Annotated in this window: 42 protein-coding genes, 1 tRNA gene and 2 pseudogenes (2 of these 45 only partly in view); 26 read left to right on the top strand and 19 right to left on the bottom strand. The window is 69.8% G+C overall.

Translation table 11 applies throughout. The features are described 5' to 3' along the window. Window positions 1-5,361, bottom strand: partial view of a non-ribosomal peptide synthetase gene (locus GPZ80_RS12600; protein ID WP_187220517.1) — the 5' end (the start) only. 5,445 nt of this gene lie to the left of the window's left edge; only the first 5,361 of its 10,806 coding nucleotides appear in the window; its start codon is at window positions 5,359-5,361; its stop codon lies off the left edge, out of view. Window positions 5,362-5,565: 204 nt separating this feature from the next. Between GPZ80_RS12600 and entS the strand changes: the two genes are divergently transcribed. The 5 genes from entS (at window position 5,566) to GPZ80_RS12575 (ending at window position 11,884) form a co-directional block, all read left to right on the top strand. After that, entirely contained in the window at window positions 5,566-6,915 is a 1,350-nt protein-coding gene (gene entS / locus GPZ80_RS12595) for an enterobactin transporter EntS (protein ID WP_187220516.1), read from the top strand. Window positions 6,916-6,965: 50 nt separating this feature from the next. After that, window positions 6,966-7,994, top strand: a complete 1,029-nt coding sequence (locus GPZ80_RS12590) for an ABC transporter substrate-binding protein (RefSeq protein WP_187220515.1) — start codon at window positions 6,966-6,968, stop codon at window positions 7,992-7,994. A 153-nt stretch (window positions 7,995-8,147) separates the two neighbouring features. Next, window positions 8,148-9,776, top strand: a complete 1,629-nt coding sequence (locus GPZ80_RS12585; RefSeq protein WP_187220514.1) for a (2,3-dihydroxybenzoyl)adenylate synthase — start codon at window positions 8,148-8,150, stop codon at window positions 9,774-9,776. Between the two features lie 35 nt (window positions 9,777-9,811). After that, window positions 9,812-11,170 (top strand): salicylate synthase, encoded by a 1,359-nt coding sequence (locus GPZ80_RS12580; RefSeq protein WP_312880280.1) that lies wholly within the window; start codon window positions 9,812-9,814, stop codon window positions 11,168-11,170. 120 nt (window positions 11,171-11,290) lie between these two features. Beyond that, entirely contained in the window at window positions 11,291-11,884 is a 594-nt protein-coding gene (locus GPZ80_RS12575) for a hypothetical protein (protein ID WP_187220512.1), read from the top strand. Here GPZ80_RS12575 and GPZ80_RS12570 read toward each other — a convergent pair. Beyond that, the gene (locus tag GPZ80_RS12570; protein WP_187220511.1) at window positions 11,837-12,103 is read right to left on the bottom strand and encodes a hypothetical protein; all 267 of its coding nucleotides are present in this window, start codon (window positions 12,101-12,103) and stop codon (window positions 11,837-11,839) included. The genes GPZ80_RS12575 and GPZ80_RS12570 overlap by 48 nt on opposite strands. Before the next feature lie 152 nt (window positions 12,104-12,255). Between GPZ80_RS12570 and GPZ80_RS12565 the strand changes: the two genes are divergently transcribed. Continuing rightward, window positions 12,256-13,788 carry an amidohydrolase gene (locus GPZ80_RS12565; RefSeq protein ID WP_312880279.1) on the top strand — a complete coding sequence of 511 codons (1,533 nt, stop codon included), beginning with the start codon at window positions 12,256-12,258 and terminating at the stop codon, window positions 13,786-13,788. Between the two features lie 590 nt (window positions 13,789-14,378). Here the strand turns inward: GPZ80_RS12565 and GPZ80_RS12560 are convergent. Next, on the bottom strand, window positions 14,379-15,608 hold the full coding sequence (locus tag GPZ80_RS12560; RefSeq protein ID WP_246477039.1) for a cyclase family protein: 1,230 nt from the start codon (window positions 15,606-15,608) through the stop codon (window positions 14,379-14,381). A 168-nt stretch (window positions 15,609-15,776) separates the two neighbouring features. On the opposite strand from GPZ80_RS12560, the gene GPZ80_RS33340 reads away from it, so the two are divergent. The 4 genes and pseudogenes from GPZ80_RS33340 (at window position 15,777) to GPZ80_RS12545 (ending at window position 18,258) form a co-directional block, all read left to right on the top strand. Next, window positions 15,777-15,905, top strand: coding sequence for a hypothetical protein (locus GPZ80_RS33340; RefSeq protein WP_281401231.1), 129 nt, complete (start codon window positions 15,777-15,779; stop codon window positions 15,903-15,905). Between the two features lie 20 nt (window positions 15,906-15,925). Then, window positions 15,926-16,045 (top strand): annotated as a pseudogene (locus GPZ80_RS34010) (esterase-like activity of phytase family protein); the annotation flags it as partial. 236 nt (window positions 16,046-16,281) lie between these two features. Then, complete coding sequence (locus tag GPZ80_RS32675) at window positions 16,282-16,959, top strand: bestrophin-like domain (RefSeq protein ID WP_187220509.1); 678 nt, start codon at window positions 16,282-16,284, stop codon at window positions 16,957-16,959. A gap of 288 nt (window positions 16,960-17,247) precedes the next feature. After that, entirely contained in the window at window positions 17,248-18,258 is a 1,011-nt protein-coding gene (locus tag GPZ80_RS12545; protein WP_187220508.1) for an NAD-dependent epimerase/dehydratase family protein, read from the top strand. 62 nt (window positions 18,259-18,320) lie between these two features. On the opposite strand, the gene GPZ80_RS12540 is transcribed toward GPZ80_RS12545, so the two are convergent. Further along, complete coding sequence (locus tag GPZ80_RS12540) at window positions 18,321-19,184, bottom strand: class I SAM-dependent methyltransferase (protein ID WP_187220507.1); 864 nt, start codon at window positions 19,182-19,184, stop codon at window positions 18,321-18,323. A 200-nt stretch (window positions 19,185-19,384) separates the two neighbouring features. Between GPZ80_RS12540 and GPZ80_RS12535 the strand changes: the two genes are divergently transcribed. From GPZ80_RS12535 to GPZ80_RS12525, 3 genes are read left to right on the top strand one after another with little or no spacing between them, the layout of a single operon-like run. Continuing rightward, window positions 19,385-20,470: a glycosyltransferase gene (locus tag GPZ80_RS12535; RefSeq protein WP_187220506.1), complete on the top strand. Its 1,086-nt coding sequence runs from the start codon at window positions 19,385-19,387 to the stop codon at window positions 20,468-20,470. After that, window positions 20,457-21,908 carry an oligosaccharide flippase family protein gene (locus tag GPZ80_RS12530; RefSeq protein WP_187220505.1) on the top strand — a complete coding sequence of 484 codons (1,452 nt, stop codon included), beginning with the start codon at window positions 20,457-20,459 and terminating at the stop codon, window positions 21,906-21,908. The genes GPZ80_RS12535 and GPZ80_RS12530 overlap by 14 nt, the downstream gene beginning before the upstream one ends. Beyond that, window positions 21,898-23,220, top strand: coding sequence for a glycosyltransferase family 39 protein (locus GPZ80_RS12525; protein WP_187220504.1), 1,323 nt, complete (start codon window positions 21,898-21,900; stop codon window positions 23,218-23,220). The genes GPZ80_RS12530 and GPZ80_RS12525 overlap by 11 nt, the downstream gene beginning before the upstream one ends. Here GPZ80_RS12525 and GPZ80_RS12520 read toward each other — a convergent pair. From GPZ80_RS12520 to GPZ80_RS12495, 6 genes are all read right to left on the bottom strand, one after another. Then, entirely contained in the window at window positions 23,155-24,852 is a 1,698-nt protein-coding gene (locus GPZ80_RS12520) for a right-handed parallel beta-helix repeat-containing protein (RefSeq protein WP_187220503.1), read from the bottom strand. The genes GPZ80_RS12525 and GPZ80_RS12520 overlap by 66 nt on opposite strands. Further along, window positions 24,849-26,048, bottom strand: coding sequence for a glycosyltransferase (locus GPZ80_RS12515; protein WP_187220502.1), 1,200 nt, complete (start codon window positions 26,046-26,048; stop codon window positions 24,849-24,851). Before GPZ80_RS12515 ends, GPZ80_RS12520 begins: the two co-directional genes overlap by 4 nt. After that, window positions 26,045-27,403 (bottom strand): O-antigen ligase family protein, encoded by a 1,359-nt coding sequence (locus GPZ80_RS33690; protein ID WP_187220501.1) that lies wholly within the window; start codon window positions 27,401-27,403, stop codon window positions 26,045-26,047. Before GPZ80_RS33690 ends, GPZ80_RS12515 begins: the two co-directional genes overlap by 4 nt. Then, window positions 27,400-28,809: a tyrosine-protein kinase domain-containing protein gene (locus GPZ80_RS12505; RefSeq protein WP_187220500.1), complete on the bottom strand. Its 1,410-nt coding sequence runs from the start codon at window positions 28,807-28,809 to the stop codon at window positions 27,400-27,402. The genes GPZ80_RS33690 and GPZ80_RS12505 overlap by 4 nt, the downstream gene beginning before the upstream one ends. Window positions 28,810-28,888: 79 nt before the next feature. Then, complete coding sequence (locus GPZ80_RS12500; RefSeq protein WP_187220499.1) at window positions 28,889-30,577, bottom strand: WecB/TagA/CpsF family glycosyltransferase; 1,689 nt, start codon at window positions 30,575-30,577, stop codon at window positions 28,889-28,891. After that, complete coding sequence (locus tag GPZ80_RS12495; protein ID WP_187220498.1) at window positions 30,574-31,257, bottom strand: sugar transferase; 684 nt, start codon at window positions 31,255-31,257, stop codon at window positions 30,574-30,576. Before GPZ80_RS12495 ends, GPZ80_RS12500 begins: the two co-directional genes overlap by 4 nt. Window positions 31,258-31,610: 353 nt before the next feature. Between GPZ80_RS12495 and GPZ80_RS12490 the strand changes: the two genes are divergently transcribed. Continuing rightward, complete coding sequence (locus GPZ80_RS12490) at window positions 31,611-32,054, top strand: hypothetical protein (protein ID WP_187220497.1); 444 nt, start codon at window positions 31,611-31,613, stop codon at window positions 32,052-32,054. 136 nt (window positions 32,055-32,190) lie between these two features. Here GPZ80_RS12490 and GPZ80_RS12485 read toward each other — a convergent pair whose 3' ends face one another. After that, complete coding sequence (locus tag GPZ80_RS12485; protein ID WP_187220496.1) at window positions 32,191-32,823, bottom strand: peroxiredoxin; 633 nt, start codon at window positions 32,821-32,823, stop codon at window positions 32,191-32,193. A 530-nt stretch (window positions 32,824-33,353) separates the two neighbouring features. Here GPZ80_RS12485 and GPZ80_RS12480 point away from each other — a divergent pair. From GPZ80_RS12480 to GPZ80_RS12470, 3 genes are all read left to right on the top strand, one after another. Beyond that, window positions 33,354-33,815: a VOC family protein gene (locus tag GPZ80_RS12480; protein WP_187220495.1), complete on the top strand. Its 462-nt coding sequence runs from the start codon at window positions 33,354-33,356 to the stop codon at window positions 33,813-33,815. Window positions 33,816-34,131: 316 nt separating this feature from the next. Further along, a complete protein-coding gene (locus GPZ80_RS12475; RefSeq protein ID WP_187220494.1) occupies window positions 34,132-34,314 on the top strand; it encodes a hypothetical protein in 183 nt (60 codons plus the stop codon). Window positions 34,315-34,387: 73 nt separating this feature from the next. Continuing rightward, on the top strand, window positions 34,388-34,813 hold the full coding sequence (locus tag GPZ80_RS12470) for a protein-tyrosine phosphatase family protein (RefSeq protein WP_187220685.1): 426 nt from the start codon (window positions 34,388-34,390) through the stop codon (window positions 34,811-34,813). A gap of 94 nt (window positions 34,814-34,907) precedes the next feature. Here GPZ80_RS12470 and GPZ80_RS12465 read toward each other — a convergent pair whose 3' ends face one another. Continuing rightward, a complete protein-coding gene (locus tag GPZ80_RS12465; RefSeq protein WP_187220493.1) occupies window positions 34,908-35,429 on the bottom strand; it encodes a hypothetical protein in 522 nt (173 codons plus the stop codon). Between the two features lie 267 nt (window positions 35,430-35,696). Here GPZ80_RS12465 and GPZ80_RS12460 point away from each other — a divergent pair, with 267 nt between their 5' ends. Continuing rightward, window positions 35,697-41,519 (top strand): hypothetical protein, encoded by a 5,823-nt coding sequence (locus GPZ80_RS12460; RefSeq protein ID WP_187220492.1) that lies wholly within the window; start codon window positions 35,697-35,699, stop codon window positions 41,517-41,519. Window positions 41,520-41,523: 4 nt separating this feature from the next. Then, window positions 41,524-41,982 carry a hypothetical protein gene (locus tag GPZ80_RS12455; RefSeq protein ID WP_187220491.1) on the top strand — a complete coding sequence of 153 codons (459 nt, stop codon included), beginning with the start codon at window positions 41,524-41,526 and terminating at the stop codon, window positions 41,980-41,982. A gap of 34 nt (window positions 41,983-42,016) precedes the next feature. On the opposite strand, the gene GPZ80_RS12450 is transcribed toward GPZ80_RS12455, so the two are convergent. The 4 genes from GPZ80_RS12450 to GPZ80_RS12435 form a co-directional block, all read right to left on the bottom strand. Then, entirely contained in the window at window positions 42,017-42,538 is a 522-nt protein-coding gene (locus tag GPZ80_RS12450) for a GNAT family N-acetyltransferase (RefSeq protein ID WP_187220490.1), read from the bottom strand. An 8-nt stretch (window positions 42,539-42,546) separates the two neighbouring features. After that, the gene (locus tag GPZ80_RS12445; protein WP_187220489.1) at window positions 42,547-42,942 is read right to left on the bottom strand and encodes a hypothetical protein; all 396 of its coding nucleotides are present in this window, start codon (window positions 42,940-42,942) and stop codon (window positions 42,547-42,549) included. Between the two features lie 136 nt (window positions 42,943-43,078). Beyond that, complete coding sequence (locus tag GPZ80_RS12440) at window positions 43,079-43,984, bottom strand: helix-turn-helix domain-containing protein (protein ID WP_187220488.1); 906 nt, start codon at window positions 43,982-43,984, stop codon at window positions 43,079-43,081. A gap of 311 nt (window positions 43,985-44,295) precedes the next feature. Then, window positions 44,296-44,880, bottom strand: a complete 585-nt coding sequence (locus tag GPZ80_RS12435) for a hypothetical protein (RefSeq protein WP_187220487.1) — start codon at window positions 44,878-44,880, stop codon at window positions 44,296-44,298. Window positions 44,881-45,547: 667 nt separating this feature from the next. On the opposite strand from GPZ80_RS12435, the gene GPZ80_RS12430 reads away from it, so the two are divergent. The 4 genes from GPZ80_RS12430 (at window position 45,548) to GPZ80_RS12420 (ending at window position 50,610) form a co-directional block, all read left to right on the top strand. Beyond that, complete coding sequence (locus tag GPZ80_RS12430; protein WP_187220486.1) at window positions 45,548-46,582, top strand: TerC/Alx family metal homeostasis membrane protein; 1,035 nt, start codon at window positions 45,548-45,550, stop codon at window positions 46,580-46,582. 3 nt (window positions 46,583-46,585) lie between these two features. Then, on the top strand, window positions 46,586-46,711 hold the full coding sequence (locus GPZ80_RS33335) for a hypothetical protein (RefSeq protein WP_281401230.1): 126 nt from the start codon (window positions 46,586-46,588) through the stop codon (window positions 46,709-46,711). Window positions 46,712-46,909: 198 nt separating this feature from the next. Further along, window positions 46,910-49,249 carry an ATP-binding protein gene (locus GPZ80_RS12425; RefSeq protein WP_312880278.1) on the top strand — a complete coding sequence of 780 codons (2,340 nt, stop codon included), beginning with the start codon at window positions 46,910-46,912 and terminating at the stop codon, window positions 49,247-49,249. A 479-nt stretch (window positions 49,250-49,728) separates the two neighbouring features. Next, window positions 49,729-50,610: a CPBP family intramembrane glutamic endopeptidase gene (locus GPZ80_RS12420; RefSeq protein ID WP_187220484.1), complete on the top strand. Its 882-nt coding sequence runs from the start codon at window positions 49,729-49,731 to the stop codon at window positions 50,608-50,610. On the opposite strand, the pseudogene GPZ80_RS12415 reads toward GPZ80_RS12420, so the two are convergent. Both GPZ80_RS12415 and GPZ80_RS12410 read right to left on the bottom strand, forming a co-directional pair. Next, window positions 50,569-50,751, bottom strand: a pseudogene (locus tag GPZ80_RS12415) (two-component sensor histidine kinase); the annotation flags it as partial. The gene GPZ80_RS12420 and the pseudogene GPZ80_RS12415 sit on opposite strands and share 42 nt — an antisense overlap. Before the next feature lie 731 nt (window positions 50,752-51,482). Then, window positions 51,483-55,172, bottom strand: coding sequence for an nSTAND1 domain-containing NTPase (locus GPZ80_RS12410; protein WP_187220483.1), 3,690 nt, complete (start codon window positions 55,170-55,172; stop codon window positions 51,483-51,485). Window positions 55,173-55,317: 145 nt separating this feature from the next. Here GPZ80_RS12410 and GPZ80_RS12405 point away from each other — a divergent pair, with 145 nt between their 5' ends. Beyond that, entirely contained in the window at window positions 55,318-55,875 is a 558-nt protein-coding gene (locus GPZ80_RS12405; RefSeq protein ID WP_187220482.1) for a hypothetical protein, read from the top strand. Between the two features lie 286 nt (window positions 55,876-56,161). Further along, the gene (locus tag GPZ80_RS12400; RefSeq protein WP_187220683.1) at window positions 56,162-56,503 is read left to right on the top strand and encodes an ImmA/IrrE family metallo-endopeptidase; all 342 of its coding nucleotides are present in this window, start codon (window positions 56,162-56,164) and stop codon (window positions 56,501-56,503) included. Window positions 56,504-56,744: 241 nt separating this feature from the next. Here the strand turns inward: GPZ80_RS12400 and GPZ80_RS12395 are convergent. Further along, window positions 56,745-56,820: transfer RNA gene (locus GPZ80_RS12395), tRNA-Lys, on the bottom strand. 172 nt (window positions 56,821-56,992) lie between these two features. Between GPZ80_RS12395 and GPZ80_RS12390 the strand changes: the two genes are divergently transcribed. Continuing rightward, window positions 56,993-57,671, top strand: partial view of a L,D-transpeptidase gene (locus GPZ80_RS12390; protein ID WP_187220481.1) — the 5' portion only. 542 nt of this gene lie beyond the right edge of the window; the window shows 679 of its 1,221 coding nt (coding positions 1-679); its start codon is at window positions 56,993-56,995; the stop codon falls past the right edge of the window.

Genomic DNA, 57,671 nt, shown 5'->3' with positions numbered 1-57,671 from the left:
GCAGTTGACCATCCGCCTGCCCGGCGCCCAGCGGCGCACCAGTTCGGCGGAGACGGCCTCGGTGCCCACCAGCAGATGGATGCCGGTCGGCAGGTTGACGTCCTCGGGCAGCACGGACAGCACCGACGGCGGCAGGAACGTGTGCGTGACCTTGTGGTCGCGGATGTAGTCGGCCAGCGCGGGACCGGGCACGCGCCGGTCGGCGGGGAACACGACGAGCCGTCCGCCGGAGAGCAGACCGACGACGAGTTCCCAGAACGCCAGGTCGAAGCTGGGCGAGGAGAACATCGTCACCGCGTGCTCCGGGCCGAAGCCAAGCCGGTCGCGCTGGGTGGCGACCAGCTTGGCCACGCCCTCGTGTGGGACCACCACGCCCTTGGGGCGGCCCGTGGAGCCGGAGGTGTAGATGACGTACGCCGCGTTGTCCGGGCCGAGCGGGCATGGCCGGTCGGCGTCGGTCACCTCGCGCGCGTCGGAACCGCTGTCCGCTGTCACGCAAGGTAAGGCGGCCAGCTCGGGCAGCCGGGCGGCGACGTCGGCGGTCGTGACCGCGCAGACCGGGTGGGCGTCGGCGACCATGTAGGACAGCCGGTCCGCCGGGTAGTCCGGGTCGAGCGCCAGATACGCCGAGCCGGACTTGCCGACCGCGAGCAGCGCGATGATCAGGTCCAGCGACCGCGGCAGCGCGACCGCGACGATCCGCTCGGGCCCGGCGCCGTGCGCGAGCAGTTCGCGGGCCAGCCGGTTGGCGGCGGCGTCGAGTTCGGCGTAGCTCAGCGAGTCGTCCTCGAACTCGACGGCGGTCGCGTCGCTCCGCAGGCCGACCTGCTCGGCGAACAGCGCGGGCAGCGTGGACGGCGGACCGGACGGGCCGCCGTCGCCCCACTCGGACAGGATCGTGGCGCGCTCGTCGTCGGCCAGGATGTCGACCGCGCCGATGCGGCGGTCCGGGGTGGCGAGGACGCCGGTCAGCAGCCGGACCAGCCGCTCGCCAAGGGTGTGCGCGGTGGCCGGGTCGAACAGGTCGGCGCGGTACTCGATGCCCGCGGCCAGCCCGTCGACACCGTCGGTCTCGGTGACCACGACGGTCAGGTCGAACTTCGCGGTGCCGGTGGCGACCAGCTCGACCGACGTGCCGAGCCGGTCCATCGACGGTCCGGCCGCGGAGCGGCGCTGGTAGCCGAGGGCGACCTGAAACAGGGGATGCGCCGAGGTGGAGCGGGCCGGGTTGAGCAGCTCGACGAGGTGCTCGAAGGGGACGTCGGCGTGGTCGAACGCGGCCAGGTCGACCTCACGCACCCGGCGCAGCAACTCGGTGAAGGTCGGGTCGCCGCCGGTGTCGGTGCGCAGGACCACGGTGTTGACGAAGAACCCGACAGCGTCGCCGAGAGCCTCGTCCGGCCGGGCGGCGACCGGGGTGCCGATCGGGATGTCCGTGCCCGCGCCGAGACGGGTGAGCAGCGCGGCGAAAGCGGCCTGCAGCACCATGAACGTGGTGGTGCCGGTCCGCTGGGCCAACGCCCGCAGCTCGCGATGCAGCTCCGGCGGCAGATCGAAGGTGGCGAACCCGCCCGCGTTGCCCGCGACCGGCGGCCTGGGACGGTCGGTGGGCAGCGGAAGCTGCTGCGGCAACCCGGCGAGCGTCTTGGTCCAGTACGCGCCCTGGCGTGACAGGACGCTGTGCGGGTCGTCGGCCACGCCGAGCAGCTCGCGGTGCCAGAGCGTGTAATCGGCGTACTGCACGGGAAGCGGCTTCCACGCCGGGGCCTGGCCCGCGCGGCGCGCGTCGTACGCGGCGGCCAGATCGCGGGTCAGCGGGTCGACGGACCACTCGTCACCGGCCACGTGGTGGGCCAGCATCAGCAGGACGTGCTCGGTCGCGCCGAGGCTGAACAAGTGCGCCCGCAGCGGAAGTTCGGTGGTGAGGTCGAAACGGTGGCGGACGGTCTCCGCCAGGTCGTCGTCGATCCGCTCGGCATCGCTGTCCGACGTGCTCAGCGGGATCCGCGCCCGCTCGGCGGGGACGACCACCTGGCATGGCTCGCCATCCACTTCGGACAGCAGGGTGCGCAGGCTCTCGTGCCGGGTGACGACATCGCCGATCGCCGCGGTCAGGGCGTCGGTGTCCAACTCGCCGGTCAGCCGCAGCACCACGGGAAGGTTGTAGGTCGTCGCCGGGCCGTCCCACTGCTGCAGGAACCACAGGCGACGCTGCGCGTGCGACAGCGGGATCCGGTCGCGCTTGGCCGCGGGACGCAGCGGGATCCGCCGGGTGCCGCCGTCGCCGAGCCGCTCGGCGAGCCGGGCGACGGTCGGGTCGTCGAAGACCTGCTTGATCGCCACCGGCATGCCCAGGGTGGCTTCGATCCGCAGGGCGAGCTTGGTCACCAGGAGGGAATGACCGCCCAGGGCGAAGAAGTCGTCGTCGATGCCGACGGAGTCGACGCCGAGGATCTCGGCGAACAGCCCGCACAGCACCTCTTCGCGGGGTGTGCGCGGCGGGCGGCCCACCGCGGCGGTGGTCGGCTCGGGGGCGGGCAGCGCGGCCCGGTCGAGCTTTCCGTTGGGGGTGAACGGGAACTCGGTCAGGCTGACGAACGCCGAGGGGACCATGTAGTCCGGCAGCCGCGACCGCAGGTGCTCGCGCACCGCGTCGGCCGACACACCGTCTTCCGATGGAATGACGTATCCGACCAGCCGCTGCCCATCCGGATGCGCCACGACCACCGACCGCGCCACGCCGGGACACCCGGCCAGCACGGTCTCGATCTCGCCCAACTCGATCCGGAACCCGCGAACCTTGACCTGGTGGTCGCCGCGACCCAGGAAGTCCACTTCACCGGCGGCGGTCCACTTGGCGAGGTCGCCGGTCCGGTAGAGCCTGCTGCCGGGCGCGCCGAACGGGTTGGCCACGAAGCGTTCGGCCGTCAGGTCGGGCCTGCCGCGGTAGCCGCGGGCCAAGCCGTCGCCTGCGATGTAGAGATCGCCTGGGACACCCATCGGCACCGGTCGCAGGTGTGCGTCGAGGACGTACACCTGGGTGTTCGCGATCGGCGCTCCGATCACCGGCGCGCGGTCGCCGACCTTGGCCACGGTGGACCAGATCGTGGTCTCGGTCGGCCCATAGAGGTTGGTCACCTCGGATGCGACCCCACGCATCCGCGCGGCCAGATCCGTCGGCAGTGCTTCGCCGCCGACCAGCATCCGCAGGCCGCGCAGGGGCTTGCGGCTGGTGTCCACAAGGGACCGCCAGAGCGACGGGGTGGCCTGCATGACGGTGGCGCCGCTGGTGGTGATCAGGTCGCCGAGCACGCGCGGGTCGAGCACGGCCTCGCGCGGGGCGAGTTCCACGGCGCCGCCGCTGATCAGCGGTGCGTAGAGCTCCAGGGCGGCGATGTCGAACGACACCGTCGTCACCGCGAGCAGCCGCTGTCCCGGGCCGAACGCGAACCGGCCGGTCATGTCGAGCAGGAAGTTGGTCAGCGCGCCATGCGGCACGACGACGCCCTTGGGCTTGCCGGTGGAGCCGGAGGTGTAGATGACATACGCCGGGTTGTCCGCCCGGACGGTGACGCCGGGGTCGGAGTCGGGATGCGCGGCGGTGTCGCGGATGCCTGCGACATCGTCGAGCACCAGGGCGGGCTCGGCGTCGGTGAGCATCGCATCGATGCGGTGGCGCGGGAAGTCCGGGTCGATCGGCAGGTACGCGGCGCCGGACTTGAGCACGGCCAGCAGCGCGACGACCAGGTCGACCGAGCGGGGCAGGGCCACCGCGACGAACCGCTCCGGCCCGGCGCCCCGCGCGATCAGCTTGTGCGCCAGCCGGTTCGCCAGCGAGTTGAGTTCCCGATAGCTCAGGGACTCGCCGCCGCAGGACACCGCGGTCGCCTTCGGCGTGCGAGTGGTCTGCTCGGCGACCAACTCGGCGACGGTCTTGGCCGGGACGGTCACCGAGGTCGCGCGGGTGAGTAACCGCTCGGCTTCGGCCTCGGTGAGCAGCGGCAGCTCGGACACCGCGCGGTCGGGATCGTCTATCGCGGCGCGCAGCAGAGTCGCCAGGTGGCCCAGCAGTCGGTCCACAGTGGACTCGGTGAACAGCTCCGTGCGGTAGGTGACCTCCAGCACCGGCTCGTCGCCGAGGACGGCGGCCAGCGCCAGGTCGAACTGCGCGGTGCCGTTGAAGACCGGCCGCTCGCTGATCTCGACGCCCGGCAGCTCGAAGCCGCGCAGGATCGGGGTGCGTAGCGAGAACATGGTGTCGAACAACACCGACCGGCCTGGCGTGCGCGGCGGGTGCAGCCGCTCGACCAGGGTGTGGAACGGGAGTTCCTGGTGCGGGTACGCGTCCGTGCACGTCTCCCGGACGCGGCGGAGCAGTTCGCGGAAGGTCGGCTCGCCCGTGATGTCGGCGCGCAGCGCGATCATGTTGCCGAAGTTGCCGATCAGCCCCGCCAGTTCGGGCCGGTCCCGGTTGACCACGGGGGTCCCGACGCAGATGTCCTCGGCGCCGCTGTAGCGGTGCAGCACGGCGGTGTACGCGGCCAGCAGCAGCATGAAGGGTGTGACGCCCTCGCGGCCGCACACCGCGGGCAGCGCCTCGGCCAGGTCGGCGGGCAGTGCCCGGACCCGGCGGCCGCCGGACTCCGACCGCACGGCCGCGCGGGGGAAATCGGTGGGCAGGGCCGGCGGTTCTGGGGTCGGGTCGAGCCTGCCGCGCCAGTAGTCGAGCGCCTGGCCGTGGTCCCGCTTCTGCTCCCAGACGGAGTAGTCGGCGTAGGACAGACGCAGCTCGGCCTGGTTGGTGCTTTCGGTGTAGCGCTCGGCGACTTCCTGGAGCAACAGCATCCAACTGGAGTCGTCCCACGCGATGTGGTGAGCGACAAGCAGCAGGACGTGTTCCTGTGCGTCCATTCGGAGCAGTGACATCCACAGTGGCGGTTCGGCCGTGAGGTCGAACGCGCGCGATCCGATGCCGCGGGCGAGATCGTCGATCATGGACTCGCGCTCCTGTGCGGGGAACGCGCCGCAGTCCATCAGCGCGACCGGAACCGGCTGGTCGTGGACGGTCTGGACCGGAGCGCCGTCGGCGTCGACCCCGTAGGTCGTGCGCAGAACCTCGTGCCGGGCGATGGTCGCGGTCAGGGCTCGGTGGAACGCGGCGGTGTCGAGCGGGCCGCGCAGCCGGATGCCGACGCAGAGGTTGTTGGCCGCGCTATGCGGCTGCAGCTGCTGCATGAACCACATGCGCCGCTGCGCCGAGGACAGTGGCGCGGGCCCCGGCGTCGGTCGGGCGGTGATCGCCTCGGCTCGCCCGTCGGCGGAGAGTCCTTGTGCGGCAAGCCTTCGCCGCAGCAACTCCATTCGATGCGACGACCCTGCTTTCCCCGAAGCTGCCCCCGACGTCGACCGCGCACCAGCCACGTGATGTCACGCCTCTCTGTTGACCCTCGACAGCAAGTTAGGTAAGTCTTACCTCAGTCATCGTGAGAGCCTAGGTGATCAAGTTTCGTTAGGCTAGCCTAACTTCTGATAGCAGGATCACGTCCAAAGAGGGGTCGAACACTGATGCGCCTGGGGCAACTTGTCGTCGATGTGACGCCTGCCAGGGTCAGCCGGGATTTCCGACTCCTTCTCATCTGCCGGACCGTCGTGCTGCTCGGCGCGGGGTTCATCGCGGTGGCCGCGCCGGTGCAGGTCTACCGGCTCACCGAGTCGTCGCTCCAGGTCGGACTGATCAGCCTGACCCTCGGCATGACCATGTTGCTCGGGTTCATCGCGGGCGGCGTGCTCGCCGACCGGATGGACCGGCGCAAGCTCATCCTGATCAGCAGCGTGACCGTGGTGCTGGCGTTCACCGCGTTCGCGGTCAACGCGGCGGTGCCGTCCGCCCATGAGCTGCTTTTCATCTATCTCATCGTGATCGTCGGCGCGGGCGTCGAGGGAATCGGGCAGACGGCGCTGGCGGCGGTCACTCCCGCGCTTGTCGCCCCCGAGCACCTCGCCGCGGGCAGCGGGCTTATCGTGGTGACCTCGCAGCTCGGCCTCATCGCGGGGCCCGCGCTCGGCGGCGTCATCATCGCGGGCGCCGGGCTGCCCGGCGCCTACGCGGCCGCGGCGGCCGCCGTCCTGATCAGCACGGTCCTGCTCGCCACACTGCCCGCGCTTCCGCCGGGCGCGGCCGACGCCACCGATGACACCGAAGTCGAGGCGGAACGGGAAGGCTGGTTCGTCTCGATCGCCGAGGGGTTCCGCTTCGTCCGGCACGACAAGCTCATCCGCGCCGTGTTGATCATCGACCTGTGCGCCACCGGTTTCGGCGTCCCGCAGACGCTGTTCCCCCAACTGGTCGCCGAGGTGTTCCACGGCGGCCCCGAGATGATCGGCCTGCTGGCCGCCGCGCCCGCGGTGGGCGCGCTGCTGGCCTCGGTGAGTTCGGGATGGACCAGTCGGGTGCGCCGCAGCGGACGGGCGCTGATCATCTCGGTGCTGCTGATGGGTGCGGCGTACGTCGGGTTCGGCCTGAGTCCGCACCTGGTGCCCGCGATGATCTTCCTGGCGATCATCGGCGGCGTCGACTCGGTGTCGGAGATCCTGCGCCGCGCGCTCCTCATGCGTCACACTCCCGACCACCTCCAGGGCCGCGTCAACAGCCTCTGGCTGGCTCAGGCGAGTACCAGCTATTCGTTGGGCAGCACCACTTCCGGGTTCGCCGCGGGGCTGTTCGGACCGGCCGTGGCGATCGTCGGGGCGGGCGCGCTGTGCATCAGCGGGGTGGCCGCGCTGGCGTCCACCTCGCCGGAACTTCGCGACGCGACGCTGACCGTGGATGAAGACACAGTGGATCCGGCGGTGTCCGTCGCGGCTGTGAGCGGGAGCACCGAGAAGGACCCTGGCGCAGAAGTTAGCTTAGGCTAAGCTCACCTTCGATTTTCGCTGATGATTGATCCGCGATCGGAAGGACACCGATGAATTCCACCCGCCCCCGCCGAGCCGTCCGGCTCGCGGCCACCTTGCTGGCCGCCGCGCTCGTCGGCACGCTGACCGCCTGCGCCTCGGCCGACAGCAGCAAACCGGCCGAGCAGGCTTCCGACGCCGCGAGCGGTCCGTGGGAATTCACCGATGACCGCGGCACCAAGGTGTCGCTGCCTTCCAAGCCCAAGCGCATCGTGGCCCAGGTGCACGCCGCCGCGGCCCTGTGGGACTTCGGTGTCAAGCCGGTCGGCGTCTTCGGCCCGCAGCGCAAGCCCGACGGCACCCCGGACCCGCAGGTCGGCAGCGTCGACCTGAACACGGTCAAGTCCGTGGGCGCCGAGTTCGGCGAGTTCAACCTCGAGGAGTACACCAAGCTCCAGCCCGACCTGGTCGTCACGATCATGTACGGCCCGGCGCTCTGGTACGTCCCGCAGGAGGCGCAGCCCAAGATCGAGAAGCTGGCCCCGATCGTCGGCATCCGGCTCGACGGCAAGTCCGCCGCCGAGTCGATCAAGAAGTTCGGCGAGCTGGCCAAGTCGCTCGGCGCCGACCTCGACGCCCCCGCCGTCAAGGAAGCCAAGGCGGACTTCGACAAGGCCTCCGCGGACGTCACTGCGGCCGCGAAGGCGAACGCCGGCCTGAAGGTCGCCATGGTGATCGGCCAGCAGGAGGGCTACTGGGTCGCGGACCCGAAGTGGCACGGTGACGCCATCTACTTCAGGGAACTCGGCGTCGACGTCGTCGCTCCCGGCAAGCCCGACCCGGCCTTCGGGTTCGAGATGCTGAGTTGGGAACAGGCCGGGCTCTATCCGGCCGACCTCGTCCTCGAGGACGCGCGGACCCTGGGCATGACCCCGGCCGAGCTGTCGGCGAAGTTCCCCACCTGGAGCCAGATCGCCGCGGTCAAGGCGAACCAGGTCGGCAACTGGCGCGCGGAGACGGCGTCGAGCTACAAGGAATACGTCAAGGTGCTCAAGGAACTGGCCGAGAAGGTCAAGAGCTCGCGTTCCGACGTCGTTTAGCCCGCCTCCCCGGAATTCTTGGGGCTGGTCACCTGTCGTGTGACGGCGCGAATCGGTGGGTGATCGTGGTCCGTTGTCGTCGCGGTCCCCTCAGGTTCCTGTGGCGTGCGCAGCCGGTATTCAGAACCATCTAGTCGAATCGGGACTTGGACGATGACCAGTGATCTCGGACCGGACCTCACCGAGTGGCCCGCGGATTTCGCCGACAGCTACCGGCGGGACGGCTACTGGCGTGACCGCACGCTCGACGACCTGTTGCGGCAGTGGGCGGCGGACTACGCCGACCGCACCGCGGTGGTCGACGGCGACCGCCGCTGGACCTATGCCGAACTCGAGCGGAAGGTGGGCGGCCTGGCCGCCCGTCTGCACGGGCTCGGCATCGGCCGCGGCGACCGGGTCGTGGTGCAACTGCCGAACAAAGCGGAGTTCGTGGTGCTGTGCTTCGCGCTGTTCCGGCTCGGCGCGCAGCCGGTGCTGGCCCTGCCCGCGCACCGCGCAGGCGAGATCACCTATCTGTGCCAGACCAGTGACGCGGTCGCGTACGTGGTGGCCGACCGGCAAGCCGGATTCGACTACCGCGACCTCGCCCGTGAAGCCCTGCGCGCGGCGCCCGCGCTCAAACACGTCCTGGTTGTGGGAGACCCGGCCGAGTTCGAGCCGCTGGAAACCGGTGCCGGGCAGGTGGGGGACCTCCCCGGCACCGGGCCTGCTTCGGATATCGCGCTGTTCCTGCTTTCGGGCGGGACGACGGGACTGCCGAAGCTGATTCCCCGCACGCACAACGATTACGCGTACAACATCGAGGCCAGCGCCCGGGTGTGCGGCTTCGACGAGAACACCGTCTACCTGGCCGCGTTGCCGATCGCGCACAACTTCCCCTTCGGCTGTCCCGGCATGCTGGGCACGTTCCGCGTGGGCGGAACCGTTGTGCTGGCGCCGAGTCCGGCCCCGCCGGACACGTTCCCGCTCATCGAGCGCGAGCGGGTCACCGTCACCGCCCTGGTGCCGCCGCTGGCGCTGCTGTGGATGGATGCGGTGAAGTGGGCGGGCCGCGACCTGTCGAGCCTGCGGGTGCTCCAGGTGGGTGGTGCGAAGTTCAAGCCCGAGGCCGCCGCCCGCGTCCGGTCCACTTTGGACTGCCAGGTGCAGCAGGTGTTCGGCATGGCCGAGGGGCTGCTCTGCTACACGGCCCTCGACGACCCCGACGAGATCGTGGTGGGCACACAGGGCAGGCCGATGTCGCCCGCCGACGAGATCCGCGTCGTCGACCTCGACGGCAACGAGGTCGGCCCCGGCGAACTGGGCGAACTGCACACCCGCGGTCCCTACACCCTGCGCGGCTACTACCGGGCCGCCGCATACAACACCCATGCGTTCACCGCCGACGGCTTCTACCGCACCGGAGACCTGGTCCGGATCACCGAGACCGGCCACCTGATGGTCGAGGGACGCGTGAAGGACATCATCAACCGCGGCGGGGAGAAGATCTCCGCCGAGGAGGTGGAGAACCACCTCCTCGCCCACCCGGCTGTCCGCGACGCCGCTCTCGTCGGCATGCCTGACGACGTGCTCGGCGAACGGACTTGCGTCTACGTGCTGCCGCGCGGCGACGCGCCGACCCTGCCCGATCTGGTCGCCTTCCTGCGCTCGCGCGGCCTGGCCGACTACAAGCTGCCCGACCGGCTCGAAGTCGTCGACGCGTTCCCGGGAACCGGGGTCGGCAAGGTCAGCAAGAAGGACCTGATGGCCGACATCACGGCCAAGCTGGCGGACGGCCGATGACCGCCGGTATTCACCCCGAACCCTTGGGAGTCACGGTGTCAACCGAAGCCCTGCTGCTCGACGAGCAGTTCACCGGCCGCCTGTCGTACCACGAGATCGAGGTCGACGCGCCCGGAGACCCGCTGCTGGTGAGCACCCGGCTGGTCGAGTGCGGCATCTCCGACACACACGTCCTCTACGAGCGCCCCGGAGCCTGGGCGGTCGCCCTCGGCGCGCTTGCCGAGATCACCCTGACCCCGTCCGAGGCGGTCCTGGAACTGGTCGACGGCCCCCGCACTTCGTTGCGCTGGAAGGATTCCCCGGTCGACCGAGTGGCGGAGCTGTTGGAGCGGCTCGCGATCGACGGCTGGCGCGCCTACGGCTGGGCCGCCTTCGAACTGGCCTACGCCCACGCGGGTATGCCCGAGCTGATCCCGGACGGCGAGACCCTGCTGCACCTGGTCGTTCCGCACACCGAGGTCCGCATCGCCGAGGGGCGCGCGCGGATTCGCAGCACCAACCTCGACATCCTCGACAAGATCCGCGCGCTCCTCGTCACGCAGACGCCCGTGCGCGACTACGAGCCCAGCCCGGTCGCCGTGGAACACTCCAACGCCGACGCCTATCGCAAGTCGGTCGCCGCCGCGGTCGAGGACATCCGGGAACGCAGGCTGCAGAAGGTGATCCTGTCCCGCGTGGTGGATGTCGACCACCCGGTGGACCTGGTCGGCACCTACGTGGTCGGCAGGCAGCGCAACACGCCTGCCCGCTCGTTCCTGATCAGCATGGGCGGCCTGCGCGCCACCGGGTTCAGCCCGGAGATCGTCGCCGAGGTGGACGAGACCGGTTGGGTCACCACCCAGCCGTTGGCGGGCACCCGCGAGCTGTCCATATTGGACGCCGACAACACGGGCCTGCGTGCGGACCTGTTGAGCGACACCAAGGAGATCTTCGAACACGCCATCTCGGTCAAGGTGTCGTGGGAGGAACTCACGGAGCTGTGCGAACCGGGCAGCGTGGTGGTCGACGACTACATGGCGATCAAGGAGCGGGGAAGCGTGCAGCACTTGGCTTCCTCGGTGTCCGGGCAACTGGCGGCGGGTCGAAACCCCTGGCAGGCCTTCATCACCCTGTTCCCGGCGGTCACCGCGTCCGGCATCCCGAAGAAGGCCGCGTACCCCGTCATCCAGCGCCATGAGACCCACCCGCGCGGGCTGTACAGCGGAGCGGTGCTGACGATCGACCAGTCCGGCGCCCTGGACGCGGCTTTGGTTCTGCGCACTATCTTCCAGCGCGACGGGAAGACGTGGCTGCGCGCGGGCGCGGGCATCGTCGAACAGTCCCGCCCGGAACGGGAACTGGAGGAGACCTGCGAGAAACTCCGCAGCGTCGCCCTTCACGTGGTCCGCGGCTGAGGTGATCCCGGTCGGCTGACTTCCCGGCCACGATGGGGTGGACCTCGCCCGGGTCGGTGGATTCATCCTGCTTGCCGGCTATCGTCGGAAAACAGGACACCATCGGATTGGGGAGACACGATGCGAGTTCGCCTGTCGATCACCTTGACCATCAGTCTTGTCGTCGGCCTGCTGTCCTTCGCGGGCGGCGCGAGTGCCGAGCCCGCAGACCCGGACTGCGCCGTCCGGTCCGCGACCGTCGTGGCGGACAGCGGGTTCGACGACCGATACCACCGGCTTGCCCAACTGCCGCAATTGCAGCACATGTTCGACGAGCAGGGTGCCAACCACGTCCAGGTCGACGCGTTGTCGATCATGGCTGCCGGTCTGACCGACGAGGCCGTATACCTGATGGAGCAGAACGGCCCGGAGTTCCCGGGCGGTGCGCCGATCCCGACGTACGCACCGCCCTTGCCCGCGGAGCGCGGCCATGGCGCCGTGCCCAACTGGAACTGCGGGCGCTCGTTCGCCTCCTACGCCGTGTATTCGTGGTGGTCGACGGGCATCTGCCTGATGGTCGGTGTCGCCGCCACGCCTTTGGCCACCGGGGTGTGCGAGTTCATCTCCTGGGTCGGCGGGGCGTTCGTGCCGTGGAACAACGTCTGCCAGATGCGCGCCGAGTCGCCCTCAGGAAACCTTGCGATGCGCCTGATCATCGGACACCCCGAGCGCTGAAGCCCCGGTGGCGGTGAGATGCACCCGGCCACCCGGCCGGTCGACCTCGATCAACCCCGATCGGTTCAGCTCATACAGCGCCACCAGGTCGTGCCCAGGTGGGAACCGGCCCTGGTGGACGGTGGCGAATCCACCGGACAGGCCGATGTCCTCCCGCCATTCGACGTCGCGGTCGCGGACGGCGACGAGCATTCGGTGGTGGGTCGGTGTGACGTTCATGTGGGCTCCTGTCACCCACGACGTGGTCGCGGTGGTCGGCGGCGGTGCTGTGTGAGCTGGACCACACCACTGTGGTCCATTCGGGTGTCCCCGCGCGTCCGCATAACCACGGATGGGGGTACGTACTTCCGGGCCGATGGAAGAGTGGAACCGTGATCCTCGACGTCAAGCTCAGCCGCGGCCGAATCCTCACCATGAACCCCGACCAACCCGCCGCGAGCACCGTCGGGGTGTGGCGTGGGCGGATCGTCGGGCTCGACGACGACGTCGCGGGGCTGCCCGCCAAACGGACTGTCGACCTTGACGGCGCCACCGTCCTCCCCGGCTTCATCGACGCCCACACGCACCTGACCTGGGCCGGGCGGGCGCGGCGCACCATCGATGTCTCGTCGTGCCGCACCGCCGAGCAGGTGCTCCAAGCCCTGCGGGGCGCGGCGGGGGAGGGGTGGATCGAGGGGTCCGGGTACGACCGGCGGACGCTGGACCGGCCGGTGACGGCCGCCGACCTCGACACCGTGAGCGCTGATCGCAACATCTACGTGCAGGACGCCTCCGGTCACGCGTGCGTGGTCAACTCCGCGGTGCTCAAGCAGCTGTCTGGGATCATCAGCGACGGGTGGCTGACCGAGACCGACCAGTCCGCGGCCCGCGCGCTGCGGCTGCCGTACTCGCTCGACGAGATCTGCGAGGACCTGCACCACAGCGCCCGCCAAGTGCTCTCCGAGGGCGTCACGACCTGCGCTGAGGCCGGTGTCGGCGCGGGGCTCCTGGCGGGCAGCCCGGTGGAGGTGGCCGCCTACCAGCGGGCGGACCTGCCCATCCGCGTGCAGTTGATGGTGTCGGCCGATGTCCTGCGCCCGGTCGGCGCGCACGTCGACGACGGCATCACCCGCGCGATCGACCTGGGGCTGCGCAGCGGTTTCGGCGGCGACCGGCTGTCCATCGGCGCGCTCAAGGTGTGGACCGACGGCGGCATGATGGCGCGCACCGCCGCGCTGACCGAACCGTACGTGGGCACCGACAACACCGGTGTCCTCCTCGACGAGCGGGCCGCCATCCTCGACGGCCACGCGGCGGGCTGGCAGCTGGCCGTGCACGCCATCGGCGACCGCGCCGTCGACTTCGCGCTCGACACGATCGCCGAGGCCCAGGCACGCGTGCCGCGGCCGGACACCCGACACCGCATCGAGCACTGCGGGCTCGTCCGCCCCGACCAGCTGTCCCGGATCGCCGAACTGGGCCTGATCCCGGTGCTTCAGCCGACCTTCCTCTGGGCCTACGGCGACGACTACTCCGCCATCATGGGCCCGGACCGCGCGCCCTGGATGTACCGCGGTCAGTCCTTTCTCGACCACGGCATCACCATCGCGGGAAGCTCCGACCGTCCGGTCGCCGACGGCGCGCCGCTGCGCGCCATCGAGTTCATGGTCGAGCGCCAGTCCGTCGGCGGCGCGCGTATCGGGCCCGGCGAGGAGCTCACCGTCGACGACGCGCTTGCCGCGTACACGCTCGGCGGCGCGTACGCGTGCGGGCTGGAAGCGGAGCTGGGCAGCGTCTCACCGGGCAAGCTGGCCGACTTCACGGTGCTGGCCGACGACCCCCGCACCGCCCCGCGGATCTCCGGCGTGGAGGTTGTCGCGACGGTCGTCGGCGGTGAGTTCGCCTACGACCGGACGTCACCATGACCTCCCGAGGATGTTCCGGCGTTCACGCCGGGAAAAATCGGGACCTGAGGTCGCCAAGGCCTGGGCGTGCCCTGGCCGGTCGGGTTTCCCCGGTGTCTGGTCTTGTCGGTGGTGGTCGCTGGGTTGATCGGCATGCCCGGTTCGTGTGGAACCTCGCTGTGGAACAGCACGACCATTGGAAGCTGGGACGTAAGGCTGCGCCGGGGTACACCGAGCAGTGCCGTCAGTTGACCGAGGCGCGGGCGGCGAACCCGTGGTTGGCTGCCGGGTCGGTGTACGTGCAGCAGCAGGCGCTGCGAGATTTCGCCCAGGCGATGGCGAACTTCTTCAGGCGGACCCACCGGCGGCCGACTTGGCGCCGACGCGGGCGGGCCGAGGGTCTATCGGGACGCGCGCGAGAGCCAAGCCGCCTTTCGGTGCCGGTCCTGCGGTTACGCCTGCAACGCCGATGTGAACGCGGCATGCGACATCCGCAACGCGGCAGGGCATGCCGTGGCCGCACGGGGAGGCCCGCCGGTGGGCGAGCCGGTGAACCGTGAACCTCAACCCGACCTCCTTCTTGCGCGGTAGTCGCTGTTGGAATCCCCCTGCTATAGCCGGGGGAGGATGTCAAGCCTAGGACTGCCGAGTGCGGCGGGTGGGGTGTTGCCGCAGGTGGCGCCCTCGGCGAACTGCGGGGTGACCAGGTAGACGAACTCATAGAGCCGGTCCCGCGCCGGCCCGTCGAGGACGATCGACTCGCCGACGCGGATGCCGAAGCGCAGCAACAGGTCTTGGTGCACTGGGAACGCCGTGCCGTCGTTGTTCACCGGGTTGCCGAGCACCTCCAGCGCCCACGTGTCGCTGCCGATCAGCGCCGGGCGGAACTGGGCGAGGTAGCGCGCCTCGCGCAGGTAGATGCCGGGCAAGCCCTCCGCGGCGCTCCACCGGGTGATGTCGGCGGGATCGGGGGTGCGGTCGACACGGTGGAGCAGGTGGTTCCAGCCGGTGCGGAACAAGATCGCGTCGCCGGGCTCGAGCCGCCGGATGCCGCCGAACGCCATGGCGTTGTCGATGTCGGCGACCGTGATCCGGTAGTTCGAGGCGAGTACCGGTTGCCCGTTCGCGGCGGGCCTGCCGATCGCGGCCGAGTCCCCCTGGGCGAGTTTGAGGCCGAGGATGTCGAGCAGGACGCCGCGGGTGGCGATCGGCCCGATGTGCTCGGAGCCCAGTTTGGACGTGCCCCAGAGTTCGTCGATGTCGGGACCGCGGTGGCCGTTGTAGAAGTACTCGCCGTAGCCGATGTGGTTGAGCCCGTCGAGCTGAGTGCCGAGCTGGTAGGTCGTCGAGTACGGCTCGGTGTACCCCGGCGAGAGCACCGCCGCGAACCGCTCCTCGTGCAGGCTGAGCCGGTTGGCGCCCAAGGGTTCGCGGAACTGGACGATGCCGCCCGCCGCCTCGAACCCCGGTGAGGTGTAGCCGCCGATGGTCAGCCGCTGCTCGTAGACGCGCGGCGGCGTGGTGGTGAAACCCGGGAACCCGTTCCACATCAGCTCGCCGAGGTTGTACGTCCTGACCGAGCGTGACCCGCTCACCAGCCGTAGCGCGTCGGCGGTCTTGGCCGCGGTGACCTCGTTGAGGGTGCCGCGCTGGTCGGCGGGACCGTAGGGTCCGGGAAACCAGGCGGCGAGGTCGCTGTAGTCGAACGGAACGTCATCGAGAACGCCCGCGGCCTGGGCCTGGCCTGCGGCGGTGAGCCCGATGCTCGCCGCGACCGCGCCGACCGCGCCCGCTTTGCCTGCCAGGCCAAGGGCGGAGCGCCTGGTCAGGTAGTTCCTCAACAGTTCAGGATGCATTCCATCGCCTTCCGCCCGTGATCGTGACCGCTGTCGATGATGGACGCCGTCGCGGGTAAACAACCTTGGGTAGCGTCGTGACCACTCGAACGGATCAGTGAGATGACCGGATGGTGAGCCGTCGGCGGTCCGTTCGCACGGCAGGGTCGAAGCATGCGCATTCGATCTTCGCGACGCGTCCTCGCGCTCGCCATCGCCGGGCTGTTCGCCGGTGACGGCACGACCGTCGACCCGAAGGACATCCGGATCGATCCGCTGACCCGGGCATCCCGGAGATCCTGACCCACCCGCACCGCTACCTGGTGCTCGAACGCGGCTACGCCAACGGATTCGGCTACAACGTCAAATTGTTAGAAGTGGCTACTCAGCGGGCGACGGACGTCAAGGACCTGGAATCGTCTGCCGGGGCCGACATCACGCCCCTGCGAAAGCCTCTCGTGTTGGACTTCGACGACCTTGCGCTGTCCCAGCTCGACAACTTTCTGGCGGGGCGAGGCCACCCGCTTCGTCGCGCTCGCGGTCCGCTGACCGTGCGTGCCGGGGTTACTCGATTCGGCGAAAGGGTGTGGAGATCGGGAAACTTGAGCTGCTTTCCCTGTAGACAAACACGATTCTGGTCCAGAGGCGCCGATCAGATCGATCGCCGGAGGGCTGGATCGTGGTTGTCACCGTTGTCGCGGTACTCGTCGCGCTCGTCGCGGGGCTGCTGGCCAACCGGTTCGTCCGCGACCGCGTCGTCGGCCCGGACGCGGAGGGCACCACGGTCCGCGATCTGCTCAGTCCACTGGAGACGCTGGCGGTGCTGGTGCTCGCCTTCGTGCTGGTGGCCGCGTCCGAGTCGTTCGGTGAGGTGGAGGACGCGGCCGGGATGGAAGCGAAGATGGTCGACCACCGCTTCGAGGTCGCCGAGTACGCCCCCGCCGCCAACCGCGAGCGCATCCAGGCGGACGCCGTCTGCTATGCCAAAGCGGTGCGGTCGCTGCAGTGGCCCGCGATGGCGGACGGGAAGTCGTCGTCGAGGCCAGTGTGGACCGCCGACCTGCGGGCGGCCTTCAAGGAGATGGAAATCGAAAGCGCCCCGTTCGAGATGCTTGTCGAAGCGGACAAGGAGCGCTCAAGCGGCCGCCGGCAACGGCTCGCGGAGTCCACCCCGGCCATTCCGGATGTCGTTTACTGGTTCATGTCGGTCACCCTGATGGTGATGGCGGCCGCGTTCGCGTTCTCGTTGCCCCGGCGGCGAAACCGGGCCGAGATCGTCACCCTGACGGTGCTGACCGCCCTGCTCACGTTGTCCAGCTGCTCATCCGCGACGTCGACCGGCCGTTCGCCGGGCTGATCACGGTCAGCTCGGAATCGATGTCGCTCACCGCGGACGACATCACCGAGGACTTCGTGGCGGCCTACGGCGAGGGGCGGGTCCCCTGTGACGACCTGGGCCGGAAGGTGGCGGCGGGCTAGCCGCCCCACGTGTCGGAGGCCGCCCCAGTGTGCTGGACATGGCCGAAACTTCCGCGAACTCGACCGTAACCTCGTCGGTGTTACCGTCGTTCACATGTATAGAAAAGCCCTCGATCAGGGCTTTGTTCGCGTCTTGCAGAACAGGGGTTGATCGATAGGAGTCGGGGTGCGCCGCAACGGATCGCACGTCCTTATCACCGGCGCCGGTGGGTTCATCGGTGGTCATCTTGTCCGAGCTTTGCTGGATCAAGGAAAATCTGTTCGCGCGGTGGATGTGAAGCCCATTCATGAATGGGATCAATATCATTCCGAAGCGGAGAATTGGCGGCTGGACCTCTCGCTGCCCGCGGATTGCCACGTCGCGGTGGACGGGGTCGACACCGTCTACAACCTCGCTGCCGACATGGGCGGAATCGGCTTCATCGAGAACAACAAGGCCGAGTGCATGCTGTCGGTCCTCATCAGCACCCACATGCTCGTCGCGGCGCGTGACGCCGGTGTCGAGCGGTTCTTCTACTCGTCTTCCGCGTGCGTGTACGCGGCGGACAAACAGGGCAGGCCCGATGACCCTTTCCTGGTGGAGGAGGACGCCTACCCGGCCCTGCCGGAGGACGGCTACGGCTGGGAGAAGTTGTTCACCGAACGGATGGCTCGGCACTTCCGCGAGGACTACGGGCTGAGCACCAAAGTCGCCCGCTACCACAACGTGTATGGGCCGCACGGCACGTGGGACGGTGGTCGGGAGAAGGCGCCCGCGGCGATCTGCCGCAAGGTCGCCATGGCGAAGCTGACCGGCGACCATGAGATCGAGATCTGGGGCGACGGCGAGCAAACCCGCAGTTTCATGTACGTCGACGACTGCGTCGCAGGCACCTTGAAGATCACCGACGGCGACTTCGCGGACCCGCTCAACCTGGGTAGCTCCGAACTGGTGACGATCAACGAGATGGTCGACATCGTCGAGGGAGTCGCCGGTGTCCGGCTCCGCAGGCGGCACCTGCTCGACGCGCCGCAGGGCGTGCGCGGGCGGTGCAGCGACAACACCCTCATCCGCAAGGAGTTCGACTGGGAGCCCTCGATCGGCCTGCGGGAGGGGCTCGAGCGCACGTACTCGTGGATTGAGGACCAGGTCGCCGAACGGCTGCGTGGGTGTGCCTCGGTCGGGGACGTGCGCTGAACCGCCGACGCAAGGGCTGTGCCGCCGGCCCCGCGGGGGTCGGCGGCACAGCCCTTGGGCGCTCAGGCCGGCTTGTCGAACACGGTGATGACGTCGCCGCTGTTGGGCAGCGCATGCCGCCCATCGGATCCCCATGCGGTGAACTGGCGCACGACCCGCAGTCCTCGCTCGCGCACCAGGTCCGCGAACATCTGTGCGGTCATGGCCGAGCGCCAGCCCTCCATCGAGCCGCCGTCGCCCGGGTGGTGGATGACCGCGACCGCGCCGGGCCGCATCACCCGGGCGAGTTCGGCGATGTAGCCCTTCTGGTCGACCGGCGCGATGTGCAGGAAGACGTCGAACGACCACACGAAGTCGATCGCCCCGTCGGCCACCCCGGTGAGACTCCTGCCATCGGTGACCAGGTAAGACACGTTCGCGGCCGCGCCGAGCCGCTCCTGGCACAGTTCGATGGCGCGGGGGCTGATGTCCGCGACGACCAGCGACTCCACCCGGGGCTGCAGTTCCACGGTCCACCGGCCGCCACCGGGGCCGATCTCCAGAGCGGTGGGCTGGTCCGGCATGAGGGCGAGCATGACCTCGTCGACCATCGACCGCCGCCACTGCGGCGTCGGCGTCCACTCCTCGCCGGAGTGCGACCAGTCGTAGTTGGTCCACAGCAGCCGGTTGTATTCCCGCGTGTTCACCCCGGGCAGGTCCTTGGCGCGTTCCCGGGCCCGTGCCTTCCCGTCGAAGTAACGGCTGATCTTGGCCGACGCCCGGTTGAGGACGTGGAAGCCGAGCCAGATCGGGTCGTTGGCACGCAGCCGGTCGCGGAGAAGGTTCCACGTGCCCGACGGCAGCGCGTCGCGACCGCTGTCCGCGGAAACGGCCGCCCTGGCCAGTTCCGGGGTGGTCGGCTTGTCACCGGATTCGGTCATCACCATCAGCTCTCCCGCAATTCCCGCGGACTGCTCCGCTCTTCGGCTACATCGATACGCAACGACGCGCGCCGGGTGTCGATACGGAATTCGTTCCCGTGTCCCGAGTCGCGGGACGACCATGAGGCAAATGTGCTGATCATTTCGTCGAAATCACCGCCTGGAGTTTCCAAGGCCGCGAATAGCCGCATGAGCGAGGATCACCCATGAGATTCGCTTTCTATTACCCGGGTGCTACCGGCGGTCACTCCGGTGTCGTCGCCGCAATCGCGGCGTGGGTCCGGGCGCTGCTCGCGGCGGGCCACGAAGTCGCGGTGCTGCACGCGGGCCGACCACCGACCGAACCGCGCTACGGCGACGCCGATCTGCGCGCGGTGCGCCATGTCGGTCGCGGCAGGCCGACGCTGGTCCCGGTCGACCTGGCCGCCGCGCTGCGCGACACCGACGTCCTGGTGCTCAACGAAGCCTGGTTCATCGCGAACCTCGTCGCCGCCAGGGCCGCGCGCCACGCTGGTGTGCCGTACGTGGTCATCCCGCACGGGGTCTACGACCCGGCCTGGATCAACCACCTCAAGCCGCCGCGGGCGCCACGCCGTGCGCTCGAGTCGGCGGTGTTGCGCTCCGCGGCCGCGGTGCACGCGTTCTTCCCCGCCGAGGCCGCGCACGCGCGCCTGCTCGAACCGTCCGTGCGGTCCGTCGTGGCCCCGATGGGCTTCGAACTGCCCGAGGACCGGTGGCAGCCGGGCGGCGACTACCTCGCCTGGTACGGCCGGTACGCCGTGGCGCACAAGGGACTGGAACTGATGCTGCGGGCGCTGGCGGTACTGCCCGCCGGGCGCAGACCCCCGCTGCGTATGCACGGCATCGACTATGAGGGCGGGTTCGGGCGCACGAGGGAACTCGTCGCCGAACTCGGCCTCGCTGACCACGTCACGGTGGCGGGGCCGATCTTCGGCGCCCGGAAGCGGGACTTCGTGCTCGGCTGCGCCGGGTTCGTCCAACCGTCCAACTGGGACAGCATCCCGATCACGGTCGCGGAGAACCTCGCGCTCGGCGTGCCCTGCCTGGTGTCGGACCGGATCAACCCCGCGCCTTACCTCGCCGCCGAGGACGCCGCCGTGGTCACGAGCCTCGACCAGGACGCGTTGGCCGCCGCGCTCGCCGAGTTCCCCGGCCGCGGCGCGGCGTACTCCGAGCGCGGTCGCGCGTTCGTGGCGAAGCACTTCGACTGGGCCGACATCGTGCCGAGTTACCTGGATCAGATTTCGGCGGTGCTCGGTGTCCGCGCCTGAAGCCACGACGACGAGCAGGCTGCGCGGCTACGTCGTGTCGCTGGGCGCCGCGGAGGTGGTCGGTCGCGGCCTGTCCTTCGTCGCCATGATCGTGGTGGCACGGGTCGTCGGGCCGGAGAGCTTCGGCGCGCTCGCGCTCGCGCAGGCGGTCGTGCTCTACCTCGCCGCCCTCGGCGACGGCGGGCTGACCCTGTGGACCCAGCGGGAGATCGTCCGGCGCCCACACGACCTCCCGCGGCTGCTCGTCCAGACGCTGGTCGCCCAGGTGCTGCTCGCACTGGTCGCCACGGCCGTGCTGGCCGCGGTCGCCTTCGCGGCGCCGTTTCCGGGTGACACGTCGACGCTGATCCTGGCCGCGGCGCCGGTCGCCCTGGCCCAGGCGCTCAGCACGGTGTACGCGCTGCAGTCGCTGGAGTGGATGCGCTCGGCCGCGATCGTCAAACTCGTCACCCAGGCCGTGGCCGCCGGGGCGGCGGTCGCGCTTGTCCTGTCCACTCGGGATCCGGTCTGGGTGATCATGACGATGTGGCTCGGCCAGTTGGCGGGTTCCGCGCTGTCACTGGCGATCCTCGCCCGCGGCAAGCGGATCGCGTTCGCGTCGACCAGCATCGCCGCTGTCCGGGGCACACTCCGCGCGGGTCTGCCGATTCTCGGCGCGCTCGCCATCGTGCACTACTCGCTCATGATCGACACCGTGGTGTTGGGTGTGCTGCGCTCCAGCCACGATGTCGGTGTCTACGCGGCGGCGGCGCGGCTGATGGTGATCGCCGTGGTCGCGGCGCTGGTGATCGCCAACGCGCTCTACCCGGAGATGGTGCGCAGGCACGCCGAGAGCGACCGGCGGCTGGGCGAGTTCAGCGGTCGGGCGCTGGCGATCGCCCTGCGGCTCTCGCTCGCGGCGGGCGCACTGGTCGCCGCGTTCGCGCCGCAGATCGTCGCCGCCCTCTACGACGAACGGTTCGACGAGTCGGCCACCGTGCTGCGGGTGCTAGCGCTGCTCTTTCCCGTGCTGTGCTTCAACAGCCTCGCCACCCAGGTGCTGCTGGCCGCGGGCAGGCGCGGCGATGTCCTGCGCGGGGTCGGCGCGGGTGCCGTGGTCGCCACCGCGGCGATCCCGACGGCGACGGCCGCCCTGGGTGGTGTGGGCACGGCCTGCGGGCTGGTCGCGGCGATGACGGTCCAGTGCGCGGCGCTGGCCTGGCTCGCCCGCGGGGACCTGACGACCGGGTGGCGGGCGCCGCTGACCCAGGAGGGGGCGGTCGGTCTCGTGCTGTGCGGCGCCTTGGCCGCTGTCCACACGGGATTCCCCGCCGCACCTGGGCTGCTCGGGTTCACCTGGCTCACGGTCGTTCTCGGCGCCGAGATGCTGCGCGGCTTCCCCACGGTGGGCTTGGTTCTTCCGGGGGTGCGACCGAGACGGGGCCGCCGTGCCCGGTGACCGGTGGGTACGCCTGGTCGGTTGGTGGGACCGGCACGCGCGGGCGATCGTCCTTGCCGCCGTCGCGGGCGCGGTCCTGCTCGCGGGCGGATTCGCGCTGGCCGTGGGCGACGCGCTCCGCTTCCAGGACGAGCGCGAATACGTCGCCCTGGCCCGGTCGGTGGCCTCCGGGCATGGCTACGTGCTCACCGAGTACTCCGTCGCGGTGCGCCCGCCGGGACTCGCGTACCGGCCGCCGGGGCTGCCGTTTCTCCTCGCCCCGGTGTCGTTGCTGACTGACGGCTCCATCGTGGCGATGCGCTTCGTCGGTGTCGCCGCCCTCGGGGTGTCGGTGTGGCTGGCCTCGCTGCTCGGCCGCCGTATCCATTCCCCGGCCGCGGGAGCGCTCGCGGCGGTGGGTGTGGCGGCTTACCCGCTGTTCGTCTTCACCGCGACCACGCTGTACCCGCAGATTCCCGCGATGGCTCTGTTGCTGGGGTTCCTTGAGTCGGCGTTTCGTGCGGTGGACGAATCCCGGCGGGGTCGGTGGGTGGCGGCGGCCGGGCTGACGGGCGGGCTGTTGGCGCTGACCTTGCCGGTCTTCGCCCTGGCGGTCCCGCTCACCGTGGTGTGGCTCGCCTGGAGCCACCGGCGGGCGCTGGGACGGGCGGCTCGAAACCGCGCGCTCGCGGGTGTGTTGCTGCTGGCGATAACGCTCGCCTGCGTGTGGACGGTGCGCAACGCCGTCGTGCTGGGCGCTTTCGTGCCCGCATCGACGAACGGCGGCGTCAACCTCCTGTTGGGCAACAGTGAGCGGGTGACGGCGCGGACGGGGTCCGCAGGCGACATCGGGCCGTACTACGCGGTGGTGCTCGACGACGGCCTCGACGAGGTCGAGGCCGACCGGTTCTACACGGTGAGCGCCTGGGAATGGGTCCGCGGGCATCCTGGCGACGCGGCCCGGCTCTATGTCGAGAAGGTGGCGCGGGCCTTCGCCTACGCGGACGCGTTGTCCACAGAGTACCGGCCCGGCGTGCTGACCAGCTTGCTTTCGGCCCTGACGTTCTACCCGGTGCTGGGACTCGCCGTTCTCCGGGTTCTTCTGGCTCGCCGCCGATTGGGCGCTGAGGAGAAGCTGCTGCTCGGGCTGGTGGTGATGTTGGTCGCCGTCCTCGCGGTGTACTTCATCCGAATCAGGCTGCGGCTTCCGCTCGACGCCCTACTGATCGTCGTGGCCGCCTCGGGAGCGCTGAGCTTGGCCCGCGGTTCAGTTCACGCGAACCATGGTCGAGGTCAGACCGGATCTGCCGTACGAGTCCCAGACGACGACTGAGACCTGATAGCGGCCCCGCTTCGGGAACACGACGGTTCCGCTCGTCTCGGCCGCACCCGCGGACCTGGGCGACCCCACACCGAGGTCGATCAGCTGCCAGACGGTGTCGGCCCCGGCCCGGACCCGGTAGGTCACGGGCTGCCCCGCCTTCACGGTGGGCGCGACGGCGATCGCGGCGCCCGGCGTCGGTCGGGCCTGCCAGTCGCCGATCGTGCGGCAGTCGAAGGCTCCCGGTGGCGCACACGGGAAAGTCGCACCCTCGTTGACCGACCACTCGACCTCGGTCGGCGCGAGCCACTGGCTGATCGGCCCGCAGTCGTTGTCGTGGAAGGTGTTGCCGACCACGCTCAGGAAATCCGAGCCGCCGTGGTCGGACCCGGTGAAGCTGATCCCATACCCACCGGGCTGGGCGAGGGTCAGGCCGTCGAGCGTCAGGTACCGGTCTCTCTCGACGTACAGCGCGGCGGATGGTCGCAGGCCCACCTCGCACAAGCCGCTCGCTGATCCACTATGGACGAAACCGCACCGGGTGTCCCCGCAGCCGGAGCCGGACACGTGCACGCGGGTGTTCTGCTTGAGCCAGCCCCCATAGGTCCGCGAGTCGACGAAACGGTTGCGCAGCACCGAGGCGTGCGTGGTGTCCTGCAGCACCAGACCGAGGGTCGAGCGGGTGGTGGTGTTGTCGGCGACCACGATGTCGCCGCGTCCGACCCCGCCGGTCTCGATGCCGTACTCGCCGCCCTGGACGATGTTGCGCCGGATGGCGACCCGGTCGGACTCGACGGCGCTGATCCCGTGATCAACCCGGCCGTTGTCCTCGACGGTGGAATCGTCGCAGTTGCGGTAGAGCTCGATCCCGAAACCGATGCCCGACATCGCCGCGTTGGTTACCGTGTTGCCTCGCACGGAGATGTTCCGGCTGCCAGCCGTGGCCTCGTTGGCGCAGTTGATCCCGGACGCCCCGACGTGGTCCACCGTGCTCCCGACGATGTCGAGGTCCGACGATCCCGACCGCGCCTGGATCCCCACCGCGTAACGGGAGTCCGGGGCGATGTGGCTGATGTGGGTGTTCTCGATGACGCTGTCGTGGGTGTCGCCGAGCCGGATCCCCACCACGCCGGGCATGGTCGCCGACACGGCGAGGTTGCGCACCGCCAAGTCGTGCAGCCGCAGGCCGGTCCCGCCCCAGGCCTTGATGCCGTCGGACACCCGGCCGTTCTCGCGTCCGTCGATGGCCAGCCCGGACATCTCGATTGTCGGCCCCGGCAGCCCCATCTTCGTCGAACTGTCCAGCCGCACCACGGGCGTCATGTCGGGCAGGGTGGTCGGCTCCTGCACGCTGGCGAGAACCGTCGCGTCCCGGCCTTGGCCGACAAGCCGCACGAGCGGCGTGTCCCGCGCGACCGTCAGGGTCAGCGGTCGGGCGATGTGGAATGTTCCCGATCCGAACCGGACGGTCCCGCCGACCTGACCGGCGAGGTCGAGTGCCCGCTGTACCGCGGCGGTGTCGACCACGCCGGTCGGGTCGCCGGACGGATCGACCGACAGTGGGTCCGTATCGGCCGCGGCCGCGGTTGTGGCGAGGGCGGCCACGGCGCTCGCGACGGCACCCCAGGACCGGACTCGAATCACGGGCGACTCCCTTTCGTCCACTGGGTCTTGGCCCTTGCCGCCGTTGTCGCCTCGCTGTACGCGTCGAGCAATGCCCGCAGGCCGCCTGCTTCGCCGTACTCGCGCTCGAAGATGGCGCGCCCCTTCGCGCCCGCCGCGGTGATTGAGGGGCCGTCGGTGAGCCTGCCGAGCGCGGTGGCCCAGGCCTGTTCGTCGCCGGGCGGGACAAGCCATTCGGGCCCGAGTCGCCCGGCGATCTCCGCCGGGCCGGAGATGTCCGAGGCCAGCACCGGCATCCCCGCCGCCATGGCCTCCACGGCGACCCGGCCGAAAGTCTCGTACCACCGCGTCGGGAAGACCAGGGCCCGAGAGGACAGCATCAGTTCGGAGAGCCGTGCGGGCGACACCCAGCCGGTGAAGCTGGTGCGCGGTGGCGCGTTCTGCTCCAAGCGCTGTCGCAGCGGACCGTCGCCGACGATGACCAACTTCTGGTCGCCGAGGGATGTCGCGGCCGTCCGCCACGCCGCCAGCAGCGTTTCCAGGCCCTTCTCGGCCGAGAGCCTGCCCACGGACAGGACCGTCGACGAGTGTCCGGGCGGCGTGGGCCGCGGACCCGGATCGGGGACACCGTGGGGTTTGACGATGATCCGCGCGGGATCGAAGCCCGCGTCGACATGGATCGCCTTGATCGACTCCGACGGAGCGATGAACCGGGTGACCCGGCGCCACGTGCCGCGGTGTCTGCTCGCCGCGATCGTCGCCGCCGCGACCGCCGACTGGGCCGCCGATCCGCGGTAGCACCGGTGCGTGACCGCGGGCCATGGCTTGGCTCCCAGGCAGTCCGTGCACGGCGCGCCGTCGCGGTACAGCAAACCGTTGGCACATAACAATCGGTAGTTGTGCAGTGTCATCACGACCGGCACGCCTTCAGCGTGCAAGGCGTCCACAGTGGATGGCGAGAGGCCGAACCACGTGTTGTGGACATGCGCCACGTCCGGTCGATCAGCGCGCACCAGTGCTCGGATGTCGTGGAACCGCCGAGGATTCCACACCGCGCCCGCCAGTGTCGCCACGGCTGCCGCGCCTCCGCCGGGGTTGTCGCCGCGCACCCGGACGACCTCGTGGCCCGCGGCGGCCAGCAGGGCGGCCTCGTCGTCGGCGACGCGGTCCTCGCCGCCGGGAGTCGCGTAGCGGTTGTGGATCTGGAGCACCCTCACCCGGCCCTCCGGAGGGACCCGGCGGTGCGAGTGGTGAACGCGCCTGTCCGGGCGAGCGCACCGAGGTGGGCGAGCGCCCAGAAGTACGGGATCGCGCCGAACGGCGATTCGAGCACCACGCCGACGAACGCCACCAGCGGCACGGTCACCACGAGCAGGATCGCGAGGACGTCGGCATCGCTGAGCCGGGCCCGCCCGCGGGAGGCGACCCGGTACGCCAGCCGCCACCCGATGAGGGTGAGCGCCAGCGCGATCGCGAGGCCGATCAGGCCCAGCCGAGCCCAAGTGCCCACCAGGTAGTTGTGCGGCGAGCGCACGACGTCGATCCCGCCGCCGAACAGGGTCACGTCGGCTTTCGAGTCGACCAGGATGTTCGGGCCGAACCCGACTCCCACTACGTCGCGCACCGGGTCCTCGCGCACCCAGGCGACCAACAGCTGCCAGGTCTCGTAGCGCGCTCTCGCGGTGCCCTGCGCGCCGGCGACGTCCTCGGTCGGCGTCCACAGGTTCGCCACGCTCGCCGAGAGCCGCTCGAACGCCTGGCCCTGCGCGGCGAAGGGAACCGAGGCGGGCACGACCAGAAGGAGCAGCGCGATCGGCCATCGCCGGGCGTCGTGGCCGCCGTCCCGTCTGCCGTGTCCCACCACGGCGCCCACGATCAGCGCCGTCACCAGCGAGAGCAGACCTCCGCGTGAGCCCAAGGCCAGTGTCAGCCCGACGCTCGACCCGAGCAGGACCAGGTTGAACACGATCGCCCGGCCGGCGAGCAGCCGGTAGAGCGCGAGCCCGGCGAGCAGGCCGCTGACCATGCCGTCGAAGTCGCCGCGGTTGCTGAACAGCGGCAGTTCACCGCCCAGCCTGGGCATCGCGTCGATGAGCCCCGGCCCCAGCAGGGACACCGTGCACCACACGGCGTGGAAGACCAGCGCCACGTCGATCATCCGCGACATGGTGCGCGTCGCGGAGTCGGCGGGGACGAGAACGAGGAACACCACGACGACATAGAGATAGGGTGCCGCGTCGCGCAGTGCGTGCAGATCCCACGGCCCCAGGATGAACCAGCAGGTCGACACGGTGAGCAGCGCTGCCGCGGCGATGCTCAGCGAGGTGTCGCGCGGCGCCCGGTACCCGCGGTGCGCGGCCGCTCCGAGCACACGGTCCGCGAGCAGGACCGCGAGCACGATGTCGGCGATGTAGGGCGCGTGGCCCGTGGGCAGGTAGCTGCCCCACTTCGACGTCGCCAGCAGGAACAACACCAGCGCGAACGGCCCGTACCGCTGCAGCCGGTCGTGTGCTGGCCCGACTGTGCTGTGCAGACCCGACAGCCCGTCCAGGGTGCCCGCACGGTGGATCACGACTGCCCTTCGACCCCGGCCGCCGCGCCACCTCCGACCGGTGCCGAACCGCGGCCGCGGGGCCCGGTGGAGGCGAGCACCACCCCGGCGACATCGGCGCCGACGGCGTCGAGCTGGGTGATGGCCCGGTCTATGTCGCGGCGCGGGGTCCGGCCGACGGCCGCGACGAGCACAGTCGCCTCGACGACGGTGGACACGGCCACGGAGTCGGCGTACCGAAGCACGGCCGCGCCGTCGAAGATGACCGTGTCGTAGAACGGTGCGACGGTCTCCAGGAACTCGCGGAGCCGGGTGCCGCCGAGCAGCTCACCCGGCTGGCGCGACGCCGACCCGGCCGCGACCACGCCGAGCACGCACGAGTCCGGTTGCTCGCCGGGCCAAGTCGGCCGTCGGGTCGGGCTGCTGACCTTGGCGGAGGCGTCGATCAGGATGTCGCCGAGCGCGGCCCGCCCGCTCAGGAAGTCGCTTAGGCCCAGCCGCCCGGTCAGCCCGAGCCGCGCGTTGACCGTGGGCGCCCGCAGGTCGCATTCGACCAGCAGCGTCTTCGCCCCTGAGGCCGCGCTGACCCGGGCGAGCAGGGCCGCCACCGGCGAGGCGCCCTCGCCGCCCGAGACACCGGCGACAAGGATCGTGCGCGGCGCGTCTCGACGCATCCGCAGTGTGGTACGCAGCCTGCGCACCGATTCCAGAGTCGCCTCGTCCCAGCCTCTGGTGTCGAACATGGACCGGTCGTGATCGCCCGCACCGGACAGGTCGACCCGCGCCAGTGGCTCGATCCCGAGTGAACGGCGAAGGTCGTCGTCATCGCGGATGCGGTGGTCGAGGATCTCCCGGGCGATCGCGAGCCCGATCCCCACCATCAGTCCGATGAGGACACCGATGGGCACGAGCCGGAGCACGCTGGGCGCGACGACCGTGGCCGGATCTGCTTTGGTCGCCACGGCGAGCACGAAACCCGATGGTCCCTCGGTGAACAGGGCGCCGACCTTGGCCGCCGCGTGGCGCGCGGCGGTGTTGGCGATCCGCGCCGCCTCGTCCGCGGTGTCCGCCGTCGCGGACAGATCGATCAGGTACGAGTTGGCGGGCACCGAGGCGGCAAGTCGGCGGCTCAGGTCGCTCGGCGACTCGGCGAGGCCGAGTTCGGCCACGACGGCGGCGGCGACGTCCACTGAGGTGGCGAGGTGGGCGTAGGTGGCCATGCCGCTGCTGGAGATGAGCACCGACGACCGTGCTCCCGCCTCGGCCGCGGCGTTCGCCGACGGCGTGAGGACCAGGTTCGTGGTGGCGCGGTAGGTGCGCCCCGCGACGAGTCCCAGCGCGATCGCGGCGAACGCGCCGACCAGCACCGTCGCGGCGATCAGCCGCCACTGCCGTTTGAGAAGCCCCGTGAACTCTTCGAGGGTCATGAGTCCCGCCCACCGCCTTCCACACCGTGCCCGGTGCACCGAGTCGTCCAGGTTCCAGGGTTCGCCGCAAGTGCTGTGATCAGCGCGAACGCAGCCACAGGCTGGAGGGGAAATGTCCTTGCGAGCCGCGGTCGTCGACGCCGTCGGTCATCGGTCTCGGCCGGTAGTCGGCCAGCACCTCGCCCACTTCGGCGGGCTTCGCGTGGTGCAGGGCGGACTGGCAGCACAGCACTTCCAGCCTGGGGTTGTGCACCAGCAGCGCGGCGAGCAGCGCTGTCTCCTGCCAGTCCCAGAAGTCGCCCAGCACCCACGGCGAGTACAGGTACGGCAGGTAGATGTCGTGGATGTGCACCAGCACGCCGGGCGGCAGCGTGGGGAGCAGTTCGAGGTAGATCCGGTTCAGTTCCGACCCCGTCTTGACGGCGTGGCTGGAGTCGATGAACAGCAGGTCGCCTTCGCGCAGGTCGGCGAAGAAGGACGTGGGCACGTCCTGGGCGGGGATCCGGCGGACCTCGACATGCGGCAGTCCGCTCACCTCGGGTGGCATGAACGGGTCGATCGCGACGATCTCGGATGCTCCGCGTCCCTCGCGCACGTTGCGCCGCACGGCGTCGGACATCAACGCCGTGGAGGCTCCGCTGCCGATCTCCACGATCCGTCTGGGGGCCAGCGATCGCACCACGCAGTGCAGCACCTGGCCCTCGATCAGGCCGTACCTGAACTGGATTCCCAGTTGGTCGAGTCTGCTGAGGAACGGGAAGCCGCGCACCTCGTCGACGTGGTTCGCGCACGCCTCGCGCAGCCAGCCGAGTTGGTCGTCGAGGTCCCAGTCGACGCCGGGCAGCGTCGCGGGCCTTCGCCAGAGCGATTCGTTGTGGCGCAACCAGCTCCGATCCGCGACGGGGGAGTAGTAGTGCGCGGGAAGCACGTGTACGCGGGTCCGCTCCAGCCGCTCGAACACGTGATAGGCGGCACGTTTTGTTCGTGACGCCATGGGCACCCCGGCGGGCCGGGCCGGGCGCGGCGGTCGGCGCAGGATCGCGGCGAGGAAGCGCGGGTTGTTCTTCAGGTAGCGCGGGCCGAGTCGGCGCGGGTCCTTGAGTAGCCGGTAAAGCCATTCCATGCCGGTCGGCCGAATCCAATCCGGGGCCTGGGTGGCGATCCCGGCATGGATGTCGAACGCGGCGCCGAACCCGAACAGCGCCGCCGCCCTGAGCTTGCCGCGGGCCCAGTCCATCCACCGTTCCTGCTTGGGGGTTGACAGGCCCACCATGACGATGTCTGCGCCGCTGCCGTTGATCCTCGCGACCACGTCGGCCTGCTCGTCATCGGTGAGCGGGCGGAAGGGGGGCGAGTACGTGCCCGCGACGACCAGGCCGGGGAATCGCTCCCGCAGTCGCTGGGCCAGCAGTTCGGGCGTGCCCTCAGCGCCCCCGTAGAGATAGACGCGCCACCCGCGCGCCGCGGCCCGCTCGGCCACGGCGGGCAGCAGGTCGGGCCCGCGCACCCGGCTCATCTCCCGAGCGCCCGCGTAACGTCCTGCCCACAGCACCGGCGCGCCGTCGGGCACGGTCAGCCCGGAGGCGTTGTGGATCCGCAGCAGGTCGGGATCCTGTTGCGCCTCCATGATCCCGTGCACGCTGGTCACGCACACGTAGTGCTGCTCGCCACGCGCGATCCAGCCATCCATAGTGGACAGTACGTGTGGGATGGAGGTGACATCGACGCCGACGCCGAGCACGTCGATCCGTTCATCGGTGATCGTCATCGGGTGGGTCCTTTCGATCCTATGGCCGTGCGGGGGACCAGGAAGCGCGCTCCACCCACGGCGCGGATGTGCTGTTCACTCACCCAGCCGCGGCCGATCACCCAGCGGGGCACGTCGTCGAGCCGGACGGTGGAACCTGTGACGAACAGCAGCAGCGTTCGCCACATGATCCACAAGTCCATCCGGATCGACCCGTACTGCAGGTAACAGAAGTCGTAGGCCGGGCGGTGGTGCACCATCTGGTGCGCGTGCCGACCGATCTGCCACAGACCGGTGCAGCCCTGCGGCACGAGTTGACGCGCGGTCCGGTAGCCGGGATCGGTTGGCTCCCATCGCTCAGGCATCTTCGGCCGCGGTCCGACCAGGCTCAGCTTGCCCAGGGGGACCAACAGCACCTGTGGTAGCTCGTCGAGATGCCTGCGCCGCAGGAAGGCACAGAAGCGGTCGGCGGCAATGACCGTGCCGCCCTCTTTCAGGGTGTAGGGATGGGTGTCGGGCCGCAGCGTGCGTAGCTTCGGAAACCTCATCACCTGGCCATGTCTGCCGACCCGGCGGTGTCCGAAGAACGGCCATGTGCGCAGCCTCGCCGCCAGCACGGCGGCGAGCACGAGCACGACCGGCACGACGACGACGGCGAGCAGCGCGCCCACCACACGGTCGATCGCGGACTTGAGGAACATGTTCACCCGACGCCGAAAACTCGGGTCGAGTAGGCGATTTGCTGGTGTGGCTGGCCAGTGCGGCTCATCGTGAATAGCTGATACAGGCTCGGTCACGTTCGCTCCTCGGACGTAACCCCCCAGCTGGAACCGGCCCCTTGTGGGGGCGGGCACCGACCTACTCAACGGTCAAATACGTCAGGGGTTACGGTGAATCACACTTACTTTCGAGAGAGCGGGGACGGCCGAGTCGGCGGCCGGGCGGTCACGCTGTGAAGAGCCGTTGCCGTGGGGGTAACTCGGCTGGGTGCTTGTCCCTGTCCGAAAGGGGGGCTCACGGCGCGCTCGCCGTCGCTGTGAGGTCCACTTGGGACATGACGAAACACGCCCCCATCACGCGACTTCTCACCGCGCTCATGTTGTGTTGCGCCATGCTCGTGCCGATGACCGGGACCGCCGCGGCCACCCCGGCCGCACCGGCGACCGCCGAGCACGACGCCACAGCGGACAAGGTCAAGGCGAAGGTCAACGCCAAACTCCTCGACACGAAGGTGAAGGTCAACGCCGACGCCCGCATCGACGGCAAACTCGAACTGCCGAAGAACAACGCCCGCTCACTGGAACTGATCGTCGTCCAGCGGCTGGTGGCGGGAGCCTGGGTCGACGTCTCCACCGGCTCCTGCAGGCCCAACTACAGCTTCCGGCTGAGCGTGTCGTTCAGCATCGCCGCCACCTACACGCTGCGCGTGTACTACCCGGAAACAGCCACGGCCACCGCCGCTGCCTCGGGAACCTTCAACCTGACCGTTCTTGGCTGAGCGCGCGCCTGCGCTGCGCTGAGCCCGCCCGCCGTGGCCTGCTCACGCCTGGCTGGGTCCCCGAGATCTCCGACCAACGTCCAGGCGCACACGAAACGGGCCCCGCCGATGGCGGGGCCCGGTCGTTTCAGACAGCTCAGCCCGCGGGCTGGGCGATGAAGCGCAGGTACGGCTTGACCTCTTCGACGTCCCCGAACTTCGCCTTGGCGTCCTCGGTGGACACGGTCGGGGGGACGATCACCCGGTCGCCTTCGCGCCAGTCCACCGGGGTTGCCACGGTGGCTCGGTCGGTGAGGCGCAGGGCATCGAGGCAGCGCAGGATTTCGTCGAAGTTGCGGCCGACGCTCTTCGGGTAGGTCAGGGTGAGGCGGATCTTGTCGGCCGGGTCGATGATGAAGACCGACCGCACCGAGGACGTGTCGCCCGCGTTCGGGTGGATCATCCCGAACAGGTTCGCGACCTTCTTGTCCGGGTCGGCCACGATCGGGTAGTCGACGGTCGTCTTGTTGACCTCGTCGATGTCCGGGACCCACTTGTTGTGGTCCTCGACCGAGTCCACCGACAGCGCGATGGGCTTGGCGTCGCGGGCGGCCCACTCCTGCTTGAGCTGGGCGACGCGGCCCAGTTCGGTGGTGCAGACCGGCGTGAAGTCGGCCGGGTGGCTGAACAGCACAGCCCAGCTGCCGCTCTTCCAGGCGTGGAACTCGATCGCCCCGGCCGTGCTGTCGGCGGTGAAGTCAGGCGCGGTGTCACCCAATTGCAGGCTCACTAGCGGGCCTCCCATGATGTCCGGACATTTGCGCCGCGAGTCTAGGGAGATCCCAGCCCGAAGGCGATCGATCCCACCCTGTAGACACGGCCGCCGCTGACGGACCCTGCCGATCGGCAGGGTGTCGTTGCTGTCGATCGCCCGATGTGTCGCCCTGTGCCGCCGCCATAGCGTTGTCCACAGGGAAACGGGAGACGGTGGAGGACAGACGTGATCACGTTGCGGCGGTCACCACCACGGCGAGGGTGTAGCGGTCGACCGGGCTCAGCGGGTCGAGCACGGTCAGGACGACGGCAGGCGCGAACGCCGCGAGCGGCAGCCGCCTGCCGGAGCACCACGGCCGGAGCCACTCGACCCCTGTGAAGCAGACTGACGACCGGACGGTACCGATCCGCGCGCGGCCCCGCCGACTGCCGATCGTCCATGCCGCGGCCGCCGTTCGGCAGCCCGTGATCGCGTCGGCGATAGCGGACTGAACCTGTCCGCAAGGTGTGTCAGGGTGGGGCCATGGACGTAGAACGGAGCAACCGATGAGCCGCCACCTCCAGATCACCTTCGACGCCCACGACCCGCGGGCGCTGTCCTCGTTCTGGCGCGACGTGCTGGGCTACCACCACCCCGGCCCGCCTGGGGTCGACTTGCCCGAGGGAGCCGACCCGCTGGCGGCGTGGGACGAGTTCCTCGCCCGGGTGGGCGTGCCGGAGGACCAGCGCAACACGCGATCGGCCGTCGAGGACCCGGAGGGACACGGTCCGCGGCTGTTCTTCCAGCAGGTGCCCGAGGACAAGGCAGGCAAAAACAGGGTCCACCTCGATGTCCGCGCGGCTCCCGGTCTGCTGGGGGAGGAGCGGATGGCGGCGCTGGAGGCCGAGTGCGAACGCCTTGTCGCGCTGGGGGCCACGCGAGTGCGCCGCCACGAGCCGGAGCCGCCGATGGGCCTGGGGTGGATCGTGATGACCGACCCGGAGGGCAACGAGTTCTGCCTCGACTGACCCGGTGAGTCGGGCCTGTCGGTTGGCTGCAAACGCCGGGCGAGTCCTACGGCTGGTGCGGCGACGAGCCGTGTACCAGCACGGGGATCCACTGCTCCCGCGCTGTTCGAAGGCCATTGTCATGCGGTAGGCGTGGCGTTCGGCGTGGTCGGTGGCCGTCGCGGTCTCCCAGCCCTGCGCCAGCAGCCAGCCGACCTGCCCGGACACCCTGGCGTCGTAGCGTTCCCAGGTCCAGGCGTAGGTGGTGGCGCCCTGCTCGCAGCGGCGCAGGAACGCCTTGAGTTCTCCGGGACCGCGGAGGATCGCCTCCTCGGACGTGACGACGATGAGCGCCGGGTCCGACCCGACGAGGCGTATCGAGGCGTATCACGGCATCGGTGTCACGCCGTTCGAACGCGGAGCAGAAGTCCGCAAGCACGGCGGTCATGACAGCCTTCGCCTGTTCGACCTCGCGCCGCGTGGCGACGTACCTGGTCATACACCGATGGTGAGCCTGTGACGTCTCCGCGACAACTCCCGAGGACCAGTCGGTGAAACAGTCGACCCACGCATCGAAAGGACGTCGAGTGACGATGGAGACCTGGGCCGCGGACACGCCCGGATTGCTGCGGCTTCCGTCCGGATTGCTCGTGCGCGGCCGGGGGCTGAGAAACCCGCTTCCCGAGGGTCGGCTGCCCGAGTTCGGGATCTACCTGCAGGGAAAAGAGCCCGTCAAGCCCGACTGGGAAAGCCGATGGGTGCGGTGGAAGGACTTCTGGCTGCCGTCGGACCCCGTGGCCTTCGCCGACGCCTTGCGGGAAGTGCTGAGGCGGGCTGAGGGTGAACGCGTCGAGATCGCCTGCGGCGGCGGCTTCGGGCGAACCGGCACCGCGATGTCCTGCCTTGTCGTCCTCGACGGCGTTCCGGCCGACAAGGCTGTCGCCTACGTGCGCGAGAACTACTCGCACCGGGCCGTCGAGACCCCATGGCAGAAACGATTCGTCGCCCGATTCGGCTGACCCAGCGACGCCACTGCCGCCTGCCCACGTGACGTTTCGTCCTGGGTGGCCCCGGGCAGCTCGGCCGCGCCGAGCCACCATCCACGATGGACGGTCAGGGGCGAGACCGGGCGGGCGCCGCCTTGTCGGCTCCATCGCCGGTGGGAGCGGTGTCCTCCCCGGGCGGCTCGGGCGGGTGGGCGGCCCGGTATCGGCGAGACAGGTCGCGTTCTGTGTCGGTCTCGGTGCGCGGGACGGGAGCGCCACGCCGTTCGGCCGGTGGGCGACCGAGGCGCTCGCGAGCGGCGAGCAGCGCGCTCCTGGCCCCGGCCGGGTCGACGCCGTCGCCGTCGCCGTCGCCGACGAGCTTCTCTCGGGCCACTCGCACAGCCTGGACGGCGGACTGGATGCGGCAGGTGTCGCCGGTGGCCGCCGCCCACGCGAGCCCGGCCACCAGCAGGTCGTCGAGTTCGCGCAGGGTCACCCGGTCGGGTTCGGTGGGGCCTGCCAGCTCGCCCAGCACTTTGTCCATGGCGATGCGCAGGTGTTGGCCCAGTGGCGGCGTGCAACTCGTTCTGACCAGGGCGTCGTGCGCTGGTGCGAACCGTTGGTGGACGGATGTTCGGTGCTCGACCACAGTGGCCTCCACACTCGGGTCTGCTGTCGGGGCCGTCGGTCCCTGAGCAACGTGTACCCCGATCCACGCGAATTACTCCGAATAGCCCAACGAGACGCCCTGAAGTGGGCGGACCGCGCGGGGGTCGGACGCGGGGCCGCATGGTGTGGATCAACTCGTACGAATGGCGTATTGACGGGCGTCGTCCGGCGGTGGTTCCGTGATCGACGGGAGAAATTGGATCGGGGGGTCCGTGGGGGGCCTTCTCTGACTGCATGGGGAGCAGCAGTGTTCAGGAATTCCCGTCGTACGGTTCTGCGCGCCTTCGTCGCCTCGGTCGCCGTGGTCGGACAAGTCGGGCTCGGCGTGAGCGCCGCCGCCGAACCGACACCGCCGACACCGACACCGACCGCACCGAGTCCGGTCACACCGGCCGCGCCCGCCGAGCCGCCACCACAGCCGCTCGCGCCGAGCGCGCCCGGCGCGGCCGTGCTCGACGTGCCCGATCTCGGGCCGATCGACGTCGGGCCGGACGGCCACGTGCCCGTCGACCGGGAGAAATCCAAGGCGCTGCAGGACATCCAGCCACTTCCGGGGCTCAACCCGGCGCCGGGGAAGGTGCCGATCGAGCGCGCGCCGGTGACCCCGCAGCCGCCGGTGTCGCCCTACCCGCTGACCATGCCGCAGCGTCCCGGCCAGGAGTTGGTCGACGCCACCGCGCGCGACGCCCTGGCGACGTTGGGCCGGGCTGGACGCCTCAAGGCCGACGGCACACCCGACCTCGACGCGACGAAGCTGCAGCCGCAGGTGTCCTCCGCGCAGGTCATCGACCCGACCAGGCCCGCGACCATTCAGGAACTGATCGACGCGCTGCTGTCGGGCAACATCCCGCCGCCGCTGCCCGTGGACCCGTTGGCACTGCTGAACGAACTGCCCGACGGCATCCCGCGCATCACCTACCGCGTGTGCTCCGAGTCCGCGACCAAGCAGGTCTCCTGCTCGCTCACGCTGCCGCTCGGCGTCCCCGCGATCGTCGACGTCACCGGCGACCGCACCCCGGACGTGCTGGCCGATCTGCTGCCCGCGGTCGCGGTCGGCGACATCCTCGGCCCGGTCCGCGAGCTCCTCGACCTGGAGCGCCAGATCAAGGACGTGACCGACCGGCTCAACGTGCTGGTCGAACTGCTCAAGGACCCGCTGAACGCGATACTGCACCCGGAGTGGCTGCTGGAGAAGCTCGCGCTCGACGACCTGCTGCGCGGCCTGAACGCGACCCTGCAGCAGAAGCTGACCGCGCTGCTCGACCTTATCAACGTGGGTCTCGCCTTCCTCCAACTGCGCCTGCCGACCAGCGAGTTCGCGGGCCGCGACCTGCCCGGCCACGTGTGGGCCGTCTACGACATCCCCAGCCGCAAGCGGCTTTCGCTGGGCTTCGACGGCTACCGCCGGGGCAGCAGCCTGCCCACCGGCACCCTGGGCATCTTCACCCTCAACCCGATCCGCGCGCTGCAGGGCATCTTCGACATCAAGGCGACCTTGCTCTCCGTCGGCGCTGGGGACTCGATGGCGATCACCGCGGGCATGGCGTCCGTGCGTGACGACAACCGGGGCGACGCCTACGACCCGACGGTCGCGAGCAGCCGGTTCTCCCCGGTGCCCAACTTCTTCCACGCCCACGCCTACATCGATCCGGGCGCGGCCGACAGAGGTATGCGCGCCACTGTCGACTCCAGCGGCAACGTTCGCACCCACCTCGACGCGCAGGTCCTGTCCAACCGGCCCGAGTCGAGCCGGTTCGACCAGCTCAAGGTCGACACCCTCCCGACAACGGTCTCGGCGACGGTGACCAGGCCGGTTGGCGGCGGGGAGGCCGATGTCGACTACCGGGCCGACTCCAGCATCGACGACGTCCTGTTCGCCGATTACGTCTACTCAGGACAGAGACTCGACTGGGCGCTGCAGGCGGGCGCGAAGGCGGTGCCCGCGACCTGGCACGCGAACTTCAAGACCGCCCAGGACAAGATCACCACGAACTACACCGCGAGCAGCCGTCTTGCCGCCCTGGACGTGAACTTCTACGACCGCGATCCGGCGATCGTCGGCCGTGGCTCACTGCGGGATCTGCCGACCCGGCTCGACGTCCTGGTCGACCGGGCTGCGAGTCATGTCGACCTGAAGGCCGAGCAGGCCATCGGGTCCGCCGCGCTGGCGTTCTCCAAGAACCTCGGCGACTACGCGCCACTCGACGGCGACCACGCCACCGTGATCACCCGCGACCAGAAGATCGGCGCCAGCGCCCGGATCTCCGGGCTCAAACGGGTCGACGCCTACTACGACAGCCACCCGCGGCTCGACACCGTGTTCGAGCCGGGCGGCCAGGGGTTCGTCGGCGCGGGAGACATCGACGGCGTGCACAAGGCCAGGCTGGAGGTCTCCAACCTGCCCACCACCCTGTCGGTCGACGCCGACACGGCGAACCGGAAGATCTCCTACCGGGCAAGCGATGTGATCCACCGGTTGCATGTCGCGTACACGAACACCCGCAGCGGGCCGACGCTGTTCGGCACCGTGCACGAGCTGCCGTCCATTGTGGACCTGACCTATGACGTCGGGGCCAAACCGCGGCTGCTCTACAAGGCGTCCAGTCGCATCCCGCGGATCGAGCTGTTCGCGAGCCTCGCGCACATCGAGACCCTGCGGCCCAGCGACGACCACTACCTGTCCGCGCTGACAACCGGCGTCCCGACCAGCGTCGATGTGCTCGTCGACCTTGAGGCCAAGCACCTGCAGGGCGCTCTCGCCGAGACAATGGACGGCATCAACGTCGTCGCGCGGGCTCCGCTCGGTGGCCGCGACTGGACCGCGATCACCGAGTTCGGGAACATCCCGACCGAGTTCGACGCGGACTGGGCCGACGGAAACTACCGGTTCCGGGCCATTACCGCGCCGCTGGGCTCGGCCCGGCTCGCGGTGACCAACCACCGCGACACCGTCGCGCCGACGGGTCTGCACGCCGCTGTCCACTATCGACAGTCGACGAGTGATCTCGACGCGAGCATGCGGGTGCGCAACCTCTCCCACGTCGAGTACTCCAAGACCGAGGGCAACCAGACCTTCAGGCTCGACACCGACACCGGGGGAGCGCCCGTCTTCGTCGACGCCGAGGCCATCCTCGCGGTCGACACCGACAGCACTGTCGACGACACCAAGTTCGCCGTGGCCGGCCGGGTCGACAACCTCCCGAGCACCATCCGGGTCGACTACGGCGACGGCAAGCTCAGCTACGGCGCGAACCGCGACATCGGCCTCGCGCTCGACGTCGCCTTCGGCAAGATCGCCGCCCTCAACGGGTTGGGCGCTCCGCTGTTCGGCAACGGTGTCGCCGCCGTGGCGCGCGGCTGTACCGACGGCACGGGGTGTGAACGCGACGAAAGCGCGTTCTGCAAGACGTTCCCGCGCTGCTTCGGCGTGGTCGGCACGGTCAGCCTGCCCGGGCTGCCGACCGCCATCACCGTCGACATGAACACGCGCACCGTCGTGCTGGATGACTACCGGCCCACCGGCCCGCTGCAGGCCTATATCGGCGTGCACGGGCTGGTCGACGCCTTGCCCGACTTCAAGGCCATGGCGATCCTGGCCGGTGTGCCGTCGCCGGTCGACCTGACGGTCGGGCCGATCGACGTCGGCGGCGGCAAGGTCGACGTCGGCTACACCGCCTCCGGTGCGCTCGGCACGCTGACGCTCGACGTCGACGCGCGCACCACCGACCAGCGATTCCCTTTGCTGCGCGGCAAAGCGTCGGTATCGAAGCTGCCCGCGTCAATGCGGGTCACGGGCCGGCTGGGCGACCGGACGTCGCTGAGCATGCGCAACTCCGCGTCGGTCGACGAGATCGCGCTGACGGTGACCGGCGACCGCGTCGGGCACCTGCGGGCGGCCGTTCGGGGTGTTCCCGCTGAGGCGGACGTGCTGGTCGACGCGACCGCCAAGCACGCCGAGGTCACCATGTCCGCGCCGATCAGCGCGGTCACCGCGCTGGTGCGTGACATTCCCGTGGCGGGCCGCAACTGGTCGGCTTATGGGGACCTGCGGGACATCCCGGCGAAGTTCACCGCCGACTGGGCCGACGGGAACTACCGGCTTGACGCGGTGGCCCCGCTCGGGTCGGCGGCCTTCGCGGTGACCAACCACGGAGGCGCGACGTCCCCGGTCGGACCGCACTTCGCCGGGCACTTCCGCGAGCTGACCGGCGACATGGACGGCAGCGCGCTGATCGCCGGGCTGCGGTCGGTGACCTACACGAAGGACAAGACCGGGTCCAAGGCCACGCTCGACATGGGCGCGACCAGGATCGCGTTCGACGGCGACGCGGTGTTCGCCGCGAACGGCGCCGACGACACCCGGATCGCCGCGACCGCGCTGCTCGACACCCCGAACACCGTCGAGATCGGTATGACCGCGGGCAAGGTCACCTACAAGGCCGACAAGCAGGCGGGCTTCCAGGCCGAGGCCTACCTCGGCAAGGTCGCCGCGCTCAACGGTCTTGGGGCGCCGCTGTTCGAGAACGGCATCGCCGCCCGGGGCCGGTCGTGCCAGAGCGGCGCGGGCTGCGTGAAGGACGAAAGCCCGTTCTGCACGCTGTTCGCGAGCTGCTTCGGCGCGGTGGCCACGGTCAACCTGCCGGGTCTGCCGAAGACGGTCACGGTCGACTTGAAGACCAAGCAGGTCGACCTCACCGAGTACAGCCCCGCGGGTGGCGCGCTGCGGCTTTACACGTCCCTCGACGGCCTGGTGGAAAAGGTTCCGCACGCGGCGGGACTGGTCACCCTCTCCGGGCTGACGCCGACGCTGAACCACCTCACGGTGGGCCCGTTCCACCCGGCTGACGCCGACCCGCGCGGCTTCACCTATGCCCACGACGCGCACGGCGCATCGCTGGGCGGGGTGGACGTGCGGGTGGAGGCGAAGACGGCGGACTTCGGGACCGTGTACGGCGCGGCGAACCTGTCGAACGTGCCGGGCAAGGTGACGGTGAACGGGATCTTCGGCTCGAAGAGCACGGTCCGGGCCGTCGCGTCCGAGGGCATCGGCAGCCTGACCGCGCACGTCACCGCGGCGCTGCAGGGCGACCCGGCCTCCGGGCGGCTCTCTGTCACCGATGTCCCGGCGAAGCTCGACTTCGAGATCACCGGGTTCGGCAAGGGTGCCGTCGGCGCCCCGACCATCACCTACAACGGCAAGTCTGCCGCGGACGCCGCACAGTCCACACTGGACGGATCGGCGGAGATCGAGGGCGAGCTGATCAAGGCGTTCCCGATCGGCGGGGTGAACATCCCGTTGGCGGGCAACGCGTACGCCGGGTTCACCGATCTCGGCGCGACCACCACCGTGGTGCTCAACGAGGACACCTCGGTCGCGGTCGACTCCACGCCGAAGACCGCCGAACTCAAGCTGGGTGCGACGGTCCACACGTCGTACGCGGTGCAGCAGATCGACCTGGAGGTCTTCAACGAGGACACGCCCGTGGGCAACGCCAAGGGAACCCTCACCGGGTACGCGGGGGTGCCGAAGATCGAGATCGAGGACTTCCAGCTCGTCCTCAGCGGGTTCAAGCGGATCCGCTTCGTGCCCGGCGCGAACCTGAGCTATCTCACGACGGGCATCGAGGGTGACTTCGACAAGGTCTACCTGAAGTTCGGCGGGCTGACCATCGAGCCGGACGTCGACCTCAAGTTCCACGTCGACATCCCGGGCCCGGACCAGGAGGTGAAGCTCAAGCTGGACAAGAGCAACACCATCAGGGCGATCCGGTTCCACCTCGCCGACCAGGAGCTGCGGCTGTCGCGCAAGTTCGACTTCTCGGTGGCCTGCCTGGCGGTCAGCACCCTGCCCGGCAAGTTCGCGACCAGCGAGAACGAGATCACCATCGACGGCACGCCGGGGCAGACCGTCCGGCGGACGTTGAACTACCTCGACCCGGTCCCGTCGCCGCTGGGCATCGACCCGAAGGACATGTCATTCGGCATCGACATGCTCACCGCGTATTACACACATCCGTTCAACGAACCGGCCGCTCGGGCTGCGTACGACTGGTCCGCCGGTGGATGCTGAGCGCATGACATCGAGCAAGCCTGACCGCCGGGGGCTCCGCGCCGCGGGGCTCCTGGCGGTGCTGGTCGCCGCGACCGCACTGGCCGCGTGCGGCACCGAGCCGGGATCGGGATCGTGCACGGAGACCGCCATCGCCGTGGAAGGCGTGCGGGTGAGCGATCCGGTCGCCCCACTGACCTTGACGGCGACGATGACGGCCGGGGGCAAGCCGGTCGAAGGGGCCGAGTTGGCCTACTTCATCGCCGTCGGCAAAACCGGTGAGAAGGCCGTCGGCCGGAGAGTGGGTGCCTCGACGACCGGCGTCGACGGCGTGGCCCGGTACCGCCGCCAGGCGGGCGTCGACGGGCTGGCGTTCAGCGACGAACGCGTCGACGGGTACTCGGTGGAGTTCAACCCGATCAACAAGATCGGCGGTGTCCAGTACTGCCGGGCACGCGCCGACGCGGCATTGACAGTCGGCTGAAGACACGCGGCGCCGGAGCGTCCCGGTGCCGCGTTCAGTCGCTCAGGTCGCGGTGCAGCCGTCGTTCGTGCAGCTCGGTGTCGCCGGGTCCGCGGTCGAGCTGGGACCGTCCGGTCTCGGTCCAGCCGTGGCGGCGGTAGAAGCCCAGAGCGGCCTCGTTGGTGTCGAGAACCCACAGCCCAGCGTGGGTGAAGCCGCAGGACCGCAGCCGGTCGAGGGCGGCGGCGTGCAGCCGCGTGCCGATGCCCCGGCGCCAGACGTCGGGGGCGAGGTAGAGCGCGTAGAGGTCGCCGAGCGTGGGGTCGGCGCGGTCGGCGGGCACGAGCGGCGGCCCGGTGGCGGCGAAGCCGACGACGGCGTCCTCGATGGTCGCGACGACCATGTGGGTGTGCGGCGGGCGGGCGGAGAGAACATCCGCCCAGAACCGCTCCCGCTCGGGGACGGACAGTCCGGCCAGGACCTCGTCGGGGAGCAGTGCGCGGTAGGCGGCCCGCCAGGACCGCACCAGCACGTCGGCGACGGCGTGCGCGTCGGCCGGTGTCGCGTCGCGGAGCACAGTCGCGGTTACGGCGAGACCTTTCCGTAGATGTTCTGGTCGACTCCGCCCGCGTTCGGACAGGTGTCGGGGCCGCCGGGTGCGCGGCACTGCGGGACGTCGAAGCCGTCGGTGCCGTCGCCGGTGTGGCGGGGGGCGGTGCGGGGGATGGTGTCTCGCTGGTGGGTCCACGTCATCAGCGCCGCGGTGCCGGAGGCGGCGATGTAGTTGTAGTCGTCGAATAAGACGCGGTCGCGGTTGCCGAACTGCTCGTTCCGCTGCCTGTTGTCGACGGCGCAGTCGGCGAGAGTGGCGTCCGTGCCGCCGTCGTGGCGGACGTAGGTCCGGTCGCTGAGCTTGACATCCCCCGGCGCGGCGGCTGCCGGGGCCACGGAGGCAGGCGGCGGCGACAGACAGGCGATCATGATCGGGAGTCGGTCGGGGTCCTCATGGCGCTCACCGGGTTTTCGTACCTGAGGCGGCTGGGTGGCCCAAAACGCTACCCCCGTTTCCGGCCCGCGTCACCCGAAGTCAGCGGGATGGGGCCTTGGGTCCGGCGGGTCACCAGTCCCAGCGCAGTCCCCAGACGCCCACCGTCGCGTTGGTGAACACGGCGTGGATCTCGCCCGAGGTGTTCAGGGTGAGTTCCCGGATGTCTTCCAGCGGCTCGGCGTGGTTGGGCGCGCGCACCGCGAAGCAGCGCCGCGGCCTGCGCGCGGGGTCGAACGTGGCTTGCGCGATGAAGGTGCTGACCGGCGCCCAGAAGGCTCTGGTGTGCTCCGACGCCGCGCCGTGGGAGTGGTACCGCCGGTGCCGGTCGACGATGACCGTCTCGTCGGGGGCGAGTTCGTGGTCGAACTCGAGTTTCGCCACCAGGTAGCCGCTCTCCGGGTGCCACCGGTGATCCACTTTGGACGCTCCGCGAAAGGTCGTGTCCGGCGCCTGCGCGTCGGGGTGCTCGACCCAACTGATGTCGAAGAAGTGCAGGGTCGGCGCTGTCGCCCGCATGACCTGTCGGGTGCCGAGCACGCGTTCGATGCCATCGGCGTCCAACTCGACGCGGTCGTCGACGGCGACATACCGCAGCGTCTGGTACTCGGGCATCCGCAGGTAGGTGGCCAGGCGGGGCAACTCGTCGAGCGGCCACAGGTCGAGGAGGGGCGCGCCGGGGGATTGGTCGGCAGGCGGACGTCCGCGCGGCCTCGGCGGCGGCAGCAGGGTGATCAGCGAGCCCGCGGGGACGCGCAGGACACCTTCGAGAGCGATCAGGGCCTCGATCGAGTCCTGCCGCTCGGGCTGCCTGCGGCCGGTCTGCCAGTAGCTCAGGGTGGCCGTGCTGAGGGTGATCCCGCGGGTCGCGAGGTGGGCGCGCAGCCGTTCGAGGGTCAGTCCCCGCGCCCTGATCGCCTGGCCGAGGGCCTCGTGGAACGGGCCCGCGGGCAGCACCGCGCCGGTGTTGTGATCCATCCGGTGCGCCCTCCGATCGCGTGCTGGTTGTCGGAGGATATGCCGACGCCGCGGTACCCGCAGCAGGCCACGGGTTTCCCGGCGCCTTGGTGAATTCCCAAGTGGTGACGGTGGCCGACCCCGGACGCACCTCCCCGGCCGAGGTGACCGATGGCGCCCGCGGCGTGTCGCCCGCGTACCGGAAGGTGCCATTGCCCGCGGGGTTTGCCGACCAGGTCGCCGACCTCGGCGAAGACCTCGTCGTCACCGAGGATGAGCCCCAGCGTGCCGCCGAGCGCGAGCGGAGGACGCTCATCAGTGGTGGACAAGCGTCAGGAACGCGTCCCGCGGTCTTCGGAACCGCCTCCGGGCTTCGCGGGCGCCACCAGCTTGGACAGCTGCCACTCGTAGCTCTCCGGCGCGTCCCCGACCTTGATCCCGATGTCGGCCTTGGCGGCTTCGTAGAAGCCACGGCGTGCCCGGCTGACGGCCCCCACCGCGTCCGCCCAGCTCGATTCGACGTCCACGCCGGAAGCGATCCGCTGGAGCTTGAAGACGCTGTCGTGCCATGCCCGCGCGGCGACGACGGTGTGGTCGGTGCCGAGCAGCAGGATGGTCTCCCACTTCATGGTGCGCTCTTCCTCGGCGAGTGCCAGCGCGGCCAGCCCCTCCTCCGGGGCCAGCACGTCCAAGTCCTGGTGAATCCCGTGGTGTGCGGCCAGCCGCACGGATATGGAGATCACCTTCTTGACCGCGTGGGCGTACTCGGCGTACGCCGCGAGCCGCTTGTCGTCCCAGCGCACCGACTGCGTCCGGCGCCACCGGGAACGCTCGGCCACCGAGGTCGCGGTGAAGGTCGCCAGCGCGCCGACGAGCACACCGATCAGCGTAGGTAACTGCTGCATGAACAACTGCATGAGAACCCCCTGATAACCGACCGTCGCACTCTCGCCGCACGTGGGCAAGATCGTTCGGGTGCATTCAACCGCACCGCGGCGGGCCCCCGGGCGCCGTTGCCGCGTTTGGTGCGGCACTCTCCACGGAGCACAGATCAAGACGGTAGAGACCGAGGTCGGCGACCTGGGCCTGTGCGCGCCCCGCTCCGCCCGTGCGGTCAGCGGAGTCGGGTGAGGTCGATGGCCTCGGCCATGGTGCGGTAGCCGGCGTGGTCGGATGCAGGTGTTCGCCACTGTCGCAGGCGGAGTCGAGTCGGTCCTCGTCGGCGGGGGAGGCGAGTGCGCGATCGAAGTCGACCACTCCGCCGCGGCCGGGAACCCGGTGAGTTCGCGGGCGACCTTCCGGCGGGCTGGCTCGCGACCGCCGTCATCACCGTCGGCCACGCCGCGGCGGCGCCGTGGCCGAGGGGGAATGACACTGGCGTGAATGTCGAGTACCTGATCGGGTGGAAGGCACTCCTGTAGGTTTACTATCCCTTTACTTTTTGGACTCCGGCCCGGGATACTCGATGCGAGGGGAGTACTTCCCAAGCGTCGTCCCGGTCAGCACGGACATCCGTTGGTGTCCCCGGGAGACCGCCCACCGCGGGTGAAGGAGACCTCGAACGGTGACGTTCGAGGAGGTCCTGTGCTCGCGCCATCAGCTGCTCTGGCCGCTCCAGTCGAGTCCGTCGGATCGCCGGGGCTGTGGTTCATCAGCATCGCGGTCCTGCTGGGGTTGCTCGTAGCGGACTTCGCGGTCACCCGCCGCCCGCATGAGGTGTCCATGCGCGAGGCCGTCGGATGGTCGGCGTTCTACCTGATGCTGCCGGTGCTGTTCGGGCTGTGGTTGTGGGTCGACTTCGGCAGCGACCAAGGGCTGGAATTCATCACCGGATTCGTGGTGGAGAAGTCCCTGTCGGTGGACAACCTGTTCGTCTTCATGCTGCTGCTCACCGCCTTCGCCGTTCCGCCCGCTGTCCAGCAACGCGTGCTGCTCTACGGCATCGTCGGTGCCCTGGCCCTTCGGGGAATCTTCATCGCCGCGGGCGCCGCGCTGCTTTCGGCGGGAACCTGGGCTTTCCTGGTCTTCGGCATGATCCTGTTCGCCTCGGCGGTGAAGATCCTGCACGAGGCACTGACCGGCCCGGCCGAAGACCGCGACATCTCCCGCATGCGCTCGGTGCGGCTGCTGCGCAGGCTGATGCCGGTCACCGAGGACTACAGCGGCGCCCGGCTGACCGTCCGCGACAACGGGCGCCGCGCGCTCACCCCGCTGGCGGTCGTGGTCGTGGCGGTCTTCGCCACCGACGTGGTCTTCGCTGTCGACTCCGTCCCAGCGGTCTACGGCATCACCGAAGACGCCTATCTCGTCTTCGCCACCAACGCGTTCGCTCTGCTCGGTCTCCGTGCGCTGTACTTCGTGCTGCACTCCGCGCTGGCCAAGCTCGTCCACCTCAACCACGGCCTGGCGATCATCCTCGCCTTCATCGGCGTGAAGCTGGTGTTGCACTGGGCCCACGGTGTCTGGCCGGGCGTCCCGCAGATTCCGACGCCGATCTCCCTGCTGGTGATCATCGCGGTCCTGGTGACCGTGACCGTGACCAGCCTGCGTTCCTCGCGCCGCGCCGCTGACCGCGGTGGGGGAGCGCCCAGTGAGCGGGCTGCCGCAGTGAGGAGGTGAACGATGCCCGCCGATCTCATTCTCAACTTTTTGATCGACTTCTTGCTCGCCGTGCTGATCCTCATATCGTTGGTGATCACCTGCGGGGCCATGCTCCCGCCGCGACGACACCGGGGCCCGCATTCGTGAGTGACCCCGCGGTGAGCCCACGACCCGCGGGCTCCCTCCGCGGGGCGTGGTGGAACTGCTCCAGCACTCCAATGTGGACGGTCGGATCGGGTCACCGCGGGCCGTGCAGGCGCTCAACCAGGCTCACCACGTTCACTATCTGGAATGTGGGCTCGGTCGACGCGCGCTTGGTTGCCGCGCCGCCGATATGCTGGGGCCGTGCAGTCGACGGACACGCTCGCCTCGGGGACCGATGCTCAGGTGACGCGTTCGGCGGGCTCGCTGCCGGAGCAGCCAAGTTCCTATGTGGGCCGCCGCGAGGAGACGCAGGAGGTCAAACGGCTGCTGGGCGTGTCGCGGCTGGTGACGCTGACCGGCCCGGGCGGCGTCGGCAAGACCCGGTTGGCCACGCAGGCCGCGCGCCTGGTGCGGGGCGCCTTCGCCGACGGCGCGGTGTTCGTCAGCCTGGCCGAACTGGCGGATCCGGAGCTGCTGGTCAGCACGGTCTCCGCGGCCCTGGGGTTGGGCAACCAGTCCGCGCGCTCTCCGGTCGAGCAACTGGTCGAGCAGCTGCGGCGACGCCGGATGCTGGTGGTGCTGGACAACTGCGAGCACCTCCAGCCCGCGTGCGCGGCTCTTGCGCACGCGCTGATCGTCGGCTGCCCGAAGCTGGTGCTACTGGCCACCAGCAGGCAGTCGCTCGGGGTCGACGGTGAACGGGTGCTGACGGTGCCGCCGCTGGGCGTGCCCGCCGACACCCCGGATCTGGGCGACTCCGACTCCGTGCGGTTGCTCGTGGAGCGCGCGGCCGCCGTGGTGCCGGGGTTCGCGCTCACGCCGGACAACGCGGACGACGTGCGACGCGTGTGCCAGTCCCTGGAGGGCGTCCCGCTGGCCATCGAGCTGGCCGCGGTCCGGCTGCGGTCGTTGTCGGTGGGTCAGCTGGCGGATCGGCTCGACGAGCGGTTCACCCTGCTCACCGCGGGCAGGCGCACCGGTCCGCAACGGCACGGCACGCTGCGGGCGCTGCTCGACTGGAGCCGTGAACTCTGCACCGAGCAGGAGCGGCTGCTGTGGGCCCGGGCGACGGTGTTCGCGGGCAGTTTCGACCTGCGCGCCGCTGAGGCGGTCTGCGCCGGAGCCGGTCTGCCCGCCGCCGAGGTGCTGGACACACTCGACGGCCTGCTGGACAAGTCGATTCTGCAGCGTGGGGAGCACGGCGGCACCGCCCGCTACCGAATGCTGGAAATGGTGCGGCAATACGGCCAGGAACTGCTGTCCCCCGAGGACCTGCGAGCCCTTCGGCTCCGGCATCGGGACTACTACCTGTCGATCGCGCAGCGGTTCGAGGTCGAATGGTTCGGCCCGGGTCAGCACGCCTGGCTTGAGCGGCTGCGCACCGAGCACGCGAACCTCGGCGCGGCGATGGACTTCAGCGCGACCTCGTGCGACGAGGCGACCCGGGGTCTGCGGCTGCTGAACGCGGCCACGCAGTACTGGTTCACCCGGGGCCTGCTCGTCGAGGCGCGGCACCGGTACGCCGTGCTGCTCAAGGCCGCGCCGGACGACGCACCCGACCGGGCGGGTGGCTTGTGGATGTCGGCGTTCCTGGCGCTGCTGCACCAGGACCGGTCGGCCTACCACGAGCTGATCGAGCAGGCCGAGAAGGCCGCCGAGGTGTCTGGCGAGGCGACGGCGATGACCTACGTCCGCTTGGTGCGCGCCTACGTCCCTTTCTTCGACAACGACCTGCCGCTCGCGGCCGAACTGTTCGGCGCCGCGGCGCGTGGGTTCGCGGCCGCGGGCGACATCTACGGCGAGCTGTGGGCGCTGCGCCACCACGGTCTGGCCCTCGCCGTCAGTGGCGACCTCGAAGGCGGCAGGCAGGTGTTGGCGGGGGTCGAGCGGCGCCACGCCGACCAGGGCGAGGTCATGTGGCGGTCGTGGGCGCTCTACATGTGGGGTGCGACTGAATACCTGGTCGGCGACTACCAGCGCGCCCTGGAGCTGAGCCGCCAAGCGCTGCGCACCCAGGGCCCTGATGGCAACAGGTTGCTGATCGCGCTCATCTTCAGCGTCATCACCGCCTGCCAGGTGCGTACCGGAAGGCTGCGGGAGGCTGTCCGCCTGGCGGGCGCCGCGGGCACTCTGTGGCGTGAGGTCGGTGGGGATCCGACGTCCTACGCGATCTTCGCCGACCACGTCGCCGACAACACCCGCATCGTCGCCCAGCAACTCGGCCAGGACACCATCGGCGAGGAGCTCAGCCGCGGCGCCCGACTCGCGCCCGCCGAGGCCATCGCCCTCGCGCTCGATGAGAAATCAGCCGTCCGGCCCGCGGGCCGATCGGCGACCGGTCCGCTCACCAAGCGGGAGACCGAGATCGCCGACCTCGTCGCCGAGGGCCTGACAAACCAGGAGATCGCCGACCGCCTGGTGATCTCCCGCCGCACCGCGGAGACCCACGTCGACCACATCCTGACCAAGCTGGAGTTGCACAACCGCGCGCAGATCGCCTCCTGGGTCGTCGCCCGCAGGTCGCCGTCCGAACACGACTGACGCCTGGCGATCGGCCCGCTGTCGAGGGCTCTTATGGGGTATTCACGCGTCCGTGGATGCGACAGGTCACCCGGATCCCGCACGGAGTGGTGATACCGGTGGAGTTGCATGGGCTATTCGGGTTCGTCGCCAAGCGGATGGAAGTTCCAGCCGATCGGCTGGAACTGCGGAATTCGGGACAACCCGCATCGGGGCGGACCGGAATACGCGAATTCCCCATGCCTGGCAGGACCGGCAACCACCGACTGGAGATCGAAGATCACACTGTCGATCCTGCTCCAGCGCAGCCTGAAGCGTCCTACCACTGTTGCCAAGGGGCGCGACGCACGTAAGCTCGGATGCGAGGATTGCTCAAAGTCGGACAGTGTTCGCTGGAAAGACGGTGCTCTCCGGTGAATTCGTCCAGCGGATAAGCCTCGTTTGAGTGATACCGGCAACCGTGCCGCGTGCCAGGTTCGGTATTGCCCTATACATTCCTTATGGCCACACGTATCGAACAGGCGCCCGGTACGCCCTATCACCTGCAGGCGAAGACAGCGGCGTACCGCTGGTGGAAACCTCTGCTCGCACTGGTGCTTGTGTCCGTGGTGTTCGTGCTCGGCCAACTCCTGAGCCTGGTGCTCCAGGTGATGTTCGGTCTGCCGGAAGGGTCGCTGCCCTGGGGCATGCTGCCCCTGGTCGCCGGGCTGGCCTTGACCCTCGTCCCCGGGGTCATGCTGATCGCCCGAGTCGTCGACCGCCGGCCCGGCGGCACCGTCTCCAGCGTCCTCGGCCGGATTCGCCTGCCGTGGCTGGGCTGGTGCCTCCTGATCGCGGCGCTGACGCTCGTCGCGAACCTCCTGATCAGGGGCGAGGCTCTCGAATGGTCGTCCGTCACGCCACTCAAACTGGCCCCGGTGCTCGTCTACCTCCCGTTCATCGTGTTTCAGGCCGCCGGGGAGGAGTACGTCTTTCGCGGTCTGCTCATCCAGTCCTTCGCCTCATGGTTCCGTACCCCCTGGATCGGTGCGCTGATCTCCACCGCGCTGTTCGGCCTCGCCCACGACTACAGCGATCCGATGATCATCGCCGAGTTCGTCGTGTTCTCCCTGACCCTGGTCTGGATCACCCTGCGCACCGGCGGTCTCGAAGCCGCCGTCGCCTACCACTCCATCAACAACCTGCTCGCCCTCACCGTGAGCCTGATGAGCGGCGTCCACACCGAGCAGGGCGCCACCCAGAGCACGCCACGGGAAATGATCGTGACCATCGGCGGCCATCTCGCATTCGCCGCGCTCATCACCTGGCTCGCCGCGCGCAAGGACATCACTGGAACGTCTTCACCCGCAATCGACCAGGGCCTCCGTGACCCCCGACGCTGACGACCTCCGCGGACCCGCCGCCCGCCGCGACGAGACCGCGGGTGGTGCCAGCCCCAGCCCGCTGCCGCCGCGGCTATGTGACTTCTCCGCGCGGTAGAACCGGTCGAACAGGTGCGGCCAGTCCTCGGCCGCGATTCCCGGGCCGTCTTCGACGACCTAGACCCGGATGTCACTGTGTCCGGTGTGGACGGTGACGGTGCCGTGGCCGCCCGACTGGCAGTGCCAGTGCTCGGCTATCCGCTTGAGACGGTGCTCTCCGAGAAGGCAAGCACAGCGATCGCTCTTGGTGAGGCCAACACCAGGGTTTGAGACTATGCCGATCTGTACACACTCACTGGCAGGCACACCATTGGCTGCGCCATGATGCGTGCCGCGCTCCGGGCGACCGCCTCACACCGAGGTGTGACCCTGCAACCGCTATCAGCGGTCATCGGCGACCTCGCCACGATCCGACAGAGTCCCTATCAAGCCTTTCGACGGACGCCTCGGCCCCGACGGCTCCCATTTGCCCGCGGATCTGGGAGAGGTCCTCGCCGCGGTCATCAGGTTGGTCGACTCATCGACGATACCGAAACGGCCACCGCCTGGAACCCGACGACGCGATCATGGCGTTGAAACTCGTGCGGGAAGCGCTATCCAACGCAGGCGCGCGCAGAGATTGCGACCGGATCCGGGAAGCGCACAGGCACACCTCGGATCATGTTATTCGCGACAGGTGGTGGCAATCGTGGCCGCTCACGTCCAGCCCGATCGCGTCGGCCATGTCGGGTTGCCGCTGCGGGCCGCCCCGGTGAGGACTCGATCAAGTCCCGCGTCTGAGAAGCGTGGGTGTCACGTGGCGGTGAGTGGCACTGATCGCATGCGTCATCCAGTCAGGGGCAGGGCGGGTCGTAGGGCAGATCACCGAAGTGTTCGGCCCATTCGATATCGGTCAGGGTGGTACCCGCGGTGGCGCAGATGCGGTCGGCGGCGGCCGCGGCGTCCGTGGTCCAGGTGTGGAATGTGTGCGGTCCGGTGGACAGGATCGTCTGCCCGTCCGCGGCGAAGGTGGCGCCGCCCCGCCCGCGGCCCGCGAGTGTGGCTGTCGGGAGCGGTGTGCGTGGGTTGGCGATGTCCCAGAGTCGAGTCGTGCCGTCGCCGCCGGTGGTGAGCAGGGTGCGGCCGTCGGGGCTGATGTCCGGGGCGGAGACGGCGCCGGAGTGTCCGGTGAGGACGGTGCGGTTCATGGTGGTGAGATCCCAGACCCGGATGGTCCAGTCGTAGCTCGTGCTGATCAGTGTCCGCTCGTCCGGGGTGAACCGGAGGCCGACGACCGCCTCGGTGTGGTCGCCGTGGTGCGCCGTCTGTCTGGGTGCGGCGGGGTCGGTCATGTCCCACAGCCGGACGCCGCCGCTGGTGTCGGCGGTGGCCATGGTCTTGCCGTCCGCGGTGAACGCGATCGCGTTGATGTCGTCGAAGTCGTCGGCGAGGGTGGCGATCCTGTTGGGCGCGTGTGGATCGCGGATGTCCCAGATGATCGCCAGCCCCAGGTTGTCCCCGGTCACCATCAGTTTGCCGCCGGGGGCGAAGGCGACCGTGTTCGCGTCGGGAATGTCCCGTCGGGACAGTGGCAGCGGGGCGTGGGGGTCGCGGATATCCCACAGCACGACACCCGCGCCGTAGTCGATCGTGGCCAGCGACGCGCGGTCGGTGCTGATCGCGGTGGCGCCCATGGCCCGGCGGATCGGAACCGGCGGAGTCCGCCCGAGGTAGCGGTGCCGGGTCGGGTCGGCGATGTCCCAGAGGTGCGCGCTCGTCGTTCCCGTGGTCACGGCCAACAGACGGTCACGATCAACCGTCAGGCCGCGGATGGCGTCGTCGCGGACCGCGATTCGGGCGAGCGGGTCGGGCCACAGGTGGAACGCGCCGTTCATGCCACCCGCGATCAGACTCGAACCGTCGTGGGTGAAGGCCACGCTGGGTACGCGCCGGGGGTGCGGAAGCCGAGCCAGTTCCGTGCCTGTTCGGGTGTCCCACAGCCGGACCGCCCGGTCGTTGGAGCTGGTGGCCAAGACCGTCGAATCCGGGCTGAACACGGACTCCCACACCTGGCTGCCCACGCCGAGGCGAACCGCGGGCCCGGGTACTCGGCCCGCGTCCAGCTCGTGCAGCCAGACCTCGTAGCCGGTGTCGCTTATGGCTATGCGGTGTCCGTCCGGGCTGAACGCGACCCGCCGCAGGTGATCGCCGCCATGTCGGTCGGCTGCGATCCGAGTCGCGGTGGCGATGTCCCACAGCGCGTACCGGCCGTCTCCGCCGCCGGTGAGCAGCGTGGCGCCGTCCGGACTGAGCGCGACCGCGGTCCCCACGCCAGCGCGGTAGTCAGTCGGGTGGATCGTGGCGATAGGGTGACCTGGCTCGCTCAGCCGCCACACCCGCGCCGTGCTGTCCGCGCGCGTGGTCGTCGCCAGCAGGCCGCCGTCGGCGCTGAAACCGGCATCGGCGGTGCCGCGGCTGGGGAAGGACGCGACTTCGGTCGGCGGTCCTGCGACGTTCCAGAGCCGGGCGCCGTCGCGGTCGACGACCAGCAGTTCGCTCGGGAATCCGGGCCGGAAGGCGACCCGCGGAACGCGACCGGACGCCGGGACCTTGCCGAGCGGACGTGTGGGCCGAGGCTGGGTCAGGTCCCAGAGCTGTACGTCGCCGTCGGCCGCGCTGATCGCCAGCAGCCTGCCGTCCGAACTGGGGGCCACGGACCGCACCCAGTCACCGCCGGTGCTGTACCGGGACGGCAACGGTGAGGCCGAGCTGAGCACCGCGCCGCGCGATTCCAGGGTGTCGGACAGGCGGTGGGCGGCGAGCGCGAGCTGCGCGGCCAGTGCCGGGTCGGATTCGCGCAGGCCGGCGGCGCGCCCGGCCACCCGCTGCGACACGGCGGCGTCGAGGCTGCGCGCGGCTCGGTCGCCTTGCCAGAGCGCGACGCCGGTCGCCGCGACCGCCAGCACGACCAGCACGCTCAGCGACGCGACCAGCCTGCGCAGCCTGCGGATCCCGCGCCGCCGTTCCCGGGTGCTCTCGGCGAGGAAAGCCCGTTCGACGGGGGTCAGCTCGTCGGGATGGTCAGCCGACCACGCCGTGGCGACCGCGAGGGATGCGCCTTGGTAGAGGGCATCGTGGCCGTGGCCCCGCTCCTCCCACGCCTCGGCGGCCTCGGCGAGCCGCTGTTGTACGTGCAGTCCGGCGCGGTCGGCCTCGATCCAGTCCCGCAGCCGCGGCCACGCGCTGAGCAGTGCCTCGTGGGTGATCTCGACCCCGCCGCTGTCGGTGGTCAGCAGCCGCGCGCGCACGAACTCCGCGACGACCGCCCCCAGGGTCGCGCCGGGCAGGTGCCGGGACAGCTGGTCCATGCTCGCCCGGCGGCGGGTCTGGCCCGCGTCGCGGCCCACCTGAACAAGCCTGAGCAACAAGCGCCGCGCGGTGTCCTTGCCGTCGTCATCGAACTTGGCGTAGACGCGTTCGGCGGTCGCGGCGACAGCGGCACGCAGGCCGCCGGTGCGCCGGTAGCCCGCGACGGTGAGGACCGCGCCTTCACGGTTCTGCCAAGTCGTCAGCAGCGCGTGGGCGAGCAGCGGCAACGCGCCTGGCTCGTAGGAATCGGTGCCGTCCGGGTCGACCCCGAGGTCGCTGAGCAGCACCTCCACCAATCCTGGTTCCCAACCGAGCCCGGCCAGCACGGCGGGGCGGGTGATCGCGGTCCGCAAGTCATCGGAACTCATCGGGCCCAGGGCGACCTGCCCCTCGCGCAACGAGCGCGCCAAGCCGGGGTGGGCGAGCATCCTGCCGTAGAAGTCGGCGCGTACCCCGAGCACCACCGGGCCCCGCCGCGCCAATGCGCATACCTCGTCGAGGAAACCCTGCCGCACGGCGTTGTCCTGGCAGAGGGCGAACGCCTCCTCGAACTGGTCGATCACCAGGACGAACCGGTTGTCATCGACCTGAGCGAGGCCGCGCTTCAGCGCCGCGGGCGGATCCGAGGTCGGGGTGCAGACCACCACCGGCCACTCCCGGGCACCGGGCCGGGGCAGCACGCCGCGAGCCAGAGCAGGCAGCAGCCCCGCCCGCAGCAGGGACGACTTTCCGGCCCCGGACGGCGCGACCACCGTGACCGGCACGCCCTTGTCCAGGCAGTCGGCCATCCGCTCGACCAGTTCGGCCACGGCCGACTCCCGGCCGAAGAACCAGCGGGCGTCCTCCGCGGTGAAGGCGGCCAGGCCCCGGAACGGGCACAGACCGGAATCCGGCGTGCCCGCCTGACTGGGGATCGCCACCGCGGCGGGTATCAACGCGGCCAGCGCGCCGCCCGTCTCCAATGCCTCGTCGCAGTACCGGGCGATGTCCGCGTTGGGCGGCTTCTCCCCGTTCTCCAGCTTGCTCAGGTAGCCCTTGCTGTAGTGCACCAGCCGCGCGAGACCGGACAGCGACAACTCACGCTTGGTCCGCCACCGCCGAAGCTCCTCGCCGAACGAGGCGCCGACCGGCTCGTCGACGCCGTGACCAGGCGTTTCCCATGGTTTCCCGCTCATCGGGAGACGGTCAACCCCTTCCAGTGGGCCCTGGTGGGCTCTGATGCTTCTTGTGACGCCCGATGAGCGGAACGTTACGACAGCGGATGAGTCCACGCGGGTGTCGACGAACAACAAACCCACCATCGAAGGACAAGCGATCCCCATGAACATGCGGACCAGGCTCATCGCGACCATCGCGACCACAGCCATTGCTCTCACCGGCGTCGCCACCGGCACGGCGACCGCGGCGCCCGCGACCGAGCCCTCGTTGTCGAACCCGCTCGACATCGAGGGATGGGTCCGCGAGGGGCGGTACCCGAACAACATCCAGTGCACGGCGACCGGAGTCTGGTACGTGGCCACCTCCGCCGCGGCGGCGTTCGACTGCAGGCCGGTGGCGGGCACGGACGAGCGGGATCTCTATCTCTACTACCGCGACGTCGCCGTGCGTGCTCTCTCGGTTGGACTGGAGGAATCGACCGCACTGAGCGAGGCCACCGCGACCGGTTGGATCGACGTGCTGAAGCAGTTGCTGAAAGGCGCGGGCTCGTACTGGGACGACTGCGTCAACGCGGTATGGCGAGGGCTCGTGGCCTTCAAGAACTGGTTCAACGGTCTGTCCGACTGGCTGAAGGAAGCGATCTTCGAGATCGGCTGGTCAAGCGTGGGGGAGCTCTTCAACGACCTCTGGGAGTACCTCAACAGTCGAGTCAAAGCCTGACAATCCAAGTCACCAAGATCGGCCGCGCCCCGTACGGGACGCGGCCGATCGCGTCCCCGGGGTGAAGCCGCTTCGGCCCTGCCGGTTGATATGGCGCAACTGCGCCCACCGCGCCGCGCTGTGAACTGGGCCCCGGAGCTGGATCGGGTAACCCTCGTCGGCAGCACAGCCATCCCCACGGTGGCCGCCACCACCGCGAGCGCGCCGACGACTCCACGCAGTCCGGAACCCATCTGCCGCGACTGGTCACGCGGCGAGCACGCGGGACACGGTCGGCACGCCCAGTCTGCATGCCCCGCGGTGTGGGGCGCAGGCGGCGCCGGGCCACTACCTGATCGAGCACCAGTTCGACACCATTCTGCTGACCGAGGAAGGTTGTCGTCGCTTCGATGGCGAGAAGGAGAAGCAGACCAAGTTTCTGTCCGGCGAGTTGCTGATCCCGTGGAAGGCCGCCGTTCGCGCAGCCTTCGACGAGAAGACCAACGAGCAGGTCGCGTGCGAGTTCGGAGTTAGCGAGCAGTTCGCCCAGATGCGGATGGCTGGCGCACGCGTGTTCGCCCGGAACGCCCTGGCCAGGCAGCGCCGGGGGTACTCGCCCACGTGGCAGCGATGTACTCGTGGGTTGTAGCAGTGGGCCAGGATGCGGATTCGCCGTAGGTGGCTTCCGGCCGCTGGCCGCGATGTGCTCCCGTCTGGTTCGCGGCCGGAATTGCAGGTCGGGCGATGTGGATCATCTCGTGCACTCGGCTTGCATTCTCGGGCTCGTCTCGGGCGCAAGTTAGTCCATAAGGGACAGACGGCGGCGGTGGGTACGATCCCCGTGAAACAACAAATCCCCAGGTCAACATAGAAGTTGACCTGGGGATTGGTGGTGCGCCGCCAGGGACTCGAACCCCGAACCCGCTGGTTAAGAGCCAGCTGCTCTGCCAGTTGAGCTAGCGACGCTCGCGGGATGTTCTCCCGCTCTGACGGGAGAAAAGTTAGCACAGGGTGTCCCTCCGGAAGAAATCGGGGGGTAGGTCTCAGGTTGGTCAGAGTTGGACCGGAAGGCCGCTCCGGTCGGGCACACTGTGTTCCAGAGGTCGGGGCCCGTTTGTGAGCAGGATGGAAGGTCGGTATGACCAGGGGAGGACGTGCGCCGCTACTCGGTGTGCGGGTCGTCGCGGCGGTAGTTGCTGTCGTGGCGTTCGCGGCGGGGTGCACGGTGACCGCACCGGCCGCGCAGACTGAGGGGCCCTCCGGTGAGGCGACGCTCACATCGGAGGTGTCCACCACGCCTTCCGCGCCGCTCGCGCTGGCGTTGACGCCCGCGGATAAGGCGGCCGACGTGGCGCCGGGCGAGCCGGTCACCGTGGCCGCGACCGGTGGGACGGTCACCGAGGTGCTCCTCAAGGGCCAGGACGGCAAGCAGGTCGCGGGCGCGCTCGCTGCCGACGGCAAGTCGTGGACTTCGTCGGAGAAGCTGGGGTACGGCAAGACATACACGCTCGCCGCCACCGGCAAGGACCCCGCGGGCGCCGCGGTGACGTCCGCGTCGACGTTCACCACGGCCAAGGCGAAGCGGCAGACCGCGCTGTCGATGAACCCGCTCGACGGGCAGAAGGTCGGTGTGGGCCAGCCGTTCGCGTTCTACTTCGACGCGAACATCGCCGACAAGGCGGCCGTGGAGAAGGCGATCAAGATCACCGCGACGCCGGAGACCGAGGGCGCGTTCTACTGGTTCGGCGAGAAGGAAGTCCACTGGCGCCCCAAGGAGTACTGGAAGGCGGGCACCACGGTCACGGTCGACGCGGCTG

The organism is Actinokineospora xionganensis (assembly GCF_014323725.1).
GTDB classification, from domain to species: Bacteria; Actinomycetota; Actinomycetes; order Mycobacteriales; family Pseudonocardiaceae; genus Actinokineospora; species Actinokineospora xionganensis.
Note: the sequence above shows the minus strand (reverse complement) of the source record. Positions and strands in the feature narration are given on the sequence as shown.

Coding starts and splice junctions, on each gene's coding strand:
- entS (WP_187220516.1), top strand. CDS start 5,566: ATGCGCCTGGGGCAACTTGTCGTCGATGTGACGCCTGCCAGGGTCAGC.
- GPZ80_RS12590 (WP_187220515.1), top strand. CDS start 6,966: ATGAATTCCACCCGCCCCCGCCGAGCCGTCCGGCTCGCGGCCACCTTG.
- GPZ80_RS12585 (WP_187220514.1), top strand. CDS start 8,148: ATGACCAGTGATCTCGGACCGGACCTCACCGAGTGGCCCGCGGATTTC.
- GPZ80_RS12575 (WP_187220512.1), top strand. CDS start 11,291: ATGCGAGTTCGCCTGTCGATCACCTTGACCATCAGTCTTGTCGTCGGC.
- GPZ80_RS12570 (WP_187220511.1), bottom strand. CDS start 12,103: ATGAACGTCACACCGACCCACCACCGAATGCTCGTCGCCGTCCGCGAC.
- GPZ80_RS33340 (WP_281401231.1), top strand. CDS start 15,777: ATGCGCATTCGATCTTCGCGACGCGTCCTCGCGCTCGCCATCGCCGGG.
- GPZ80_RS12540 (WP_187220507.1), bottom strand. CDS start 19,184: ATGGTGATGACCGAATCCGGTGACAAGCCGACCACCCCGGAACTGGCC.
- GPZ80_RS12535 (WP_187220506.1), top strand. CDS start 19,385: ATGAGATTCGCTTTCTATTACCCGGGTGCTACCGGCGGTCACTCCGGT.
- GPZ80_RS12505 (WP_187220500.1), bottom strand. CDS start 28,809: ATGACCCTCGAAGAGTTCACGGGGCTTCTCAAACGGCAGTGGCGGCTG.
- GPZ80_RS12500 (WP_187220499.1), bottom strand. CDS start 30,577: ATGACGATCACCGATGAACGGATCGACGTGCTCGGCGTCGGCGTCGAT.
- GPZ80_RS12495 (WP_187220498.1), bottom strand. CDS start 31,257: ATGTTCCTCAAGTCCGCGATCGACCGTGTGGTGGGCGCGCTGCTCGCC.
- GPZ80_RS12490 (WP_187220497.1), top strand. CDS start 31,611: ATGACGAAACACGCCCCCATCACGCGACTTCTCACCGCGCTCATGTTG.
- GPZ80_RS12480 (WP_187220495.1), top strand. CDS start 33,354: ATGAGCCGCCACCTCCAGATCACCTTCGACGCCCACGACCCGCGGGCG.
- GPZ80_RS12470 (WP_187220685.1), top strand. CDS start 34,388: ATGGAGACCTGGGCCGCGGACACGCCCGGATTGCTGCGGCTTCCGTCC.
- GPZ80_RS12455 (WP_187220491.1), top strand. CDS start 41,524: ATGACATCGAGCAAGCCTGACCGCCGGGGGCTCCGCGCCGCGGGGCTC.
- GPZ80_RS12445 (WP_187220489.1), bottom strand. CDS start 42,942: ATGATCGCCTGTCTGTCGCCGCCGCCTGCCTCCGTGGCCCCGGCAGCC.
- GPZ80_RS12440 (WP_187220488.1), bottom strand. CDS start 43,984: ATGGATCACAACACCGGCGCGGTGCTGCCCGCGGGCCCGTTCCACGAG.
- GPZ80_RS12435 (WP_187220487.1), bottom strand. CDS start 44,880: ATGCAGTTGTTCATGCAGCAGTTACCTACGCTGATCGGTGTGCTCGTC.
- GPZ80_RS33335 (WP_281401230.1), top strand. CDS start 46,586: ATGCCCGCCGATCTCATTCTCAACTTTTTGATCGACTTCTTGCTCGCC.
- GPZ80_RS12420 (WP_187220484.1), top strand. CDS start 49,729: ATGGCCACACGTATCGAACAGGCGCCCGGTACGCCCTATCACCTGCAG.
- GPZ80_RS12410 (WP_187220483.1), bottom strand. CDS start 55,172: ATGAGCGGGAAACCATGGGAAACGCCTGGTCACGGCGTCGACGAGCCG.
- GPZ80_RS12405 (WP_187220482.1), top strand. CDS start 55,318: ATGAACATGCGGACCAGGCTCATCGCGACCATCGCGACCACAGCCATT.